Genomic DNA, 56,438 nt, shown 5'->3' on the forward strand with positions numbered 1-56,438 from the left:
TGTCTGCGGGAAGCGTTGAGCCGCCGGGCACAATGGTGGGGTGCGGATCAGCCTTGTGCTAGGGGACATCACCCAACAGCAGGTCGACGCGATCGTCAACGCGGCCAACTCCTCGCTGCTGGGTGGCGGCGGCGTCGATGGGGCGATCCACCGCAAGGGCGGCCCGGCGATCCTGGAGGAGTGCCGCAAGCTGCGGGCTTCGCACTATGGCAAGGGACTCGCCACCGGACAGGCGGTGGCGACGACCGCGGGCAACCTGCCCGCGCGCTGGGTCATCCACACCGTCGGTCCCGTCTACAGTGCCACCGACGATCGTTCCGAGCTGCTGGCCTCGTGCCACCATCAGTCCTTGCGCATCGCCGACGAGTTGGGCGCGCAAACGGTGGCATTCCCGGCGATCTCCACCGGTATCTATGGCTGGCCGATGGCGAGCGCCGCAGAGATTGCGCTGCAAGCGGTCCGGTCGGCGAGCACCCGGGTGGCCGAGGTGCGCTTCGTGCTGTTCGACCGGGAAGCGTTGAGCGCCTTCGAGAGCCAGAATCCCGCTTGACACATGCGTCTGCCGCACCATACTGATCCGAAAGGCAGAACCGGCGATGGTTGGCGTGCGCCGCGAAGCACGCGTGGAAATGGATGATGAGATGCGGGGTGTGCGCACCCCGGTGTGTTGAGCACGGCCGCCCGGGTCAAGTCGCGTCGAGAGATCAGCAAGGCGCGGCGCAGACGGGCTCACTCCTGTTGGGGTCACCTCATTGCGGCGCCGCTGTGGCCGATGCATGGCGCGAATCTGGGCACGCTGTTGCGCACCTGTGATGCGGTGGGCGCGTGTTTGGCGGTGCCTCCTTTCGGCTGGGTGGACGAAGCGCTGGCCAGAGGTAACACCCTGCGCCATCGCTCATGCCTGCACCGAGTGGGCAATCCGTTGCGGTTTCTGGAAAACGAGCGATTGTCCGGTACCCATATAGTGGGTGTCGAATTGGCGGACGAGGCGATCCGGCTGGCGGATCTGCCGGTGGCCAGGCGCCGCACGGTGGCGGTGCTCGGGCACGAGCAGACCGGCATCCCGGCCGACGCGATGGAACTGGTGGATGTGGCGGTGGAGATTCCGATGGTGGGCACCGGGGCGAGCCTGAATGTGGCGGTGGCCGGTTCGCTTGTGCTGTACAGGCTTGCGGGGCTGATGTGAGGGCGCGGCTGCAGGCCATCGCCGAGGAGACGGTCGCGGTGGTGCAGGCGGGCCGCTACCAGCATCGGCAAGCCGGGACGGTCGAGGTGCCGGGTGTGGCGCAGGCCGTGACCGGGACAAGGCTTTACCTGCCGGAGGAGCCATTGACCGCTCCGGGTGAGGTCAATGCCGCGCCCCTGATCGAGGTGACCCGGGAGTCGACGCTGGCGGCGGCGCAGCGGATGGGCCCTGCGGCGGCGGCGCTGGTGTTCGCCTCGGCGCGCAAGCCCGGCGGCGGTTTCCTGACCGGCGCGCAGGCGCAGGAGGAGAGCGTGGCGCGCTCGTCGGCGCTCTACGCCTGCCTGAGCCAGGCCCACGAGTTCTACGCCTTCCACCGCAACAACCCGGATCTGCGTTACAGCGACCGTGTCATCTACTCGCCGAACGTGCCGGTTATCCGAGACGACGCGGGAAACCTTATCGCTGAGCCATTTTGCACGAGTTTTCTGACCGCGGCCGCGCCCAACCTGGGAGCGATCGAGCTGAACCAGCCGGAGTTCGCCGCCAGCGTGCCCGAGGTGTTGCAGCGGCGCTGCGCACGGGTCCTGCGGGTGGCGGCGGCGCACGGGCATCGCCGCTTGGTGCTTGGCGCGTGGGGCTGCGGCGTGTTCCGCAACGATCCAGCCACCGTGGCACACGCCTTCGCCGCCGCCTTGGCCGCGGTGAACACGTTTGACCACATCGTTTTCGCCATCTACGAACCGAGCCCGCAGAGCGCGACCTATGCGGCCTTCGCGGAGCGCTTCGCCTCGTAGCGACAGGGTGTGACGGTGAGGCCGGTGGGAGAAACCGGCCTCACCGTCTTAAGAAGAAGGTCTTTGGTCGGTGTAGTCGCAGGCTAGGTAGAGCACGTAGGAGTAGACGGCCGCCTGGCGGACTGCCGAACCCGGCCTGCTGACCTGCAGCACCTGCTCATGGCTGAGCAGATCGCCGGTCTGCGGGTTGAACAAGAGCACATCGCGAAGCTCGCCGCCGGCCACCGGGCTCGGGCTGGTGGCGCTTACCGCCACGCCGGCTCGGCCCGCCCGGTCGACGACTACCCCGTGAAACTCCAGCCCGTCGGTGTCGGTGAGGATCTGTACCACCGCAGCGCGCTGAGCGTTGTCAAGGCAGTGGTTCTTGAACATATTGGAGATCGCCCTCAGATAGTGCTCCGGGCCGGGGAGCCGGTTGCCCGCCCGTGCGAGCTGCCCAGCCAGGATCTCGGGCAGGGACGACGGTCGCACGAAGTCCAGCGGGTAGGTTCCCGGCGCGAAGTCGCGAATGATTGGCGCGGCCGACGATGGCGACGGCAACGTAACCCGCAGCTCATGCGCTGACCGATCGGTGGCCCGCCACCGTTGCACCTCTTGCGTCACGCCGCCGGTAGCCTCCGGAGTGTCGATAGCGGACCAGATCTGTTGCCGCGTATGGAGATAGCGGCCCAACACAGGAGCTTCCCCCGTTTTCACAAGCCCTGCATGTATCTCGCGCAATGGTTCTCGGGCCGGTCTGCCCACCGGGATGGCCAGCGGCGAGGGACCCGGCATCGCCGCTGAGGCCGCCGGCACGGCGACCGGACCCCGAGGTCCTGCTAGCAGGCTGGTCAGCAGCAGCGCTGCCAATGCCGGCCACCGCCGGACCAGGCCATGCTGACGTGTCAATGGACCTCCTCTTTCAGCTCGCTGAGGGCTTTCGCCGAACGCGCCCGACAGCGTTCATGAATCAAATGTCTGTCGAGGACCTTGCTGTGACCAGCTGAAAGACGTTTCTGATCGATCCTATTGCGGCCCTGATCAGGGAGGGTTGATCGATACGATCGAGTGAGTGAACTTAGTGAATATGAATGACAATGATTCACTCGTCGTCATCTTTCCGAACGGCTAGTGCAAGAAGCCTGGAAGGCACCTACCTTGACAGGCCACGCGCGCGCATTCGAACTCCCCACGATGAACGGAGGAACCAATGAACACCCGATCGCGCCACGCTGGTGTGCTGGCGGCGATGGCCTCAGCTCTGATGGTGATCGCCCTGGCGATGCCGTCGGCCGCTGCCCCGCCCTCAACCACGCCAGTGCAGGCGCAGATCAACGCTTACCTGGCAGCTTATCCCGGCGGCACGCAAATCAACGCTACTGAGATTAGCTACGCCAACGGCAAGTTCGTCATGACCTTTGTGACTGCGGGAATGGGCATTGCGGCGGCCGACTGTCCGTCGGGCTGGTTCTGCTTCTACGATCAGGTCAATTTCGGTTACCCGCGTGGCAAGCTTTCCAGCTGCGGCTGGCAAGACCTGTCCTGGTGGGGCTGGCAGGACCGCACCGAATCGGTTCACTACAACATGTCGTCGGGAAGCGTGTCCTTCATCAACCACTGGACGGAACCGGATCACTCACTCGACTACACGCTGTTCACCATCAGCACGAGCTCGCGCACTGACAACGACGTCGCGCCGTACCGCAATATGGCCGATCACGTCTACCGCTTCTGCTGATCACCCACACACCGCCCGGCCGCTTGGTCGCCGCCACCCCCATCGGGAGAGCGGACGCCCGGCCGGGCGACTTCGTACCCGGCATGTCACAGTTCCGGCGTTGGCAGACATGTCATCGATGAATACGCACCCAAAGTAAGTGGATAGTCACAGGTCAGCCGCTGTTGGGATTGGAGACCATCTTTGCCTAGCGAGGAGGCGCGCGACGAAGCGTGGCACGACGCGCTGGTCCAGAGACATTCCGAGGCGATCAAAAGAATGTTGGCACGCAAGCTCAACGGCGACGTTCATACGGCCGAGGAGCTCCTTCAAGAGACCTTCCTGACCGCGTGGCTCAAGCGTCATGACCTGACCGAGGATCCGATCCGATGGCTCTACGTCACAGCCGGCCTGCACCTGGAGAACTACCGCCGCTACCAGCGCAGGCGCCCGACAGTTGAGCTGAGCGCGGTGGAGATCCCGATGCGTTACGCCGCACCGGCGGCCGATCAGACCGACCATCTGGACCTGCGCAAGGCACTGGAAAAACTGTCCGAAAAGGACAGACTCATCATCGATTACCGGTTCTACGAAGGCCTGACCGATGAGCAGATCGCGCTCAGACTCGACCTCAGCACGGTGACAGTCCGCAAGCGGGTGTCACGTGCGCTGGGCCGGGCCCGGGCACTCCTGCCGCCCGACTGGGATCCCGACGCGAAAGGCTAGCCATGACCACCGACTTTGATAACAAAGATGACTATTTGGTACGGCGTGCGTGGGAACTCCTCGATCCGTTGCGCGACATCGAGGTTCCGCCCATGACCGTGACGGCTGCCGAGCTTCGACGGCGCGCCGAGCAAAGACACCACGGCCCACGCGTGTGGTGGTTGTGGCATCAGCGTGCCCTGATGACCCGCAGACGGATGATGACCCTGGCCACGGCGGGCGTCGCGCTGGCCGTCGCGATCGGGGCGGTCGTCTTCACGGTCACCCTCGCCGCCAGCCCGGCCGTGGCCGCGCCCGCCCCGCTGACCATGGACACCAGCGACTCCCCGCCCTCGGCGCGTGCCTGGCTCACCTCGACCGCGGCCGCTCTGACCACTTTGGACGCAGGCGTCGACCGGCCCAACACCTATGTCCACCTTCAGCGCTGGACGATCGACACCACGAGCCCGGCGCTGGAGCTGTTCGCCTCCGACGAGCGGCTGTGGTGGCGCCCCGACCTGGCGGCGGTCACCGCTCACACCAAGCTGCCGGCCCAGCCGTCGGGTAAACAGGCTGCCCAATGGCTGCTCGGGCCGCCCAACACCGCGGCCACCGAGGTGGTTCACCATCCCAGCGGCAGCTACTCGCTATTGGTCGACAGGCCCGCGGCCGACGTGGCCACCCTCGAACGCCAACTGGAAAGCCAAGAGCCGGCCAGCAACGGGCCTCAGGCAACCCTGCGTGCCGTCGCGGCCTTCGCCCAGTTCCATTACCTCGGCGCTCGGCAGCGAGCGGCGGCCCTGCTGGCGCTGGCCGATGTCGAGGGCATCCGATGGCGCGGCAAGACCACCGATCGCGCCGGACGCCCGGGCTTCGCGATCAGCGTGGACAGCCGGCCCGGCCCCGGTGGGTCGGTAAGAGACGTGCTTGTCTACGACCTGTCCGGCGAGCTGCTGAGCCACGAGCAGATCACTCTGCTGCCGCCGGTCGGCTTCGCGGTGCCGCGTTACACCGTCACGGCTTACACGCTCTACCTGGAGTGTGTGCGCACGCTCGACTTCGGTCCGGCGACTCAAGCCTGATTCGAGCCGAGGTGTGGCGGGTAACACCGAAGAATGGCACAAACCTTCACCGCAACGAGCAGCTTGATCATCAAGGCTGAACCGTCCGCGGTCTGGGCCGCGCTCAGTGACCCGGAAACGGTCAGCAAGGCCTTCTTCGGCGCAAAGGTCGACACCGACTGGCAGCCCGGAAGCCCGATCACTTTCAGCGGACAGTGGCAGGGCAAATCATTCGAGGACAAAGGTGAAGTGCTCGAGAACACGCCTGCGCAGACGCTGCGGTTCACCCACTTCAGCCCGCTCACCGGCCAGCCTGACGTGCCGGAGAACTACCACACCGTGACCTTCAAGTTGGCACCCGAATCTGGTGGTACTCGGGTGACCATCGTGCAGACCAACGCGGCGAGCGAGCAGGAGCGGCAGCATTCCGAGGAGAACTGGGCACAGGTGCTCAGCGCTCTGCGGGAAGCTGTCGAGCGCTGAGTTACGAGCAGTCCCGGCACACGGTGGACTCCGCTGACGCGCGCTGGTTCCGGTGCTGAACCAGGAAACAGCGCGAGCAACGGAACTCGTCGGCCTGCATGGGGACCACGGTCATCGTCAGCTCCTCGTCGAGCTGTTCTGCGCCCGGGAGTTCAAAGTTCTCCGCGAGATCCAGCTCGTCGATGTCGACGGTGGCCGATTGTGTTGAGGCACGCCGAGCCTGAAGCTCCTCGAGACTGTCGTCGCCGGCTATCGGCGAGCGTGGTGCGTCGTAGTCTGTGGTTGATGCCATCTATATCCCTCCTTTGGTGCGCCCTGATAACACGCGCCCGACGATAGGTATTCCGCCTAGAGCCGGATCTTAGAAGGGAAATTCTGTAGCACCTTGGTAAGACGCGCGGGTGATCTCTGTCGGGAATTGGAGCGACACTAGACCGGCTGACAGTGTTGCGCAATGATGCGCTCGATTTCGGCCAGGGCGAAAGCGGCCAGCTGTTGCTGGGCGGCCTCGGCCTCAGGATTGGTCTCGGCCAGATCGCCCAGCACAATGATGTTCTCGTCGTTGAGTGTGGTGCCCGGCGCAGTGTAGTTGAAGCTGCCCACGATGGTGACACGCTCATCGATCACCATCAGTTTGTGATGGATCTTGCGGACTCCGGTTCCCGGTTTGTTCTCGAAGAGCGCAACTCCTGCCGCCTTCAACGGCTGGGTCGCGGCCCACTTCTGCGAGCCCTGCATCCGGTCGAGCACGCCGCGCATGCGCGGGATGGAGCCGACGAGCCGGATCATCGTGTCGTCGATGCCGGAGGACTGGGCGAAGGTGAACATCGCGAAGTCCACGCTAGACGTTGATTTGAGCATTTGTTTCATGATTTCCATCTCGGGGCCGTGCTGCGGCGCGAAGAGTGGCTTGACCCGGATCTTGGCAAGGTTCCTTTCCATGGGCCGGGCTTGGACTCTCTCGTTCAGTTCGCCAAACGTGCCCGAGCGCATGCTGGCGAACTCGGTCACGTACTGACTGGCGATCTGCTGTCCACGCAGGACGACCAGATGGTTGAGGTTGTTCCCGCGCAGATTCGCCGGGCCGGTGACCGGATTGGTGCCGGTGTCGGTCTGCGTGAAGTTGGCCGAGCCGGTGAGCACGGCCGCGGACGGCGTTCCCGGGTCGCGGATGGCAAACTTCTGGTGGAAGATGGCCGGGTTGAGGTCGGTGATGACGTCGACCCCCGCGCGCAGCAGCGCCGAGTGGATCTCCCGATTGACCTCGTTGTCGCCGCCGGCCGCCCATGGATCCGTCAGCGGCTTTTCCTGTACCAGATAATCGCCCTCCAAAATGAGCTGGACTCGCACTCCCCGCCGCTTGGCCGCGATGATGGCCTCGGCGATCGGGCGGGAGTCGAGCTCCTGAACCGCGATCATGAGGGTTTCCTTGGCGCCGCCAAGGAATTCGCGGATCACCGCATCGAGGTCGTCGGGTCCACCTAGGATGGTCGGCCCGCAATACAGTTCCACCGCACCCAAATCCACACCCATGATCGCATTGTCCCACGGCTGAGCTGGGCTTTCGACGGTCTGGACTGTCGGATCACGGGCAGACTACCCCCGCCTCGCCGGTGTTAAACGCGACCGCGCGGCGGGTAACCCATCGGGGCAAAGGATCACTCGGTGGGAGTCAAGAATGGACACTTTCCCGGCTGGCGCCTCGTATAGCCGTTCCATCCGCGTCAACGACAACGCCGTCCATATTAGACGGACGCCGGCCCTGAGTCCCGACGCTGAGCCGGCCGTATACGTACACGGCCACGGCGGCTCCTCCACCAATTGGGCCGACCTGGCCGATCTGCTGTCGAGCCGGCTCGACGGGATGGCCGTCGATCTGCCGGGCTTCGGCCGCAGCGAGCCCACCCGCAGCTACGGCCTGGCCCAGACCGCGGCCGCGCTGGCCGGCGTGGTGAGCGCCGCGGGCGGCCCGGTGCACCTCATCGGCAACTCCTACGGCGGAACGGTCGCTCTGCATCTGGCCGCGCTGCGGCCCGAACTCGTTCGCACGCTGACGCTGATCAGCCCGGCCGTACCTTTTCTCAACCCAAGATGGTCCTCGCACCTGTCCCTCAGCGGCGTCAAGCTCTTCCTCGGTGGGGCACGAGCCCTGCGGCGCATGGTGGCCAGCACCGACCCGGAGGAGCTGGTGGCCCAGTCGCTCGCCCGCTGTTGCGCCGACCCCGGAGCTATCCCGTGGACCCGAGTGCAGGCCGAGGTTGACGAGCTTCGCCAGGCGATGTCGCTGCCGTGGCGGCCGGTCGCCGAGGCGCGCAGCTATCGCGGGCTCATCTTCGAACTGCTGCGCGGTCACCTGCCCGGCCGCACCTCGCTGCGTTCCCTGGCCCGCAGACTCACCATGCCCACCCTGGTCCTCTGGGGCGAACAGGACCGTGTGCTCAACGTCAAGCTGGCCGGTGTCCTGGCCCGCCTCATCCCGCACGCCCGGCTGGTCGTTCTGGACCGGGTCGGCCACCTGCCGCACCTGGAAGCACCGCACCGGGTCGCCAACGTGCTCAGCTCCTTCCTCGCCGAGCGTCACGGCCAGCTGTCCCCGGCCGCCGCCGACTAGCTCGGCCCGGTAAACATTCTTTGGAGAGCGTTCTCTCGAAGATCGTAAAAATATTTTGTTTGATCTAAATATGCCATTGCTGCCTCCGACAACAAATCGCTGGCCAGCGTGTATCTGCCCCAAGATCGCATTAACGCGTGCGAAACATGGCGTGGCAAGTGTCTTGACACGCTCTCTTCGGGGCGCGAATCTCTGTTTCGGAGAGCGCTCACCGAACCCTTCATCCGGGCCATAACCCTCTATGGCCCGGATGCCGTCCCTGCAGGTCCGCGTGGTGATGCACGCGGTGCCTCGCGCCTAAGTGACATGGAGATGACATGCATCTCGCTCTTCTACCGGCCGGGCGCCGCCGGCTCGGTCATGCGGTCGCGGCGGCTTTGGCCGCCATGCTGCTCTTGGCCGGGTACCTCGTGGTCAGCTCGACATTCCCCGCCAGTGCGGCGCCAACCCTGCTCTCGCAGGGCAAGCCGACTACCGCCTCGTCGGTTGAGAACGCCGGATTCCCGGCCGCCAACGCCACCGACGGCAACAACGCCACGCGCTGGTCGAGCGCGTTCAGCGATCCACAGTGGATTCAGGTCGACCTCGGCGAGACAGCCGCGCTGTCGCAGGTGATCCTGCGCTGGGAGCCGGCCTACGCGACCGCCTTCCAGATTCAGGTCTCGGGCAGCGCGACCGGGCCGTGGACCAACGTGTACTCGACCACCACCGGAACCGGTGGGGTGCAGACCCTCACGGTCACCGGCAGCGGCCGCTACGTGCGGATGAACGGCACCGCCCGCGCCACGGCCTACGGCTATTCGCTGTTCGAGTTCCAGGTCTACGGCGAGACCGGCTCGGGCGGCGGGTGCTCAACCGCCAACGCCGCGCAGGGCAAGCCCACCACCGCGTCCTCTGTGGAGGGTGCCTTCGTCGCCACCAACGCGACCGACGGCAGCGCCGCCACCCGCTGGTCGAGCCTTTTCACCGACCCGCAATGGATTCAGGTCGACCTCGGCGCCTCGAGCTCGGTCTGCCAAGTGGTCCTGCAATGGGAAGCCGCCTACGCGACTGCCTACCAGATCCAGGTCGGTGACTCGGCGACCGGACCGTGGACGAACATCTACACCACCACGACTTCCACCGGTGGCACGCAAACCCTCAACGTGGCCGGCACGGGCCGCTTCGTGCGGATGAACGGCACCGCGCGGGCCACCGCATTCGGCTACTCGCTATTTGAGTTCCAGGTGCGCACGGGCACTGCCCCCACCACCGGACCCACCTCGAGCCCCACGCCGAGTCCCACCCCGACCGGGACCATTCCCGGCGGCGGCCCGCTGGGCCCGAACGTGATCGTGTTCGACCCGTCGATGTCGGGCGCGACGATCCAGAGCCAGGTCAACACCATCTTCAGCCAGATGGAGTCCAACCAGTTCGGCCCGCAGCGCTATCAGATCTTCTTCCGGCCGGGTACCTACAGCGGCTTCAACGCGCAAATCGGCTTCTACACCTCGATCTCAGGTCTGGGCCAGAACCCGGGCGACGTGCGCATCAACGGTGACGTGACCGTGGACGCGGGCTGGTTCGGCGGCAACGCGACGCAGAACTTCTGGCGTTCCGCCGAGAACCTGTCGATCTTCCCGTCGGCCGGCTTCACCCGATGGGCCGTCTCGCAGGCCGCGCCGTTCCGGCGGATGGACATCCACGGTGACCTCAACCTCGCCCCGAACGGGTTCGGCTGGGCCAGTGGCGGTTACATCTCCGACACCCGGGTCAGTGGGACTGCTCAGCCCTACTCGCAGCAACAGTGGTACACGCGTGACAGTCAGATCGGCGGATGGCTCAACGGCGTGTGGAACATGACGTTCTCCGGGGTGCAGGGCGCACCGGCGAACGCCTTCCCCGACCCGGTCTACACGACGCTCGCCACCACCCCGGTCAGCCGCGAGAAGCCTTACATGTACGTCGATGCGGGCGGTGCCTACCGGGTCTTCGTGCCCGGGACCCGGACCAACTCGTCGGGTACCACGTGGGCGGGCGGCGCCACCGCCGGGACGTCGATTCCGCTGAGCCAGTTCTTCGTGGCCAGGCCCACCGACTCGGCCGCCACGATGAACGCCGCTCTGGCGCAAGGGCTGAACCTGCTCTTCACGCCGGGCATCTACAACATCAACCAGACCATCAACGTCACCCGCGCCAACACGGTGGTTCTCGGGCTCGGCTACGCCACCCTGATACCACAAAATGGGGTAGTTCCCATGCAGGTGTCCGATGTAGACGGTGTGAAAATCGGCGGCATCCTCTTCGACGCCGGTCCCACCAACTCGCCGGTGCTGCTGCGTGTCGGCCCGGCCGGCTCCTCGGCCACCCACGCCGCCAACCCGACCTCGCTGCACGACGTGTTCTTCCGCATCGGCGGCGCGACCGCGGGCAAGGCAACGGTCAGCCTGGAAGTCAACAGCAACAACACCCTGATCGACCACATCTGGGCGTGGCGCGCTGACCACGGCAGTGGCATCGGCTGGACGGTCAACACGGCCGACACCGGCCTGATCGTCAACGGCAACAATGTCACCGCGCTCGGCCTGTTCGTCGAGCACTACCAGAAGTACCAGGTGATCTGGAACGGCCAGGGCGGGAAGACCATCTTCTTCCAGAACGAGATGCCCTACGACCCACCGACCCAGGCGGCCTGGCGCACCGGCACCAACGGTTACGCCGCATACAAGGTGGCCGATTCGGTGACCACCCATGAGGCCTGGGGTCTGGGCAGCTACTGCTACTTCAACGTCAATCCGTCGATAGTGGCGGCCCGCGGCTTCGAAGTGCCCAACACGGCCGGGGTGCGATTCCACAGCGTCCTGACGGTTTCGCTTGGTGGCAACGGGGTCATCACCAATGTCATCAATACCACCGGCGGCCCGGCTCAGGGCACCGCCACCGTTCCAAGCAAGGTGACCAACTACCCCTAACGGGGAAATAAAACTCCTTGGCCGTGGAAAGCCGCCGAGCGCGGTCAAGGACAGGGCGGCCCGGCTTCGGCCGGGCCGCCCGCACTTCCCTGTGGGCCGTGGCGACGGCGGGCTGCCCCCGTGACAGCCGCCGCAAGCGTTTCCTAGCCTCGCTTGTGCCGTCCTCGTTTCGTCCTCGGTCCTCCTCCGGGTGTGCTCGCCTGTCCCGTGTACGGTCGTCGGCGTGGAATTTGGGCTGTTGGGTCCGCTTGAGGTCTGGGCCGGCGACGAGCGCGTCGACGTCGGCGGCCCGAAGCACCGCAGGGTGCTGGCGGCACTGGCGATGGAGCCAGGCCGGGTGTTGTCGATCGAAGAGCTGGTCGATGCGGTGTGGGAGGAAGAGCCTCCGGAAACGGCGCGGCGGCAGGTGCAGAACGCGGTTTCCGCGTTGCGCCAGACGCCGATCGCGGCGGTGCTGATGGCCGACGGTCCTGGCTATCTGCTGCGGATAGAGCCCCGTGCGGTGGACGTGGGCCGATTCGAAGAGCATGTGGCGCAAGCCGCTCGGCTGCGGCGCGCCGGTGACCTGGTAGGCGCCGTTGAGGCGCTGCAAGCCGGGCTGGCGCTGTGGCGAGGTCCGGCCCTGGCCGGTGTCGGCGGGCACACCGCCGCGCTCGCGGTGACAAAGCTTGAGGAGAAACGGCTGGCGGCCGTGGTCGAATGGGCGTCGGCCAAACTCGACCTCGGTCACCATGACGAGCTTGTCGACGAGCTGACCGCTCTGGCCGGGCGCTACCGTTACGCCGAGCCGCTGACCGGGCTGCTGATGCTGGCGCTGCACCGGTGTGGCCGGCGCGCCGACGCGCTGACCCGGTACCGGCACTTCGGTGAGGTGCTGCGGGTGGAGCTGCGGGTGACCCCGGGCTCGGAGCTGCACCGGCTCTCCGAGCAGATCGCGGACGGTGATCCCGCCCTCGACTATCAGCCGCCGGCGCAGGTGGCGCGCAACGACCTGCCACGCGATGTCGCCACGTTCACCGGGCGCGGTGACGAGCTGGCCCTGCTGTCGGCCATGGTCGACGAAGCGAACACGGTGGTCATCCACGCCATCGACGGCATGGCGGGGGTGGGCAAGACGGCCCTGGCCGTGCACGCGGCGCATCAGCTGACCGAGCGCTTCCGCGATGGCCAGCTTTTTGTTGACCTGCATGGATTCACGCCGGGGCACAGCCCGCTTGCGCCCGGGGCGGCGCTGGACATCCTGTTGCGCGCGGCCGGGGTACCCGACGAAGAAATAGCCAAAGACGTCGACGAGAAGGCGTCACAGTGGCGCGCGAAACTGGCCGGGCGCAGAACCCTTGTCGTGCTTGACAACGCGGCCGACACGGCCCAAGTCAGGCCGCTTTTGCCTGGCTCTTCAGGTTGTCTGGTACTGATTACGAGCCGCCGCAGGCTGGTCGACCTGGACGGGGTGAGGACCCTGTCGCTCGATGTGCTCAGCGAAGCCGACGCGATCGCCTTGTTCACGCGAAGCGCCGGCCCGCAACGCACGGACGGCGACCCGGCCGGGGTGGCCGAAGTGGTGCGGTTGTGCGGCTATCTTCCGCTGGCCATCGGGATCGTGGCGGCGCGGTTGCGCCATCGTCCTATGTGGACACTGGCACATCTGGCCGAGCGTCTCGGCGACGAGCATCGCCGTCTCGCCCTGCTCGATGGCGACGACCAGGGGGTGGCGGCCGCCTTCGCCCTGTCGCATCGTCATCTGTCGCCGGGGCAGCAGCGATTATTTCGGCTGATGGGCCTGCACCCCGGGGGTGACATCGACGTCTACGCGGCCGCGGATCTGGCCGGCCTGCCCTTTCTGGAGACCGAACGGCTCTTAGAAGATCTCGTAGACGCGCACCTTCTGCTGCAGCAAAGCCTTGACCGCTACCGCTTTCACGACCTGCTGCGCGACTACGCGGCGGCGACAGTGGCCGCCGACGAGCCCGAGCAGGCCCGAGCCGACGCGACAATCCGGTTGCTGGACCACTATCTGGGCGCGTCCATCGGGGCGGTGCGCCTGCTGTCCCAAGGGTTTGAGAGCTCCCGCCTGCCGGTGGTGCGCACCGATTTCGCGCACATCCGCGACGCGCAGCGCGCCAGGCGCTGGCTGGAGACCGAGGTGCCGAACCTGCTTGAGGTGGCCGCGTTCGCCGCCGACGGCGCTTCGCCCGAACATGCTCAGCACCTCTCCGACACGCTGGGGGGCTACCTCGACCGCGCGGGCCGGCTGCGGGAGGCGCTGGGCCTGCACACCATCGCGCTGCGCGCCAGCGAGCGGCTTGATGACGTGGCCGAGGCGGTGGCCCGGCTCGGGCTCGGGATGGCCCAGGGAAGCCTGGGCGACTTCACCGGTGGGTCCGAGCAGATTGCCATGGCGCTCAAGCTTTTCGCCGACAGCGGAGACCTGCAGGGAGAGTGCTCCTCGGCCAACGTGCTGGCCGTGCTCAACGCCAAGAGCAGCCGCTTCGACGAGGCGCTGCGCTACTTCAACAAGGCGCTGGTGGCTTCCCAGAAACTGGGTCACGTGGCCCGGGAAGCCGTGATCCGCAACAACCTTGGCCGCGTCGCCGAGGAGCTGGGCCGCCACGACGAGGCCCTCGTCCACTACACCGAGGCCCACGAGCTTTCGGAGCGAAGCGGCAACATCGACGGGCTCGTGCTGGCGCTGGGCAACATCGGGGTGAGCTACGGCCGGCGGCATGAACACGAGAAGGCGATCACCTATCTGGAGAAAGCCCTCACCATCAGTCGTGACAACGGTTTTTCGGCTTCCGAGGCGCGAAACCTCGACAACATCGGCATCTGCCTGCGCGAGCTGGGCCGGCCTGCCGAGGCGCTCGCCCTGCACGAGCAGGCGCTGCAGATCCAGCAGGACATCAATGATGCCTACAGCCAGGCGTTCACCTGGAACAACATCAGCGCGGTGCATCTGCGGCTGGCCCGGCACGAGGCGGCCCGCGACGCCGCGCAGCGTTCGCTGGACATCGTGGCGGAGCTTGGCCTGCCCTCGCTGGCTGGAGAGGCGCACGTCCATGTCGGCCTGGCCCAGCTCGGGCTCGGCGACACGCAGGCCGCCCTGGCGACGCTCACCACAGCGCTGGAGCTGTGCATGGGCCGCGACGATGAAGGGCCGGCACTGGACGGGCTTGGTGCGGCTTATCTTGCCCTCGGCCAGGCCGAGCAGGCCGCGGCGCACTGGCGGCGCGCGGCGGCCGTCTTCACCGAGCAGGGTGACCCCCGCGCCGCGGAGGTGACCGCCCGCCTGGCGGCCTTGGCGGCCTGAAGGCAGGACGGCCCCTGCGCGGGGCCGTCCTTTGGGTGTTTCACCTATACGTTGCAGTCAGCGAAGCTGCCTGTCTGCCCGACGGCGTCGGCGCTGGCGTCCGGCGGGAACCCGTCCCGGAACTGCACATATCCCGAAGCGCCGCCCTGGTAGGTGACCCCGGTGGCACACGCGACGCCGAAGGTCTCGACGAACAGGCTCATGGTGCCGAAATCGTCGCCGCAATTGATGGAGCCCTCGATGACGATTCCATCGAAGGCGGTTCCGACGCAGATGGCGGCGTAGGTCACCGGAGAGTCGCAGAAGATCGCTGAAGTCTCGACCACGTTCGCGCCGCCGATGCCGGGGACCTTGCGTGGTGCGCCGACGCTCAGCGTGCAGAAGGTGTTGATGCCGGCCCGGCCGGTGATGGTGGCCTGGGTGTGGCCGAGCTGCACCGTGCCGGTGGGCTTGTCAGCACTGATCGCCAGGGTGGCGACGTGGGCTTTCATTCCGTCCACCCGCGTCGCGGCGGCGGCCGGCGCGGTCAGCGCCGTCGCCGCGAGCATGCCTGCGAACACGGCACTAGCGAAGATCTGGGCCGCTCTTTTCATGGTTCGGTTACCTCCCATCGAAGTCAAATGTGACAACGCAAAAGGTAGAGACCGATGTGACCAGATAAATAGATAAATCGATCTAATCTAGGTACCGTCGCAGTCCACGACAATGCCCCACTATGCCCAAGGCGGCCGGAGGATTGTGGACTCCGGCCGCCTTGGCTTACCCCCTGTTACGGACAGGCCGCGTAAAGCCGCCGGGTGCCAACGCCGGCGGTCCAAGCCGCGCGGTCGCTGAACCGGCAGCCGTAATCGGCCGCCGCGACCGTCGCCGCGTCGGTGACGTTGTCGCCCGCGGGCCGCACGCCGCCGTTCACCCAGCGCACCAGGTCATCCCAGGCGGTGCCGACCTCGGTGGGGGTGAACTCGCAGTGCTGGGCGGCGCGGATAGCGCGCTGCACCACCGACGCCGAGCGGCCGTGGCGTGCCACGTCCTGCGCGTAGGCCTGCTCCATCGAGAACGGCACGAACATGTCGCCCAGGTCGTGCAGCGTGACCACGGGCGCCGAGGGACGCCCGAAGATGATCGGGACCTCGGTCAGCAGTGGGTTGAGGCGGGCCTTCCAATTTTCGGCCGGCACCCTCTGCACGCTGCGGTTGACGTTGACCGGCTGGGCCGGGGTGTAGCGGGTGAACAGGTTGGTCGACACCTGACCCGGATCCTGGGCCAGGCCCGTCCCGGCGCCGTTGGGCACCGCGATCGAGAAGAGGAAGTCCTTCCAGACCGAGAAGGCCGCCTCATCGCCCGGCCGCTGGCCGCCGGAGCGATTGATGGTGATTTCGCGCAACTGCTTGCCCAGATCGTTGGTGGTGTCCGGGCCGCCGGGGCGCAGCCCGGCCAGGCCGAGCGCGGCCTGGATCTGCGGCACCGCCGTGGTCAAATAGTCGGCCGGGACGGGATAGGCCGACACGTCGGCCAGGTCCTGGGCCACCACGTTGTAATCGAGGAAGAAGTCGAACAGGTCGTGGTCGCCGAGCACGCCACACATCGGCAGCGCGCCCTCGTAGAAGCCGGGATACTGTTCCAGGGAACGGCCGATGATGTGACCGCCCATCGAGACGCCCACGATGAAGGTCCGATGTGGACGATCGACCACGCTGGCGAAAAGCCCCGCCAGGCCCCTGGTGGAGACCACCCCGGCCTTGATGTCGTAGCCGTTGGCGTAGTAGGACGACGCCGCCCACGCGTAGCCCTGGTCGAGCAGTTTCTGCCGCATCCCGTACCCGGGGGGATCGACCGTGAGGACGAAACCCTGGCCACGGTAGCCGTGCGCCCACATCACCAGCTCGCCGTTCCAGCTCGGCGGGACTTCGATGTCGTAGGCCGCGTGCTCGTGCACCCCTTGGTAAACGGTCGAGGGAACGCCATTGACCAGGGCCGGGGCGAGCGGCGGATTGGTGATGGTGTAGCCGGGCAGCGGTTGATCGCCCGGTACCGGATCGGTTGCGGCCGGGGCAGCCCCGGCAACGCTGATGGCCAAGGTCATGGCGACCCCGGCCGCTAGGTAGCGAATCAACAGACGCGCTGAACGCGACCGCATTTGAGCCTCCTGGGGACAACAGGTGACTACCGGTCGGTAGCGATCGAAACGTATGCCCGCGTTTTCGCATTGTCAATGCGGGAAGTTTTTTGACCGCTGACCTGGCAGTATCGCGGGATGCTCACCGCCCACGAGCTCGTCACCGAGCACACCATCTACTCCTGCGTGGTGGGATCGCGTGCCTACGGGCTGGCTGGCCCCGACTCCGACACCGATCGCCGTGGCGTGTACCTGGCCCCCACGCACCTGTTCTGGGGCTTGGACAAACCGCCCACCCACGTCGACGGGCCGGACGAGGAACAGTTCTCCTGGGAGCTGGAACGCTTCTCCCAGCTGGCTTTGCAGGCCAACCCCACGGTGCTGGAGTGCCTGTGGTCGCCATTGTCTTCGCCACCCACCGCCGTCGGCCGCGAGCTGCTTTCCCTGCGCGACGCGTTCCTTTCCACGGGCGTCGCCCAGTCCTACGGCGGCTACGCCCAGGACCAGTTCAAACGCCTCGAGGCGGCTCGCCGCAAGACGGATCAGACCAAGTGGAAGCAGGCCATGCACATGGTTCGTCTGCTGATGGCCGGGGCGCATGTTTTGGGTACCGGACAAATCCTGGTTGATATGAGTGAACACAGAGATCGGCTGCTCGCCATCAAACGCGGGGAGTGGAGCTGGGAAGAGGTGCGCGCCTTGGCCGCTCAGCTTGAGGCCCGCCTGGCCCAGGCCATGGCCACCACCCTCCTGCCCGCCGAGCCGGACCGGGCCGCCATCAACGACTTTCTCGTCAGGACCCGCCGTGACCACCTCTGAAACCCTCCCATCCTGGCTCGGCTCGATCGCCACCGAACAGCGCTTTCCGCTGGTCTTCGGGACGGTCTCCGGCGCCCATCTGTACGGCTTCGCCTCGATCGACTCGGATGTCGACCTGCGCGGAGTCCATCTGCTGCCCGCGAGCGAGGTCGTCGGTCTGCGTGCGGCCCCTGAGACGTTGCAGCACATGGAGATTCGTGAAGGCGTCGAGCTGGATCTGGTCACCCACGACCTGCTGAAGTTTTGCCGGCTGCTGTTGCGCAACAACGGTTATGTCGCCGAGCAGCTGCTGTCACCCCTGGTGGTGGCCAGCTCCGCTTTGCATGAGGAGCTGGTCGCGCTGTGGCCGAGTCTGGTCACCAAGCACCACTCACATCACTACCTGGGATTCGCGGCCACGCAATGGAAACTGTTCGAGCGCAACGGCGAGCTCAAGCCCGCGCTCTACACCCTGCGGGTTCTGCTCACCGGCATCCACTTGATGCGAACCGGAAGCGTCGTGGCCGACCTGCGGCAACTATGGCCAGATTATGCGGTGCCCTACGCCGGGGAGCTGATCGAGGCCAAGCGCCAGGGTGAGCATGCGCCGTTGGGATCACTTGTCCCGATTGACCTACTGCGCGGTGACATTACCAGATTGCGGGTCGCCTTGGCGGAGGCCGCAGCCGTGAGTCGCCTGCCCGAGCGATCCAGTGGCTATGACGCGCTGCATGACCTGGTCGTGAGAGCTCGCCTGGCGGTTTGAGCAATGTGGACGGGGGCTATTGATGTCTAGGATGCCGGAATGAGCCTTGCGGCACGGCAGGTGCGTAACCTCGCGGGCTGGCTGATTGGCCTGGTGGGCGCGGTTGTCATCGCGGTGTGGGTGCTGCCGAGCGTGGCCAGCTACGCGGAGATGGCGGCCACCATCGAAGCGTTGTCGGCATGGGAGCTGATCGGCCTGCTCGGCCTGGGCCTGGTCACCATCGCCTCGGCCGGATTCGCCACGAAGCTCACCCTGCCCGGACTCACCTGGGGCAAAGGGACCTTGGCCACCCTGTGCGCCAACTTTCTCACCGCCTTCGTCCCGACCGGCGTCGACCTGGCCGTGCGCTTCGCCATGTACAAGTCGTGGGGGTTCGGCGCCCGCCAGTCCGCCTCGGCTGTCGCGCTGGCCGGGCTGAGCCGTTATGTCACGCTGCTTTCCTTGCCGCTGTTGGGAACGGCTGCCATCCTCGTCAGCGGCCGCGGTGATGAGCAGACACCTATCCGGCTCATTCTCGGATCGATTGCCTTCGCTCTATTGATCAGTATCCCGTGGCTGTTGCTGCGGCATGAGTCACTGGCGAAGCGGATAGCCCTGCGCCTGCAACGTTTTGTCCACCTGCTGGCGCGCATCGTGCGCCGTCCCGCCCCACCGCGGATAGCCGAGCGCCTGCTCAAGACGCACGAGCAGATTGTCACGCAGGCCCGCGACCGCTGGCCTTCGGTCACGGTGAGCCAGCTCGTGGCTACCTTGATGAATGCCGTGGTGCTGCTGGCCGCGGTCCGCTTTGTTGGACTCGGTCCTGATCTGCTCTCCTGGACCGAGGTGCTCTACGCCTTCGCTCTGGGCACCATCGCCGCGGTCATCCCGCTCACCCCGGGAAACATCGGTGTCACCGAGCTCATCCTGCTCGGAGTCCTGGGCCTTGGCGCCGCCAACATGGAAAGCCAGATCTTGGCCGCGGCCCTGCTGTACCGCATCTTCACCTGGATGCTCCCGGTCCCGCTGGGCATAGCGAGCTACCTGTTCTGGCGCTACACCTCCAGATCCCGCGCGCAGAGCAAATGACGTCGAGTATGCTTCGGCGCCATGACCCAAGACGCTGACGCCGGATCGGACTATCCCGGCTGGGACGCCATCAACGCGGCCTTGGAGCCGCTCTATCCGGGCGTGGACCCGCTGCACTGGGGCACCCTCATCAAGTGGCGGCTGGGTGGTCCGGATCCGCTTGACGGCGTGAGCGTCTATTCACGTGACGACCATTGGCATTACGTCAGCTACGGGATGTCAGAGCTGTACGAGAAGGAATCCGACATCGCGGAGACTTCGGGCTGGGGATTCGAGTTCACGATCCGGGTGGCGCGCCGCCCCGACGCCGACCCGCCGATCTGGCCCGCCAACCTGCTGCAGAACCTGGCCCGCTACGTGTTCACCACGGGCAACAACTTCGCCGCCGGTCACCACATGACCCTCAACGGGCCGATCGATCTCGAAGACGAGAACACTCTGATCCGGTACATCGCCTTCTGCGCCGACCCGGAACTGGGCCGCATCGACACGCCCCACGGCGAGCTGACCTTCCTCCAGGTGGTCGGCTTGACCGACGCCGAGTATGAGGCCGCCCAAGCCTGGAACACCGAGAAGCTCCTGGAAACCCTTAGCGAGCGCCTGCCGTTGCTCGTCACCGACCCAGCCCGTCAGTCCCTTTTGGACGATCCCGCGCTGGCGCAGGCCGTCGCGGAGGGCATCTCACGCGACGGCTCCTCCTCCGCCTCCAGCTGGGCCACCCAGCTCGACTGGCACCGCCCAGAAACCGGCACCCTTATCGTGCTCGGCGCCCTGGCCGCCCCGAACATCGCCACCTCATTGCGCGGCCGGCTGCCCTTCGGCCGTCATTTCGGCGTCTACGCCGAACAACGCGAGCTCCAGTTCCTCCCCGGCGACCACCTCGACGTCACCGAACCCGCCCAAAACACGTTGCATGTCACCATTCCCGCCCACCTGGTCGACCCGCTTTGCGCCGCGCTGGTCACCGCTCGCGCCTCCACCGTCCAAATCGACCCGATGCTCAGCATCGAGATCGTGCCAACCGAGATCAAAGACCAATCCGGTCAGGTGATCGAGGTCGTCGGCTTGTCCAACTAGTCCCACTTCACTGACAGAAGGTGTCACTGGAGCGGGATAGCGTGCGGGTATGAGCGAACAGATCACCGATGGACACAGCACCGACGGCCGGGACGACTTCAACTTCTTCTTCGGCCGGTGGCACGGTGCGGTGCGCAAACTCGCCGATGTCAGCGATCGCGACTGCACTGAGTGGGTGGAGTTTGAGGCCAGCTGCGATTGCGCGCCGATCCTTAATGGACTTGGCAACTTTGAGACCGCGCTCATGCACCCCGGCGGCGTGGCCGTTGAGGGGGCGACCCTGCGCCTGTTCAGCCCGGCCACCCGGACGTGGCGGATCTGGTGGATGTCGGAACGGCTGCCGGGTGTCCTTGACGCGCCGGTGGAGGGGCGCTTCGACGGCGACCGGGGGGTCTTCGAAGGGCCGGATGAGTTCCATGGCAAGCCGATCCTCGTGCGCTACGAGTGGGATCTGCTCGGCGCGGACAAGGTCCGGTGGGCGCAGCGCTTCTCCTGGGACGATGGGGCCACCTGGGACGATCTAAATTGGACCACCATCTGGACCAGGCTTGCCTGACCTGTTGCGCAGCCGGGGCGGGGAGTTTGATCCCCGGCCCCGGCTCGTCTGGTTGAGCGCTAGGAGGCGTAGATCTCGAATTCGGAGATCTGGCCCGCGGGCCAGCCGGTGTTGGCGGTGAAGTTGAGTCTCACGTATCGCTGGGAGGTGGCCGGGAACGTGATGGTCACTGTGTTGCCGGTGGCCGGGTTGAAGGTGTAGCCGGCGGAGCCTGCGACGCCTGTGAAGGTTGAGCCGTTGGTGCTGCCCTGCACGGAGAGGGTTTGGGTGCGGGTGGCCCACGACGATGGCGGCGGAAGCTTGAGCACGATCCGGCTGATGGCGGTGGTGGCGCCGAGGTCGACCTGAAGCCATTGCGGGAAGGCGTTGTTGGCGCTTTCCCAGTAGCTGCTTGAGTTTCCGTCGACCGCGTTACCCGGTCCGTAGTTTTGCGTGGTGCTGCTCGCTGACGCGGGTTTGCCCTGGGCCAGGTTCGCGTTCGGAGCCGGGTTGGTGGTAGTGGTGGCGGTGTTTGAAGCGGCCGACGTGTTGCCGGCGGCGTCCTGGGCGGTCACGGTGAAGCTGTAGCTGGTGTTGGGGTTGAGGCCGGTGACGGTGTGCGTGGTACCCGTCAAAGTGGCGACAACTGTGGAGCCTTGGCGCACCTGGTAACCGGTGACGCCGACGTTGTCGGTGGAGGGCTGCCAAGACAGGGAGACGCTGTTGGTGGTTTTGCCGGTGACGGTCAGGTTGCCGGGGGCGGTGGGCGGCTGGGTGTCGGCCGGGGGGTTGCTGGTGGTGCCGTAGACCTCGAGCTCGGAGCATTGGCCGGCGGGCCAGCCCGTGTTGGCGGTGATGTCGATGCGGACGTAACGGGCCGAGGTGGCGGGGAAGTTGATGGTGACGGTGTTCGCGGCGGCGGGGTCGAAGACGCGGCCCTGCGCGGCGGCGATGGTGGTGAAGGCGGAACCGTTGGTGCTGCCCTGAATCGAGAGGGTCTGGGTGCGGGCGCCCCAGCCCGGGGGCAGCTTGAGCACGACGCGGCTGATGGTGGATGCGGCGCCGAGGTCGACCTGAAGCCATTGCGGGAACGCGTTGTTGGCGCTTTCCCAGTAGCTGCTTGAGTTTCCGTCGACCGCGTTGGCCGAGGCGAACCCGCCGTTGCTGGTGCTTGCGGAGGTGGCTTTGCCCCGGGCCAGATTCGAGTCGACGGGCGGCTGGCCGCCGACGATCGGCTGGGTGGGCCGCGTCGCGGTCAGCGGGATGAGTCCCTTGAGCATTTTGCCGCCGTCGGCGGTGATGCGGAGGTAGTAGTCGGACGAGCAGGCCGTGCCGTCCTCGTCCAGCGGCACGATGCCCGAGTTGGCGGGAACCCATGCCGCGCTTTCGGCGGTTTTCGCGATCTGGTTGCCTTCGTTGTACTCGTCGAACATCGAGACGTAGAGGCCTTGCGAGCCAAGGCGAACCATGTTGTAGATGTGCCGCCAGTAGAAGTCGCCGTGCCGGCGTACGCCTCGGGTCGACAGGTCGCCGGGCATGACACAGGGCTGATAGTCGATGCCACGGGCGGTGCACTCGGCCATGTCCCCGACGTTGACGTTGTTGTAGTAGGAGTCGAGGTCTGCCGGTGAGCCGGCGCGTCCCACCATCCACGGCGAGATCATGTTGAAAGCCGTGTAGACGTCGAAGAATCCGGCCCGCGAGTCGTTGATGCCCTGCCGCCACCAGGTGGGCACGCCGCCGATCACGTAGCAGCCCTGCGCCTTGAACCAGTTGATGACTTCCAGACAGGGTGGCGGGGTGAACGGGCGAGAGGGCTCGCTGAACCCGAAACCCCAGATGCACACCACCGGTTTGCCGTTCTGGCGGGCGTAGGCGGGGGACGCGGTGTAGGCCGACATCTTCGTGGTCCAGTCGGTTTTGATCTCGGTCTGCATGTTGAGCCAGTTGGTGACGTCGTACATGATGTAGAACTTGCGTCCGCGGGCCTCGGCGGCGGTGCGGACCTTGGCGGTCATGGCATCGCGGATCGGGCCCTCCGAGCTGAACGGGTTGAAGCGTTGCAGCGCAGCGGTATCGCAGCCGTTTTCCTGCATCCAGCGGAAGTGCGTGTCGACGGTCTGGTCGTCGTAGTGGGAGAACAGGGTGGCCGGCTGCCCGTTGCCCAGGTTGGCGTAGGCGGTCTGGTAGCTGCGCGTGTAGTCGCGCATGTCCGGCCAGGACACGATCGCGGTGTTGCTGGGGGAGGGCGGCTGCCCCCAGTTGTTGCTCCAATGCCACCAGCCGTTGATCGGTGATCCGTCGCCGATGCAGGCGAACCAGCCTTGATAGCCAACGGTAATCTTGCCGACCACATCGCCGGGTGGGCTTGCCGCCGCGGCCGGGTTGGTCAGCGCGGTCACCAGCTCGGTGGTCGACACCGCGGCCAGGGCTGAACCTGCCGCGACGGAGGTGACGAATCTGCGGCGTGAGACTGCCATGGGCGTTTCCCTTTCCTCAACTCGGTCATGCTTCAAGGCACTGCCGAGCGGAGGCAGGGGTCGCGGAGCGGGGGCAATCCTTTCTGCCACGAAGCATGGGGACTACCGCGATCCTGTCAGGTTTAGACACATGAATGCAATAGTCAGATCCAGCTACGCAACATTTCTACAACGGAGCTGCAAAACTAGGATCCGTCCCGCAGATCGAGGAGCTCGGTGGAGGTCATCGATAGCTCGGAAAAGGTGGCTGTGCAGCCATCGCCGATCGGGGCCTGTACTTCGATTCCCGCCCTTACCGTGGCATTCGTGTCGAGGCGGAAATATCTGACGAACTCCCATTGCTTGCCGTCGGGGCTGGCGTGAAAGGCGTAAGCCTGGCGGACTCGGCTGATCCGCAGCCAGATCTGTGCCGGGTCCGGCACCACCCACGCGTTGGCGTCGTCTGAGACACCGTTGGTGACCACCGAGACGACCATGGCCGAGCCCTGCGGCGACCTTTCGAAACAGAGCTTGGCCCAGTGCTCGTCGTCGGCGTAGACCATCAGCACGCCTGCGTCGTAGGTGCCGCTGAAGTCCACGGTCACCCTGGCCTTGAGCTGCCAGCTTTCCGGCGGACTGGCCACCACGGCGCGGGGCGCGTTCAGCGCGCGGTGGCCGCCGGCCGGGTCGATGAAGTAGTCGGTGGCCGGTCCGGTGGTTACCGTGACGATGCCGGCGTCGACATGCCACGATGACGGCTCGATATCCCAGGTCAAATCGAGAGGCAGCTGCATCGGCCGATGGTAGCGACTGAGCGGCAGCCGGAGGGGGTATAGCTACCGCCATGCGCCTGATAGCTCTGGCCGTCGCCGCCATTCTCGCCCTGGCCTGTGGGGTTTTGCCCAATGAGCCCCAGTCTGGCTCGACTGCGCCTCCCGGCGAACAGGAAGACGGCACGATGACCGTCGAAGAGTTCCGCCGTGACATCAACAGCGCGGTCGTGCTTGCCGAGGAGTACTGGCAGGAGCGGTTCCGTGAGTCCAATCAGCGGTTCGAGCCGATCGGGCGGGTCTTCGCCTACGAGGAGTCCGGTGAGGTGGCGTGCGGGCGGGAGGCCATCCCCTCGAACAATGCGGCCTATTGTCCGGCCGGTGACTTCATTGCCTATGACGTGGATTGGGCGGTGACCGCGTTCCGGCGCATCGGCGATGCCTTCCTGTTCTACCTGCTGGGTCATGAGTACGCGCACGGCATCCAGGTCAGGCTGGGCATCAGCTACGACTACACGATCCAGCAGGAACTCCAGGCCGACTGCATGGCGGGCGCCTACATCGGGGACATGGTCAAGGCCGGCCGGCTCCGCCTCGACGACGGTGACCTGGAGGAGTTTCAGCAGGGGTTGCTCGCGGTCGGCGACGACCCGAACCAGCCGTGGTTCGCCCCCGATGCCCACGGCACGGCGAAGCAGCGGACAGACGCCTTCTTCAAAGGCTACGAGAACTCGCTCGGCGCGTGTGGGCTGCGGTAGTCAGCGCCGCGGCCAGCAGCAGGCCCGCTACCGGTGCGGCCAGGAAGCCAAGGGCGGTAAGGATGGTGGCGACCGCGCCGGCCGGCATCCAGGTCCAGGCCGGCACGATTCGGGCGGGTAGGCCGCGGCGGCGTCGGACGGCTTCGGTGGCCATAGGCACGATCAGTGGTGGCAGCACGGCGGCCAGGATGGCGAGCCAGGGCAGCAGGTAGGTGTCGAAGCGTGCCACGGCAAGGAATCCGCCGAGCACGGCGACGGCGAGCATGCCCCACGCGGGGGCGACCCGGGGCAGTACCGAACGGATGGCCAGGGCGCCCGAATAGGTCGTGGTGAGGGCCGGGGTGAAGACGGCGAGGGTGACGAACAGGTTGCCGTAGGCGGCGATGCCCTCGGACTGGGCCAGCACCGCCACCACATCGCTGTTGCCGGTGCGCAGCCAGATGCCTATCCCGGCGATCGCCACACAGAGCGCCGGAACCACGAGCAGCCCGACGCACCAGGCGAGGTCGCGGCGGCGGGCCAGCCCGTGGGTGAAGTCGGGTGCGCGCACGGCAAAGACGGCGATGTACCCGCCGAGGGCGGCGATGTCCGCCGCGATGGCGGTGGAACTGTCCACTCCGGACAATGTGACCGGGGTGGACGACGGCGAGAGCCGGCTGACGCAGAAGGCCACGAGCGCGATGGCGCACAGGGTGGTGAGGATCGAAATCCGGTTGCCCAGCCGCGGGCTGGCGAAGGAGACGGCGAAGACGAGCGCGCCCAGCGCCAGCGCGCCCAGTGGACCGGGCAGCCCGGTGACGGTGGCCAGCGAGGCGCCACCGAGGCCGACGTTGAAGCCGTTCCAGCCGACCATCGCCAGCGCCAGAATCACGGCCAGCGTGACGCGGCTGCGCGCCGAGAGATAGGCCGGGGCAACCTCGGTCAGGGTGCCGCCGTCGCCCAGCGGCGGCCGCAACCCGAGCGAGCCCTGGGCGGTGAGTAACGCCGCCATCAGCAGCCCGCCCAAAGCGAGCCCCGCCAACGGAACCGCGCCGCCGTGCCGGGACGCCATGGCCGCGCCCAGGGTGAGCATTGCGGGCGCCGCGCCAAGGCCCAGCCACGGCCCGACCGCCGCCGGCCAATGCCGCGCCTCAGCTGCCACTGCCGCCGCCCGAAGCCATCGCTCCCAGGCCAGCCGATGTGCGCGGCCTGGCCGGGTAATGCGGGGTGGTCGGGTGGCGGGGGGTGGTTGCGGTGCGCGGCGGGTTAATGGTTGGCGCCTGAGCCGAGCAGACCGCGGATTTCGCTGGCGAGGCGGTCGAAGGTGGGGTCGGACATGACCTGAGCGTAGCGGCGCTCCTTGGGCAGGTCGACGTCGAGAGTCCGCAATAGGCGACCTGGCCGTTGGCTCATCACTTCTACTCGGGTACCCAGAAAGACTGCTTCTGCAATGGAATGGGTGACCAGAACGATGGTGGTGGCGGTCTCCCGCCAGATCCGGTTGAGTTCTTCGTTGAGCTGCTCGCGGGTCAGCGCGTCGAGGGCGCCGAAGGGTTCGTCCATGAGCAGCACCCGCGGCTGGTGCAGCAGCGCGCGGCACAGGGCCACCCGCTGCTGCATGCCACCGGAAAGCTCGTGCGGCAGAGCGTTTTCGAAGCCCTGCAACCCGGTCAGCTCGATGAGCTGGTCGGCCCGGCGGGCGGCGTCGGCCCGGTCCAGGCCGCGTATTTCGGCCTGCAGCAGGATGTTCTTGCGCGCGCCGCGCCATTCGAGCAGCGCGGCGCGCTGGAACACAAAGCCGATTTCCTTCTGCGGGCCGTTGACCTGCTGCCCCATCAAGGACACCGTGCCACTGGTCGGCCTGACCAGCCCGGCCACCACCTTCAGCAGGGTGGACTTGCCACAGCCGGAAGGGCCCACGATGGTGACGAACTCGCCCGGCTCGACCTGCATGGTGATCTCGGTCAGGGCGGTGGTCTGCGCTCGCTTCGACCGAAAGGTGACGACCAGGCCGGTGATGTCAATGGCGGCAGCGGTCATCTCCTCAGCCCTTGCCCGCGTAGGTGGAGTCCCAGTATTTCGAAGGGCTACCGGCGTCTTTCAGCTCGGCGTACTGCGACATGAGGCTGATCGTCTCGACCCACTTCGCCTCGGTGTTCACGCCCGGGGCGCCCTGCAGCAACGGGATGGCGAGGGTGAGCTGCTTGACGAGCACCGCTTTCGCGGGCTCCTGTTCGGCCATGGCGACCATCGCGTCGGCGGCGGCCGCGATGTTGTTGGCCGCTTCGGCCCAGGACTTCTGGGTCGCCCGGACAAAGGCCTTGACCAGGTCGGCGTTCTTGGCGAGATAGTTTTCGTTGACCACCAGCCCGGTGCCGAGCATGTTCATGCCGTGGTCGGCGAAGAGCAGGTAGTTGACCTTCTTGCCGGTGTTGCCTTCGATGGTGGGGGCCTGGTCGTGGAAGAAGCCCATGATCGCGTCGACCTTGCCCTCGGTGAGCGCAGCTATCTTGCCCGCCGCGTCGACGTTGACCACCTTGACATCCGCGGCCTGCATGCCGTTGGCCTTGAGCCAGGCCGGGAAGGTCGCGTACATGGCGTCGCCCGGGGTGCCGCCGACGGTCTTGCCCTTGAGGTCGGACGGCGTCGTGATGCCTTTGTCGGCAAGGAATTCGATCGATGCCGGACCCTTCTGCAGGAACACGCCGACGCTTTTCACCTTCATGCCGGTGTGGATGCCCTTGAGCAGGGGCGGGGTGTCGGCCCAGCCGAAGTCGGTCTGTTCCTGAGCTACGGCCTGGATCGTCTTGCCCGATCCGCCGCCCGGCTTGATTTCCAGGTTGATGCCTTCGTTCTCGTAGAAGCCCTTCATCTTGCCGTAGTAGAACGGCGCGTGCTCGCCGTAGGGGACCCAGTTGAGGGTCAGCGTGACGTTCTTCAGCGCGGCCGGTCTGCCGGTCGGGCCGGGATCAGAGGCGCCGCAACCGGCGGCGGTGACGACAAGTAATAGGGCGGCTAGCAAACGTCTCATGGCTTCCTCCGTGTCAGGAAGTGGTGAGGGGAGTCCCGGCGCGCCTGCTGGCGTGCCAGGGGATGAGCAGTGCCTCCGCCGCCTCGATGACGGCGAACAGGGCGATGCCGATCGCTGACATGAGGAACAGGTCGGCGAAAAGCATTGGCGCATCTAGGTTTCCGTTGGCGACCAGGAGCACGTAGCCGAGTCCTTCGGTCGCGCCGACGAACTCGCCGACCACCGCGCCGACGACGGCGAGGGTCACCGCGACCTTCAGGCCGGCCATGAGGTGGGGAAGCGCGTTCGGGAACCGGATTTTGCGGAAGGTCTGCCACGGCGAGGCGCCCATGGTGGCGCTCAGGTCGAGCAGCTCCGGGTCGGTGGAACGCAGGCCCGCCACGCCGGAGATGACGACCGGGAAGAAGGCGATCAGCACCGCCAGGATGATCTTCGGGGTGAGGCCGAAGCCGAACCAGACGATCAGCAGCGGGGCAATGGCGATCTTCGGGATGACCTGGGCGAAAAGGACGATCGGGTAGAGCGCCCTCTCCATGGTCTTGGAGTAGGCGATCAACACGGCGGCGCCGAGGCCGATCAGGGCCGCCAGCACGAAGCCGAGGATGGTCTCCCACAACGTCACGAAACTGTTGCGCATCAAGAAGTCCCACTGCCCGGTCAGGGTCTGCCACACCTGCTCCGGGCGCGGCACAAGGTAGTTGGGCACGACCTGGCGGGCCGCCACGACCCACCAGGCAACGAGCACTACCGCCAGGACGAGGGCCGGCCGCCACGTATTTGTCGTAGCAGCGGCCAGCCTCCTCAACGGACTCGTCATTGAACAATCAGCGCGTTGAAGCGCCACCACTCATTGGCCACGTTGGTGCTGAATCTCAGATCCACGGTGGTACCTCCCGTGACAGTGAGGCGTTCCCAGGCGTACTGAGCTGTGCCGAGGGTGACGCCGCCGTTGAGGACACGCGTAGTGCCGATGTCGATGAGCAAGGGTTGTGCAGCGAAGTTGTTGTCCCCGCGGAGGATCCAGATGGTCCGGGTGCCGGCCGGCAGGTTGAGCCGTAGCGTGGCCGGGCTCTGCGAGGTGACGTGGTCGCGCCGCAGCACGTCCGGTGCGCCTCTGTCGCGATCGGACAGCCCGGTGGTGGTCCCGGTCCAGCCGAACCCGGTGGCCGCCGAGTAGGCGGTGGCCGGCGACAGCCGGCTGTAGCCGCCGAGCAGAGGGCTGGTGGCCGAGCCGGAATCGATGCGCATCAGACCCGCGCCCGGAGCGACGTAGGTTTGCGCGGTGCGCGAGACGCTCGACCCGGTCGCCGAGGCGGTCACCGTCGACAGCGCCAGCATGCCCTGGGTCAGCGTGTCCGACGGGGTGAACGGCACGTTGAAGTTGGTCGTCGTGTTGGCCGGGACGGAGACGTTGACCGGTGGCGAGGACCAGCCGGCCGGCATGGCGAGGGTCAGCGTCGTGCTGACCGAGGCGGCGGTACGGTTGGCCAGACCGATCACGGCCGTGTTGGCCGTGCCGCCGATCGCGGGCAGCGGCAGGCTCAGCGCGGTGACCTCGAGCCCCGCGGCGGGAGCCACGAACTCCAGCCAGTCCACATTGAACAGATCGCCGGTCGCCGCGGTGTTGCGGAAGACCAGGAAAAGTTCATAGCTGCCACCGGGATCGGTGATGTCGGCGGTCACGTTGACGAAGTTGCGCCAGCCGCCGGTGTTGGCCACCGCCACGCTGCCCAGCAAGGGGCCGGTGGCCGAGCCGCGCCGCAGCTCGATGGTGCCACCGGCACCGCCGCTGGCCACCCGGAAGCGGATCGCGTCGACGTTGAGCAGGTTGATCGGCTCGTAACTGGCCCAGTCCCCGTTGGAGATGGTGCCGATCATCTGTCCCTGCGCGGGCTGGCCGCTGACCACGTCCACCAGACTGGTACCGGATTGGCGCGTGTAGTGGTCGGCCTCCTTGTGCCGCGGCTGCAGGATGGCCGAGTCGCCGCCGGACAGCCGCGCCACCCCGTTGGCGCCGCGGTCGGTGTATTTGGTGTCCACGACGTAGAAGAGGTTGTCGTTGGAGGTGTGCCCGCTGTCGATGATGGTCTGAATGGTCCCGCTGCAACCCCTGTACGTCTCCAGCGGATGCGCGTGCTGGGCGTGCCCCAGCGCGGGCTGGGTGACCACCTCGTTGCAGTCGGTCGTGCCGTCTTCGGGATCGCTGACGCTGACCGAGTAGGAAACCGTCCCGCCGAAATCGAAGATCTGACCGTCCAGAGGCGAGGTGAGGGTCACCACCGGCGCCGTGTTGCCGACAGTGATGGGAATGTTGGCGACGCTGGCCCGTCCCGTGGAGTCGGTGACGACCAGGCGGGCCGTGATGTTTCCATTGGTGGTGTAGGTGAACGACGGGTTCGGCGCGGTCGAGTCGATCGAGCCGTTGTTGGTGAAGTCCCAGCCGAAGGTGATGCTCTGGCCCGGATCCGGGTCGCTGCTTCCGGCCGAGGAGAACTGCACGCTCAGCGGTGCTTGCCCACTCGTCGGCGTCGCTGAGCCGCGGGCGATGGGCGCGCGATCGTTGGCCTGCACATAGTTGATTTTGTAGATGCCCGAGTCGAGGTTGGGGTCGCCGCGGCCGGAGCCGCCGTAGTTGGTGCCCCACTCGATGACGTACATGGATCCGTCCGGGCCGAACTCCATGTCGATGGGGCGCAGGAAGGTCCAGTGGGGCATGAACCTGTTGATGGAGAAGGGTTGCCCGGCCGCGTTCTGTTTCACCTCGAAGATCGCGTTGCGGGTCCAGTCGGCGATGAACATGGTGTCGTCGTAGTACTGCGGGAATTTGACGTCACTCGATGAGGCTGCGTCGTAGTGGTACATGGGGCCGGCGATGGCCAGCCTTCCCCCGCTGCCCAGCTCCGGCCAGGTCGCCGAAACGCCGTAGGGGTAAGGAAGCCAGGCGCCGCGCGCCGCGGGCAGGGTGGTCAGGCCGGTGTTGTTGGGCGAGTTGTTGACCGGGCCGCCTGCGCAGTTGAACGCGGGGCCGGAGACGTTGGTGGCGAAGTTGAAGTCGAGGTAGGGCAGGTTGGCGCCGATGCAGTGCGGCCAGCCGTAGTTGCCTGCCGAGCGGGCCTGGTTGAACTCGTCGTAGCCCTGCGGCCCGCGGGTCGCCGAGTCGGCCGACGCGTCGGGGCCGACGTCGCCCCAGTACAGGTAGTTGGTTTCCGGGTCTACCGAGATGCGGTAAGGGTTGCGGGTGCCCATGGCGTAGATCTCGGGCCGGGTGCTGGCGGTCCCGGGCGCGAACAGGTTGCCGGCCGGAATCGTGTAGGTGCCGTTGGCCTCGGGGTGGATCCGCAACACCTTGCCGCGCAGGTCGTTGGTGTTGGCCGAGGAGCGCTGCGCGTCGTTGTTCTCCTGCCCGGCCCGTTCGTCGAACGCGCCGAAGCCGCTGCAGCACGGCGAGGAGTTGTCGCCGGTGGCCACATAGAGGTTGCCGTTGGTGTCGAAGGCCAGGCCGCCGCCCTCGTGCGCGTTGACCTGCCGTTGCGAGCTGAACGAGAACAGGATGCGTTCGCTGGCCAGGTCGAGCGTTTTGGACGCCTCGACGAAGGTGAATCGGGAGACCCTGTTCACGGCCGTCGACAGCGGCGAATAGTAGATGTAGAGCCATTTGTTGGTGGCGAAGTTGGGGTCCAGCACGATGCCGTGCATGCCGTGGGTGTGCTCGACGAGCACGCTCAGGGTGGCGGCGGTGGTGGTGAGCTGGGTGGTGGGGTCGAATACGTTGACCTTGCCCGCGCGCTGGACGTAGAAGACCCGGCCCGCCGGGTCGACGTCCATGTCCAGGGGGTCGTCGGTGTTGCCGTCGAGCAGGACCTTCTCGTAGCGGTCCTCCTCGGTGGCGCCGCAGTCACCCGCCGCCGCCCCGGCCGCCCACTCGATTCCGCCCAGGATGTGGGACAGGAACAGCGGTTCGGAGAAGGCGGAGATGTTGTGGCCGAGCGCGGTGTACCAGGAGCGCCCGCCTTCGAAGTTCTGGCACCAGGCGATCGGGTGGTCGGCGCCCATCAGGTGACCGGTGTAGCTGCGGGTGTCGAAGCTTGCCAGCACGTGCACTGTTCCGCGCGGATTTGCCCGGAAGTCGTAGGGCTCCTCCGAGCGCACCCAGCTTTGCGGAAGATTGCGGGTCGACGGATGCACCCGGTCGTCGACCTGAACGGTGACGTTCTGGATCGCCGGATGCACCGAGAAGGTCGCGCCGACCATGCTGTGGTACCAGGCCCAGTCGTAGTCGGTGGCGGTGGCCGCGTGGATGCCGGTGTAGCCGTGGCCCGCGCGGATGTAGCGCTCGAACGCGGCACGCTGCGCGGCGGTGAGCACCGCACCGTCGCGGCCGTTGGTGTTGTTGAAGATGACGGCGTCGAACGGGGCAAGGCCCGCGTCGGTGAACAGGTTGGCGTCGTCGGAGACGGTCACCTGGAAGTTGTTGTCCACCCCCAGCTGCTGGATCGCGGCCTTGCCGGCCGGGATCGAGTCGTGGACAAATCCGTTGACCTTGCTGAACACCAGGACGTGGAAGCGGGGTGCGGCGGAGGCGGCGGCAGGCCCGACCAGACCGGCCGCTACCAGGATCAAGACGAACGAGAGCACGCGAAACGGGTTGCGCATTGAACCCTCCATCCATGGGCATCATGGTTGGCGCCGCCCGCCGCCGACTACATGGCAAGCGCTTTCCCGGCACTTTAAGCGAGGGATGTCAATGCAGCAATACCCAAAAACGGCTCAGCTGGTCAGGTAGGTGTTCAGCAGGCCGCACATGCCGCGGCGGCCGACCTCGGTCGGCTCGGCGAGCTGGAACACCTGCGCGTCGGACAGATGCGGCGCCTGCCCGGACTCCAGGGCGTCGAGCTGGCGGCCGGTGTCGTCGGCCATGCGCTTGGCCCCCGCGGTCCATCTTTCCCGCCAGGCGGGCAGCTGTGGCGAAACCAGCTTGATCGCGGCGGCGTGAAAGTCGCGCAGCGGCCCGAAGTCGCCGGCCACGGCCGCGTCGCGCAGCTCGGCGAAACCTTCCAACGCCAGCTCACGGCGCTGCAACGCGGCCTCGACGCCGCCCGGAGGCAGCGTGGCGGCGCCCGCGTAGGCCAGCGGGTCGGCCAGGATCTGGGGCGGGAAGGTAAGCACCGCGTCGCCGGCTTCGGGCAGCCCGCTGTTCTGCATGAGCACCACGATCTGAAGGTCACCATGGTTGATCAGCCGGTGGATGGTGCCGGGGCGGAACCAGACGACGGCCCCGGGTTTGAGCGGCGTCTCCTGGTACCCAGAAAGGGTAAGGGTTTGCACCTCTCCGGCGCCGCCGGTGACCACATAGGACTCGCTGCAGCACAGGTGCATGTGGGGCGAACCGCTCTGCGGATAGACACTCAGCTGGGAAACGCCTACGCCACCGGGAAGTTCGCTCATGATGGGACTCCTCAACCTGGGAAAGGGCTTTCTTCAGCTACTCTGAGGCTACCAACCACCAACCGGAGGCCGCCATGGCGACGCTTGCCGACGTGGCGAGACGAGCTGGCGTCTCGCAGGCGACGGCTTCACGCATCATCAATGGCAGCGCGAAGCCCGTCACCGAGCGGTTGCGGGTCAGAGTGCTTGCCGCCGTTGAGGAGCTGCAGTACGTCCCGAACGCCCACGCCCAGTCGCTGGCCCGCTCGCAGCGCAGCGCCATCGGTGTCATCGTGCACGACGTCTCCGATCCCTACTTCGCCGAGATCACGCGTGGCCTGCAGCGTGTCGCCACCGAGCATGGCCGCCTGGTCATCATCTGCAACAGCTACCGCCACCCCGAGCGGGAGCTGGAATACGTTGAGCTGCTTCGGGCCCAGCAGGCGGCCGCGATCATCCTGGCCGGGTCGGGCTACCACGATGCCCAGTTCACCCGGTCGCTCAACTCCAAGCTGCAGGTCTACGAACGCACCGGTGGCCGGGTCACCGTGATCGGCCGCCACCAGCACGCCAGCGACGCCGTGATGCCCGCAAACGAATCGGGTGGCTATCTGCTGGGCGCTGAGCTTTTTCGCCTGGGTCACCGGGAAATCGGGGTCATCGCGGGCCCCCGCCTGCTGACCACCACCACCGACCGGCTGGCCGGCCTGCGCCGCGCGGCGCGCGACTACTCGCGTCCGCTGCGGCATGTCGCTTACGCCGACTTCGATCGCGACGGCGGCGCTGCCGCGGCCGCCTCCCTGCTCGCGCAGCGGCCACAGCTGACCGCGATCGCGGCGCTCAACGACTCGATGGCCATCGGCGCCCTCGCCTACCTTCGTTCGGCGAAGATCGAGGTGCCGGCCCAGATCAGCGTGATCGGCTTTGACGACATGCCCATAGCGCGCGATGTCACGCCCGCCCTGACCACCGTGCGGCTGCCGCTGGCGGAGATCGGCGCCCGGGCGATGACGATGGCGCTGGACGACAGCCTGCGCGACCGCCCGCCGCGCATCGAGGAGATCGGCTGCGAGATCGTCCGCCGTGAAAGCACCGCCCCGCCGCCCTAGGCGAAGTCAAAGTTGGACGTTTCTTGTCGCTATAGCCACAAGAAACGTCCAAGATTGCGAAGCTATTAGCCGCCGTTGACCGGGACGAACTGCGGCACGGTGTGGCGGAACGAGCGCGCGGCGAGGCCGGCGACGGGGGCGGGCAGGGAGTCGAACATGACGCGGCCGAGTTTGGCGTGCACCTCGACGGCCGGGTGGGTGGAGCCGTAGTTGTCGAGATCGCCGAGGGAGTCGGCGAACATGGCGTAGGTCAGGGCGGGTGAGCCGTCGGTATTGAACATGATGCCGGCCTCGTTGCGGGCCGCGCCCAGGGTGTTGAAGTCGGCGCCGTACTTGGTGGCGACCCGGCTGCGCTCATTGGAGGACATCGAGCGGCGGATGCCGTCGTGGTATCCGTTGACCCAGCGGGTGACCCGCAGCAGGAAGTCGGTGGAGGCCGGGCTGAGCAGGGTGCCGTTGGCCAGACGCCAGAGGAAGTCGTGGGTTTCCCGGGGCGTGGTCACGCCGAGGAAGAACCGGTTGGGGTTGGCCACCGGCTCCACCCGGGTCTTGACAAACCCTTTGGCGGCAAGGATTTCGTTGATTTCCAGGGCGGGCACGACCCGGCCGCACATGCGCACCGACGTGTTGTCGGAGACCAGCAGCATGGCGGTGAGGAAGTTGGCGATGGTGATGTCGTCGCCCCACACGCCGTGCAGATGGTAGATGCCGCTGCCGCCGAGGATGATGCTGGCTTGCAGGTCGAGACGCTGGCCCATGGTGAGCAGGCCCCGGTCGACCTTGTCGAGCACGGTCATCGCGACGAAGAGCTTCTGAACGCTGTAGCCGTTGGTGACGAAGTCGGCGTCGTCTTCGAGCACGGTCTCCAGCGCCCCTTCGCCGTTGACCATAGCGATGTGTGAATGCCATCGGCCGCCCGCCTCGGCCGTGAGCTTGGAGTATTTCTTGCGGATGTGGTTGACGGGATTTTTGTCAGTCTCGGTTGCCCCCGCCGGTGAGCCGAAAGCGAAAGTGGCCGCCGCTGCGGCGCCAACCCCAAGGGCGGCGCGACGCGTTACCTCATATGACATCACTAGAGTGAACCACATGCGCGTGGAATGTGTGGGTAAGGGCTTTTGGCAGCCAAAACGCGAAGTGTCCTTTGTAGAATTCGTCCAAGAAGGACATAACCTCTTCGGCGGGGCGTTCACCTGGCCGATCATGGTGCTCCGGCGCAGCGCGCTGGACCACAACCTGGCCACGCTGGCCGCCTTCTGCCGGGAATACGGCTTCGAGTTTGCTCCGCACGGGAAGACGACAATGTCGCCGACGCTGTGGCAGATGCAGCTCGACGCCGGGGCCTGGGGCATCACCCTGGCGACCGTGAACCAGGCGCTGGTGGCCGCCAAGTTCGGTGTGCCGCGGGTGTTGCTGGCCAACGAGGTGCTCGATCCGGGACCGTTGCGCTGGCTCGCCACCCAGGAGGGGTTCGATTTCTCGTGCTTTGTGGACTCGCTGGCCGGGGTGCGCGTGCTGGAGCAGGTCGGGCGGCCGGTCAGCGTCTTCGCCGAGCTGGGGTTCGCCGGTGGGCGAGCAGGGTGCCGCTCGGCAAACGAGCTTGTGCAGGTGGTGCGGGCGGCGAAGGAAAGCGGAAACGTCACGGTCAAGGGGGTGGCCGGATATGAGGGCGGGTTGCCCGATGCGCGGGCGGTCGCGGCCTATGTGGACTCGCTCAAACAGGCCGCGCTCACGTTGGCGGCCGAAGGCCTCCTCGAGGAGGAAGTCATTGTCACGGCGGGTGGGAGCACCTACTTCGATGTGGTGGCCGACGGGCTCGCCGGGCAATGGCTGCCCGGTCATCGACTCAAGGTCGTGCTGCGCAGCGGCGCCTACCTTTCGCACGATGACGGTTTCTATTTGGAACACACGCCTTTTCTCCGGGTACCCGAGAAAGGATCCCTGAAAGCGGCGATCGAGCTGTGGGCGCAGGTGACGTCGACGCCCGAGGAGGGCCTGGTGATAGCGGGCATGGGCAAGCGGGACGCCCCGCACGACGAAGGGCTGCCGGTGCCGTTGCGGATCCGGGGGCTGGATGGCAAGGTGCGTAACGTGAGCGGGGCAGAGGTGGTCAGGCTCAACGACCACCACGCTTACGTGACGGGAGTCCAGGCAAGCGCGGGCGAGCTGATCTGTTTCGGCATCTCGCATCCGTGCACGGCTTTCGACAAGTGGCGGGTGATCCCGGTGGTCGAGGACGACTATCGGGTGTCCGACCTGCTGCGCACCTATTTCTGAGGAGAAACCGATGCAATTTGGCCCTGGACAGCGGATCGTCTTCATCGGTGACAGCATCACCGACTCGGAGAGGCTGCGAGACGTTCCGCCCTACGGCAACGGCTACATGAGCCTGGTTCGGGCGTTCGTCACGGCACGCCATCCCGAGCTGGGCCTGACCTGGTTCAACACCGGCATCAGCGGCAACACCGTGCGCGACCTCGACGGCCGCTGGGAGGAGGACGTGGTCGAGCTGAAGCCGCACTGGCTCTCCGTGATGATCGGCATCAACGACATCTGGCGGGCCTTCGAGGACAGGGGTTCCGAGGCCGTGCCGATCGGCGAGTATGAGGAAACGTTGCACCGCTTGCTGAAGCGGGCTGTGGACGGCACGGGCTGCAAGCTCATCCTGGCCGACCCCTACCTCATCGAGGCCGATCAGGCCGAGCCGCAGCTGGTGGAAACCCGCCGCTACTGCGAGGTGGTGGCCCGGCTGGCGGCCGAGTTCGGCGCGCTGCATGTGCGCTCACAGGAGGCCTTCGACCGCGCGCTGACCACCACGAGCTCGCTCGACTGGGCGCACGACCGGATCCACCCGAACCTGCCCGGCCATGCCGTGCTCGCCCAGGCTTTCCTAGACGTGCTTGAGTGACTCGACCCGCTGTTTCAAGGCGGCGGCGTGCCTTTCGAAGCCGTCTTGGACAGCGGCCACCGAGACCGTGAAGCCGATGAGGCCGCGGAAGCGTTCCTCGGTGCGGTAAACGGTGGACCCGCCAACGTTTTCCAAGGCTTGCCGCCGCCGGCCCCGGATCAGCCCGGTTACGTGCAGCGGGCCACGGAACTCGTACTCGAGGGTGGCCTTGCCGTTGGCCGGGGCATCGATGGTGGTGATCCGCTCCGGGCTGGCGAACCGGCGGCCGCTGCTGAACTTCACGTGCAGCAGGATGTCGTCGCCGACGCGGGCCGTCTCGCCGCCGGAGCGGCGCGCACGGTAGATGAAAGGATTCCACTCCCGGTAGGCGGGCAGGTCGAGCATGACCGACCAGACGAGGTCGATCGGGGCGTCGATGGTGACCGTGGCTTGGGCGAGCCGCATGCGCTGAAGCTAGCGAACACCGCCCCGCAGCGCCAGGGTTGACTGAGCTGATGGTAAACGTTTACTGTTCGAAAATGTCTTACCTGAAAAGGGTTCCCGTGCCCGTGGGGACCCTGTCGCCGCGGCCCTGTCTGGCCTCCGACGCTCCGGTGCTCGACCTGAGCGGCCAGTGGCGGTTTCGCCTGCTGCCCACCGCGGACGGCCCGGCCGACTTCGCCTCGGCCGGTTTCGACGACAGCGGGTGGGAGATCAAGCCGGTTCCCTCCCATTTCGGCACGCCCGCCTACACCAACGCGAACTACCCCATTCCGGTTGAGCCTCCCTTGGTACCCGATGAGAACCCGACCGGTGACCACCGCGTCACCTTCGACCTGCCCCCGGGCTGGCCCGCAGGCGATGCGGCGCTTCGCTTCGAGGGGGTCGACTCGTGCGGCCGGGTCTGGCTCAACGGCGTCGAGCTGGGCGTGACCTTCGGCAGCCGGCTGCCCAACGAGTTCGCTGTCGGCCACCTGCTGCGCGAAACAGGCAACGTGCTCGCGGTGCGGGTGCATCAGTGGTCGCCCGGCACGTACCTGGAAGACCAGGACATGTGGTGGTGGCCGGGGATTTTCCGCGAGGTGCGCCTGATCGCGCGTCCGGCGGGCGGGCTGGATCAGGTGCGGGTGCAGGCAGGCTTCGACCACGAGACCGGGCTGGGGACCCTGACCGTCGACGGGGCCGAGGTGGTCAGCGGCCCGGATCTGAGCCGGCCGGTGCGCCCGTGGACGGCGGAAACCCCGTACCTGTACGACGTGGTGATCCGTAGCGGGCCGGAGACGGCGACGATCCGGGTGGGCTTTCGCACCGTGTCCATTGAGGATGGTGTGCTGAAGGTGAACGGCCGGCGGATCCTCTTCCGCGGCGTGAACCGGCACGAGTTCCATCCGGTCACCGGGCGGGCGCTGAGCGAGGAGGTGATGCGCGCCGACCTGGAACTGATGCGCGCGCACAATGTCAATGCGGTGCGGACAAGCCACTACCCGCCGCACCCGCGTTTTCTGGACTTCTGCGACGAGCTGGGCTTCTGGGTCATCGACGAATGTGACCTCGAGACGCACGGCTTCGAACCGTTTGGCTGGCAAGGCAACCCGACCGACGACCCGGCTTGGCGCGAGGCGCTGGAGGATCGCGCGCGCCGCATGGTGCTGCGGGACAGGCACCACCCGAGCGTCATCATGTGGTCGCTGGGCAACGAAGCCGGCGTCGGGCGCAACCTGGGGGCGATGGCCGCCGCCATGCGGGCGCTGGATTCCACCCGCCCGCTGCACTACGAGGGCGACCGCACCTGCGAGCACACCGACGTCAACAGCCGCATGTATGCCCCGCACGACGAAGTCGCGCAGATCGGCCAGAGCACGACACGCCCTTTCATCCTGTGCGAGTACGGCCACGCGATGGGCAACGGGCCGGGTGGCCTTTCCGAGTACCAGCGCCTGTTCGAGACCTTCGAGCGCTGCCAAGGCGGGTTCATCTGGGAGTGGATCGATCACGGCATCGCCTCCGAGAGGGGTTTCCTTTACGGGGGCGACTTCGGCGAGGAGCTGCACGACGGCAGCTTCATCTGCGACGGCCTCGTCTTCCCGGATCGCACGCCTTCGCCCGGGCTCGCCGAGTACAAGAAGGTCATCGAACCCATCCGGATCACACGCGACGGCATCGAGAACCGTTACGACTTCCGTAGCCTGGAAGGCTTTTCGCTGCGCTGGGGCTACGACGGCGGCGGTGGTGGCGAGCTGCCGTGCCCGCCGCTGCGGCCCGGAGAGCAGGCGCCGCTTGAGGTTCCGCCGGGCTCGGGCTGGTGCACGGTCTCCGCCCTGGACCCGGCCGGGCACGAGATCGCCTGGGGTCAATGGCAGGACTCGCCATCAAGGCACGAACTCCCCGCAATCCCCGATGGCCCACTGGAAAGGGGGCCCGAGGTCCGGCTGGACGTGTGGCGGGCGCCTATCGACAATGATCAGTTCGGCGGGCGTCCCCCGAAACTGGCGCAGCTCTGGCGCGACGCGGGCCTGCACCGCATGAAGCAGCGAACCATTTCCCTGGATCCGCTGCGTGTTCGCCTCGCCCCGGCGGCGGCGAATTTCGGCCTGCTGGCCACATATCGGTGGGAGCCGCAGGCCGACGGCTCGGTGCGCCTGGAGGTGGAGGTGGAGCCCGACGGGCAATGGCACGTGCCGCTGCCGCGGGTGGGTCTGCGCTTCGCGCTCCCGGCGAGCCTGGGCATCGCGCAATGGTTCGGTGGCGGGCCTGGCGAGGCCTACCCCGACTCGCGCCAGGCGGCCAAGATGGGCCTGCACCGGATGAGCGTGGACCAGATGCAGACCCCCTACGTTTTTCCGCAGGAGAACGGGGCCCGCATCGATGTGCGATGGGCCAGTCTGACCGATTCCGGCGGCAACGGGCTGCGCATCGAGGGCGACACCCCGTTCCTTTTCACCGCCCGCCGATGGACCACCGAGCAGCTCGACGCGGCCCGGCACACCAGCGAACTCGTGCCTAGTGACCGGATCTGGGTCAACGTTGACGCTGCCCAGCACGGGCTCGGTTCCGGGTCTTGTGGGCCGGTGGCGCTGCCTGCGTACGTTCTGCATCCGAAACGGCTGAGAATCGCGCTGAGGTTCGTCAGACTGGGGAACGGGGTATGAAACCGAAGTGCTGCAACCCGGAGTCGTGCTGAGCGAGCGTTATCGGCTGGACGACCGGCTCGGCAGGGGAGCGATGGGCGACGTCTGGCGCTCAACCGATCTTCTGCTCGGCCGCACCGTCGCAGTCAAGACACTGCTGCCCGCATTGATCGCCGACCCCGGGTTCTCGGCGCGCTTCTTCGCCGAGGCGAGGATCATGGCCGCGCTGCACCACCCCGGCATAGTCAACGTCTACGACTACGGCCAGAGCGAGCTTGCCCCCGATGAGGTCGCTGTCTACCTGGTCATGGAGTGCGTCGAGGGCGAGCCGCTGTCGGCGCGGATGGAGGTCAAGGGCCGGCTCGGCGTGGCCGAGACGCTGTCGATGGTGGCACAGGTGGCCTCGGCCCTTCAGGCGGCGCACGACGCCAACATCGTTCACCGCGACGTCAAGCCCAGCAACCTGCTTGTCACCAGCGACGGCACGATCCGGCTGGCCGACTTCGGGGTGGCCCGCTCGGTGGAGTCGGCGGCGCTCACCGCCACCAACGCGGTGCTGGGCACGGCCCGGTACATGGCGCCCGAGCAGGCGATGGGCCGCTCCGCCACGGCGGCGGCCGACATCTACGCGCTGGGTGCGGTCGCCTATCACTGTCTGGCCGGCGTGCCGCCGTTCCAGGGCGACACCCCGATCGAGGTGGCCTTGCACCACGTCCAGGACGAGCCGCCGCCGCTGCCCGACGGAATTTCGCCGCAGGTACGTGAGCTGGTCAGCCGGGCGATGGCGAAGGACCCAGCGCAACGGTTTCCCAGCGCCGCCGCTTTCGGTCACGCCGCCCACCTGCTGCGGACCATCTCGGGGTCGGGCGGGGGCGCGGAATCGACGGTGGTCACCACCGGGCAGCCGATCAGGGCCGCGGCCCAGTCACCCCTTCGCGGCCCGGGCAAGGACGGCACCACGCTGTCGGACATGCTGCCCGTGCCGATGACGGTGGGAGGTGTCCGGCGCAGGCGCGGCACGAAGGTCGCCGCCGCCGGAGCCGGGCTCGGGCTGGCCCTGCTGGCCACCTTCCTCTTCGCGGACATGCACGACAAGCAGCCGACGGGGACGGTGACGCCCACGGTCGCCCCGTCCAGCCAGTCATCCAAAGTGGACAGCGGCGGCAAACCCGGGCCGTCGGGTGGCCGATCCGCCACGCCCGGGGTGACCCCGTCGCCCACTGCGATCGCGCCGCAAACCTCGGCGCCGCCGGCGACCGTCGCCCCGGCCACGCCACCGCCAGCCACCACCGCGCCGACCGCGCCGCCACCCGCGACGCAAGCCGCCTCGCCGGAGGCGGCCGCGGCGCCCGCCCCCGCGCCGCAAATCGCGCCGCCGGCCGGGCCGGTGGCACCCTCGGCCGCGCCGTCGGCCGGGCCCGAGGTTTCGCCGGAGCCGCAGGCGGCCCCCGGGGTCTCGCCGGAGGTGGTCCCGCCCGGAGTGACGCCCGCACCCGGGCCGCCTGAGGCCCCGCCGTTCCAGCCGCCGGAGCCGTTCAACCCGATTGACAGGGTGGCGCAATAGAATGGCCCGTGCCCATCGCCAGTGAGCAGCCTGTGACCGGCTACCGTGAGCGGCGTTCCCGCCTGCCTGGCGTGGTGGCCTGGGAAAGGCCGACGCCTGAGGCCGACCCGGGGCTGGTTCTGCCCGATGGCTGCATGGATCTCATTTGGACAGACGGCACGCTGATCGTCGCCGGGCCGGATACCCACGCGCACTCCTCGGGCGAGCCTGCGACCTACGCCGGGCTGCGGTTCGCGCCGGGCATGGGCCCCGCGGTGCTGGGGGTGCCCGCGGCGGCGCTGCGCGATCAGCGGGTGCCGCTGGCGCAGCTGTGGCCGGCGGCGAGGGTGCGCCGCCTGGCCGACCGGGTGACCGGTGCCGACAACCACCTGGCGGCGCTGGAAGATGTTGCCGCGCAAGTGATGCCGCCCAGCGATCCGGCGCTGGCCCTGATCGTCAAGTCGCTGGACGCCGGGGCGGGCGTGGCACAGACTGCTGCGCTGCTCGACATGGGCGAACGCCGGTTGCACCGGCGCTGCCTCGACGCCTTCGGCTACGGCCCCAAGACGCTCGCCCGGATCCTGCGGATGAACAGGGCCCTCGCCCTGGCCCGCGCCGGCACTCCATTCGCGACGGTCGCGGCGCAGGCGGGCTACGCCGATCAGGCCCACCTGGCGCGCGACGTCAAGGACATGGCCGGGGTCCCGCTCAGCTCGCTGGTGGGGTGAGGGGACAGAACAGATCCACGCCGTTGCCATCGGGATCGACGATGGTCGCATAACGCTGACCCCAGAAGGCGTCCCAGGGTTCCTTGTGCCCCCGATACCCAGCCGCGACGACCTCGGCGTAAAGCCGGTCGACCTCCGCCGGGGAACCGCACAGGAAGGCCAGTGAGATGCGGGGGCTGCCGGTGGGCTCGGTCCATTCCGGATCGAAGGTGCGCACCATGCTGATCAGATCCCACGCGATCCTTATTCCGCCGGGAAGCGTGGACTCGACATGGTCCTCCTTCTCCGCGCCGGGCGGGAGGTCCAGCCCCATCAGCCGGTAGAACGCCAGTGCCTTGCCCATATCGGCAACGGCCATACCAATCATGTCCAGCCTGAGAGTCATGACTATCAAGCTAGCTGGCGTTCTACCCTGCGTCTTGAACGAATCAGACAGCCGCCCCGGCGAACTGGGCCTGATACAGGCGTGCGTAGGCGCCGCCGGCGGCGATGAGCTTGTCGTGCGAGCCCTGCTCCACGATCCGGCCCGACTCCATCACCAGGATGACGTCGGCGTTGCGGATGGTGGACAGGCGGTGCGCGATGACAAAGCTGGTGCGGCCGGAGCGAAGCGAGGACATCGCCCGCTGGATGAGCACCTCGGTGCGCGTGTCCACGGAGCTGGTCGCCTCGTCGAGGATGAGGATGCTCGGCTCGGCCAGGAACGCCCGTGCGATGGTCAGCAGCTGCTTCTCACCCGCGCTCACGTTCGAGCCCTCCTCGTCGAGGATGGTCTCGTAGCCTTCGGGCAGCGTGCGCACGAACCGGTCGACATGGGTGGCCTTGGCCGCCGCGACTATCCGCTCGCGGGACGGGTTGTCGGCCCCATAAGCGATGTTGTCCGCGATGGTACCGCCGAAGAGCCAGGTGTCCTGCAAAACCATGCCCATCTTCGAGCGCAGGTCCTCGCGCGTCATCTTGGTGACGTCCACGCCGTCGAGGGTGATCCGCCCGCTGTCCACTTCGTAGAAGCGCATCAACAGGTTCACCAGCGTCGTCTTGCCCGCGCCGGTCGGCCCGACGATGGCGACGGTCTGGCCCGGCTCCACCCGCAGCGAGAGGTCCTCGATCAGCGGCTCCTCCTCCTTGTACCGGAAGGAGACGTTCTCGAAGGCGACCTCGCCCCGCGCCTGCGGCACCCGTTCCGGCAGCACCGGCTCGCGGCTCTGCTCTTCGGCATCGAGCAGGCCGAAGACCCGCTCGGCCGACGCGACACCAGACTGCACCAGGTTGGACATGGCCGCGACCTGGCTCAGCGGCTGGCTGAACTGGCGCGAGTATTGAATGAACGCCTGCACATCACCGAGACTGAGCGAGCCGTTGGCCACGCGCAGCGCGCCGACCACGGCGACGAGCACGTAGTTCAGGTTGCCGATGAAGAACATCGCGGGCTGGATCATCCCGGAGATGAACTGCGCCTTGAAACTCGACGCGTAGAGGGCATCGTTGTGCTGTTTGAACGTCGCGGAGGCCTCCTTGCGCCGCCCGAAGACCTTCACCAGCGAGTGCCCGGTGTACATCTCCTCGATGTGCGCGTTGAGCTTTCCGGTGGTCGCCCACTGCGCGATGAACTGGGGCTGCGCCTTCTTGCCGATCCGCATCGTGACGAAGACCGACACCGGTACGGTCACCAGCGCGATGAGCGCGAGCAGCGGCGAAATCCAGAACATCATTGCCAGCACGCCGATGATGGTGAGCACCGAGTTCATCAGCTGGCTCATCGACTGCTGCATCGTCTGCGCCACATTGTCGATGTCGTTGGTGGCCCGGCTGAGCACCTCACCGCGGGCCTGCTTGTCGAAGTAGCTCAACGGAAGCCGGGACAGCTTGGCCTCGACCTCTTCGCGCAGCCGGTAAATGGTGCGCTGCACGACCGTGGTGATGAGCCGGAACTGGAACAGCGAGAACACCGACGAGGCCACGTAGACGGCCAGCGCCCACATCAGCACCTGGCTCAGCTTGGTGAAGTCGATGCCCTGTCCCGGCACGACGCTCATCGAGGCCACCAGGTCGGCGAAGGTGTTGTTGCCCGACAGCCGGATCGCTTCCACCGCCTGGTCTTTGGTCAGCTCCGCGGGCAGCTGTGAGCCGATGAAGCCCTCAAAGATCACGTCGGTGGCGTGGCCGAGGATCTTCGGCCCGATCACCGCGAGCGTGACACCGGTGATGCCGAGCACCAGCGCGGCCCAAAGCAGCTTCTTGTCCGGGCGCAGCATCCCCAGGATCCGCCGCACCGAGGCCTTGAAGTTCATCGGCTTGGCGATCGGCGGCCCGGCCATCATCGCCGCGGGCCCAAAACGGGGGTTGGATTCGGGTTTACGAGTGGGGGCGCTCATGCTGCTTCTTCCTCCGTGAGCTGGGACAGCACGATTTCCCGATAGGTTTCGTTGCTGCGCATGAGTTCTGTGTGGGTACCGTTGCCGACCACCTGCCCGTCGTCGAGCACCAGGATCCGGTCGGCGTCGCGGATGGTGTTGACGCGCTGGGCCACGATGACGACCGTGGCGTCGGTGGTTTCGCGGGCCAGAGCCGCGCGCAGCGCGGCGTCGGTGGAGTAGTCGAGCGCTGAGAACGAGTCGTCGAACAGGTAGATCTCGGGGCGGCGCACCAGAGCGCGGGCGATGGCCAGCCGCTGGCGCTGCCCGCCCGAGACGTTCGTGCCGCCCTGTGCGATCGGGGCGTTGAGCCCCTCCGGCATCTGCTCGACGAAGTCTCGCGCCTGGGCCACCTCCAGCGCCTTCCACAGCTCCTCGTCGGTGGCGTCGGCGTTGCCGTATCTGAGGTTGCTGGCGACGGTACCCGTAAAGAGATAAGGCTTTTGGGGCACGAAGCCGACGGTGCGCGACAGGGCGCCGGGCTCCAGCTTGCGCACGTCGACCTCATCGACGAGCACCTGGCCGCCCGTGGCGTCGAACAGCCGGGGCACCAGGTGCAGCAGCGTCGACTTTCCACTGCCCGTGCTGCCGATGATGGCCGTCGTCTCGCCCGGGCGTGCGATCAGGTCGATGCCGCGCAGCACCGGCTCCTCCGCGCCGGGGTAGCGGAACTCGACATCGCGCATTTCGAGGTGGCCGTTGGACCCCAGGATCGTCACCGGATCGGACGGCGGGGCGACACTCGACTCGGTGTCGAGCACCTCCTCGATCCGCTCAGCGCACACCTCGGCCCGCGGGATCATCATGAACATGAACGTGGCCATCATCACGGCCATGAGGATCTGCATCAGATAGCTGAGAAACGCTGTCAGCGCACCGATTTCCATCTCGCCGCTGTCGATGCGCATCGAGCCGAACCAGAGCACGGCCACGGTGGTCACGTTAATGATGAGCATGACGAGCGGGAACATGAACGCCATCAGCTTGCCGACGGCCAGCGAGACAGCGGTCAGGTCGCTGTTGGCGCCCGCGAAACGCTCCTGCTCGTGCTTGTCGCGCACGAAGGCGCGGATGACCCGGATGCCCGTGATCTGCTCCCGCATCACGCGGTTGACCTCATCGATGTTGTTCTGCATCGCGCGGAACAGCGGGCGCATCCGGTAGATGATGATCCCGATCCCGATCACCAGAGCCGGGATCACGGCCAGCAGCAGGCCGGAGAGCTGCACATCGAGCCTCAACGCGAGGATGATGCCGCCGACCATCATGATGGGCGCCGACACCATCATGGTGAACGTCATCAGCGCCAGCATCTGCACCTGGAGCACGTCGTTGGTGGTCCGCGTGATCAGCGACGGGGCCCCGAAGTGGCCCACCTCGCGCGCCGAGAAGTCTTGTATCCGCTCGAAGATGGCCGATCTGATGTCGCGTCCGGCCGCCATGGCGGTCTGCGCTCCAAAGTAGACAGCGCCCACGGAGCAGACGAGCTGCACCAGCGAAACGCCGAGCATGATCCCACCGACGCGCAGAATGTAGTTGATGTCGCCCTTGACGACTCCGTGGTCGATGATGTCGGCGTAAAGGGTGGGCAGGTAGAGGGTGGCGACGGTCTGAATCAGTTGCAACAGCACGACCAGAGTGAGCTGTCGCTTGTAGGGGGCAAGGTGACGGCGCAGGAGTCTAATCAGCATGGGAGTTCTTTCTTGGCTTCGGGGAACAGCGCTCCGTCGAGGACCACGGTGACCATGTCGTCACCGGAGATGGCATCCTTCGGGTTGTGGCACATGATCATGGAGATGAGCAGCCAGGCGATGGAATCCGCGGGCAGGCGCAACTGGTGCTGGTCGGGTTTGAGTAGGTCGGTGAGGGCTTGCACGATCCTGGCCATGCCTTCGCGCGCATCGGCCGGCTGGATCGCGACACCTGAGGCGCGCAGGGCCATGATCAGGGGGAGGTTGTCCTTGAACCGGCGCATGATCACGTGTACTGCGGTCCTGAGCCGGAATCGAAGATCGGGATCGCCCGCGATCGCCTTGATCGACTCGATGGCTGGCGCCGGGTCGAAGGCGTAGGCCAGCGTCGCGGAGATCAGGGCCGCCTTGTCGGGGAAGGCCCGGAAGATCGTCCCCTCGGCCACCCCGGCACACTCCGCGATCTTGCGGGTGCTCACGTTGAGCCCCTCGGCTCTCAGCAGGGGTAACGTGGCCGCAATGATGGCCGCCCGCCTGCTCTCGGGCGCTAACGGCGCAGCTCGCCGCCGCATCTGCTCGTTCACGCGGCCAATCTAATGAGTGAGCACTCACTCCGCAATCGAATATCGCTCGCGGCTGAACGCTCACCCCCGAGTGGCGGCGGGCTTGGTGAGGAGGGCTCGGCCGGTGGCTGGGTCGGGTAGGCCGGCGGTGTCGCCGTGGGCGGCCACGACGCCTGCCGCGAGAACGCTGCCGATGTGAGCGGCGGCGGCGGGGGAAGCACCGCGTAAGCGGGCGGCGAGGTAGCCGCCGGCGAAGGCGTCGCCCGCGCCGACCGGGTCGACGACCTCGGTCGCGTAGGACGGCAGGTGACCGCCGCGGAAGTAGCAGCCCTGCGCACCCGCCTTGAGGATGACCTCGCCCGGGAACGCGGCGAAGACGTCGGTGGTGCCGAAGATGAGGTGTGCCTCGTCGAGGCCGAGGATGAGGATGTCGACGTGGGGCAGTAGCAGACGGGCGAAGGCGGCCTGGTCGTCCAGCGGGCCGAGGCCGGGGCGGAAGTTGGGGTCGAAGGCGAGCCGCACCCGCGGGGCGAGGTGCAGCACCGCGGCACGCGGACCGTCGCCCAGCGCGGCGGTGATGCCGGAGACGGCGACCAGCCCGGGACGTGCTGCGAGCAGCCGGTCGGCGTCGGAAGTGTCCATTGTGGACGCAGCTGACCCCTTGCGGTAGTAGTAGACGCGCCTTTCCCCGTCGGGTTGGACGTCCTTGAGAAACAGGCCGGTGGGGTGATCCGGGTCGGTCATGGCGAGCGCCGTGGACACGCCGAGGCCGTCCAGGCCGGCGAGGACCCGCTCGCCCAGCGGGTCAGCGCCGACCCGGGTACACAGCGCGGTGGCGATGCCCAGCCGCGCGGCGGCGGCGCAGAGGTTGAACTCGGCCCCGGCGATGTGAACGTCGACGGCCGGAGCGGTGGCAAGCGAGGTCGATTCGAAGAGCACCATCGCCTCGCCGAGACCGGCGAGTTCTAGCTCAGCCATCGCGCCCGCAGATCGGGCCGGATGAAGGCGGCGGGCGACGCGATGGAAAGGCCGCCGTCGACCGGCAGCACCACGCCGGTGACGAAGGTCGCGCCAGCCAGGAAGTGCACTGCTTGCGCTACTTCTTCGGGGGTACCGATCCTGCCGAGCGGATACCCCGCCGCCGCGTCCGGGACGCCGGTAGGGCCGATCATGCCGGGGGCGACCGCGTTGACGCGGATTCCGCGCGGGCCGTATTCGAGCGCGAGCTGGCGTACCAACCCTTCCAGGCCAGACTTCGCCGCCGCGTAGGCGGGCACGCCGGGCGCGGCGAGCGTGGCGTTGACCGAGCTGACCGCCACCACCGCGCCCCCGGCACGCATGTGCGGCAACGCCGCCCGGCTGACCGCGAAAGCGGTGCCGAGCGTCGCCGTCATCGCGGCCTGCCACTGCTCGTCGGTGGTGTCGGTGATAGGCGAAACCGGCATCGCCGCCGCGGCGAGCACCACCACATCGATGCCGCCCGCCAAGTCGATCACAGCCGCAACGGCCCGCTCCGCGCCGTCAGCGGTCGAGCAGTCAAGCCCCAGCAAAGCCAGCAAACCGCCCCCGCTGCCGGTGCCCGGCGGCACTGCGGTGTTGCTGGCGGTTGGAGGCGCGGCGGTGTTGCTGGCGCCTGGTTGCGGTGCGACGGCGGTTTCGGGTGCGGGCACGGTGTTGGTGGGGCTGGGCTGTGGCAATGAGACTGCCACGACCGCGTCGGCGGCGAATGCCGCGCAGATTGCCTGGCCGATCGGCGAGCTGGCGCCTACCACGAGCACGCCTTTCATCGCGCGGCCGGTGCGGCGCTGGGAGGTGGGTGTTGGGTCATATCAGTTCCAGGTCGCGCAGGATGTCATCGAGGTAGGCAAGGGTGGCGGGATCGGCGTCGGAGGCGGGGGAGCGCACCGTGGCCGAGGCGATGATGCCGCGCCGCACGAGCACATGTTTGTGGATGGACCAGGCGATCCCGGGCTGCAGGCCGAACCGGATGAGGGGCAGCAGGCGGTTGAACTCCTCGCGTGACCGGGAGCGCAGCACCGGCGCGAGCAGGTCGGGGAACTCGCACGCGGGCATGGTGCCCACCGCGCCGCGGGCGTACTCCTCCAGCACGAAAAGGGCGTTCTGCCCACCGAGCACGAGGAAGTCCGGTGAGGTGGCCTGGACGACCGCGCCCACCTTCGGCGCAGTGGGCTGGGTCTCCACCTTGACCGAGGCCACACCCTCCAATTTGGACAGCTCGGCGATCAGGGGCACCGGCATGTTGACCCCGGTGGGGCCGGGCGCGTCCTGGACCATGACCGGCAGCCCCCCGGCCGCGGCGACCTCGCCGTAGAAGTCGACAAGCTGGGCCTGGCTCGGCTTGACCATGTAGGGCGGCAGCACCATCGCCGCGCCGGCCCCGTGCGACGCGGCGAGGCGGGTCTGCTCGACCGCCTCCCGCACCGCGGTCGCGCCCACCCCGGCGACCACCGGAAGGCCGGACCGGACAACGGTTTGGAGGATCTGTACGCGTTCCGCCGTGGTCAGCGCGAAGCCCTCGCTGGCGAAGCCGAAGACCGCGACCCCGTCCACGCCCGACGCGACCTGAAAGTCGACAAGCCGCTGCAGCGATTCCAGATCGAGCTCGCCCGACGGGTGGAAAGGGGTGGCCAAGACGGGGATGAGGCCGGTGGTCATGCATCCTCCTGGAGCGCGCTCAGATCGACCTCAACGCCGAGGCCGGGAAGGTGGGGCAGGGCAAAGCTCACCGGGCCGCCGGGCAGTCCGGTGGTGAGGATGGTGTTGGCGACAGCCATGGTGCCGGGCTGGAACTCGAAAGCGGGCATGTTCTCGATGGCGGCGCTCACATGCAGACCGGCCGCGACGGCGACGCCCAGGCCGACCGAGTGGTGCGGGGCCACCGGGAGGTGGTGGGAGTCGGCGAGCGCGGCGATGGCCATGGCCTCGGTGATCCCGGTCCGCCCGACATCGGGCTGGCAGAGGTCGACCGCGCGGGCCTGGATCCATTCGCGGAACTCGTACCGGTTGCGCATCGCCTCCCCGACCGCGATCGGTGTCATCAGCGCGGCGGCAAGTTCCCTATGCGCGGCAACGTCTTCAGGCGCAAGGGGGGCCTCGAAGAACCAGGCGTTCCGCTCATCGAGCCCGCGCCCGAGGCGCAGCGCGTCGGCGAGCGAGTAGGCCCAATGCGCGTCCACGGCGACCCGCAGCGAGGGGTGTGCCGCGCGGACCGCGTCGAAGGTGGCCAGGTCGCGCTCGACCCCGTAACCGAGGTGCAGCTTGATGGCGCGAACCCCCTGGGCGGCCCACTGCCCGGCCAGCTCCGCACGCTCCGCGTCGGTGGGCTTGGGCAGCCCGGACACGTAGGTGGGGATGTCCTCGCGGAACGCGCCGCCGAGCAGGGCGTGCACGGGGAGGCCGAAGGTCTTGCCGGTGACGTCCCAGAGCGCGATGTCGACCGCGGCGAGGGCGTCGGCCTGATGCCCGGCCAGGTGGCCGCGCTCGCGCATGAGCCCGCTGAGTTTCGTCCAAAGAGGACGGACGCGGGTGGGGTTCTCGCCGATCAGAACGGGGCGCAACAGCCGGTCGACGATGGCCTTGACCACCTCGGGGGCGACCGGTGCCAGCGCTTCACCCCAGCCGAAGGTGCCGTCGTCGCAAGTGATCCGCACCAGCAGCGTCTCGAACCGGTCGGAGTAGAGGCTGCGCCACGGCGGGCGCAGGTAGTAGTCCGAGCTGTCCACTTTGTCCGGACGGGCACCCAGGTAGGGGGTCGGCGCCCGCAGCTTGACCACATAAGACTCCACCTCCACGACCTTTTGGTTGACGGCTTGCAACATGCGGGATATCTTTCCGTACCACGCAAGCAACTTTCAAGAGCGAGTCAGGAGAAACATGGCCGCGGAGTCTGGAAGTAACCAGAGCGTCGAAAAGGCCCTTGGCGTGCTGCGCGTGTTCACTGCCGGCCGTGCTGAGCTGCGCGTTTCCGACGTGGCCAAGGCGGCTGAGTTGACTTTGTCGACAGCTTCCCGGCTGCTGGCGACCCTCGAGACCGCCGGATTCGTCGACCGCGACCCGGTCAGCGGGCTCTACCGCCTCGGCCTGGACATGGTCTCCCTGGGTGGCGCGGTCCTCAACAACCACCCGGTGCATCGCGAGGCGCGCCAGATCGCGCAGAACCTCGCGGCTGAGCTGGGTCTGGGCGCCAACGTCGCGGTGCGGCGCGCAGACCAGCTCTTCTATCTGCTCAACTTCGAGGGCCGGCAGGCGCCGCGCTCTTTCGTGCTCACCGGGCAGCGCAATCCGTTGCACGCCACCGGTTTGGGCAAGGCCCTGCTCAGCGGGCTCACCGCGCAGGAAAGGCGCACCCTGCTGCCGACCCTGACCCCCTATACCAACCGCACCCTGACCTCACATGAGGCCCTCGACGAGGAGCTGGCCAAGTCCACGGCGCGCGGCTACTCCACGGAGGTGGAGGAGCTGGCGCACGGCAGGGCTTGCGTTGCCGCCGCAATCCGGGACAGTTCGGGCGCAGTGATCGCCGGCCTGTCCGTATCCGGCCCACTGTCTGCAATCGACTTGCAGAATAGAGAGCAAGCCCTGGCCAGCACCGTGATCGAAGCAGCCGACTCGATCAGCATCGGCCTCGGCTACGTCGGCCCCCACCCCATCCCCGCCCTGGCCGTCGCATGAAGCAGGGGCGGTCGCTGTCCAACGGCACGTTTGGGTTCCTGCTGACGCTGCCGGCGGTGGTGCTGTTCGGGGCGATCGTGCTCTATCCGCTGATCGGCTCGCTGACCACCAGCGTGTTCGAGCAGAGCCTGGTCGCGCCCGGGCGCGCCTTCGTCGGGCTGGAGAACTTCCGGCACGTGCTGGCCTACGACTTCTGGCCGGTGCTGCAGAACACGCTCGTGTTCACCGGGGCCGGCACGCTCGCGCCGTTCGTCATTGGGTTCGCGCTTGCACTTGCGCTCAACTCGAAGATGAAGGGGCGCGCGATCCTGCGCGGGGCGTTCCTGTTCCCCTGGGTGATCCCCGGTGTCGTGGTCTCCTTCGCCTGGCTGTGGATTTTCAACGCGAACTACGGCTTGCTCAACGGGATCCTGGTCCGGCTGGGACTTATCGACGCTCCGGTCAGCTGGCTGGGCGAGCCCGGTACCGCGATGATGGCCATTGTCGTGGCCAAAACCTGGGCCAGCTTCCCCTGGATCATGGTGATGCTGCTGGCGGGCCTGCAGACCGTTCCCGAGGTGCTGCACGAGGCGGCCGCGATCGACGGCGCGGGCACGGTGCGCCGCTTCTGGCACGTCACGCTGCCCCACCTGCGCGGCATCATCGGCGTCGTCGTCCTGCTCGAACTGATCTGGAACTTCCAGCATTTCGACACCATCTACGTGCTCACCGGGGGCGGCCCGGCCGGGGCCACCACCACCTTCGCCGTGGCTGTCTACGAAACGGCTTTCAAGGGTTTCGACCTTGGGCAGGCCGGAGCGCTTGGCGCGCTTTGGATGCTGCTGCTCTCCGTCCTGGTCGTCGTCTACGTGAAGGTGGCCGAACGGTGACAAAGCGAATTACGGTCTTCATCATCGGGGTGTTCGCCTTCGGCCCGGTCTACTGGCTGCTGGTCACCGCGCTGACCCCGACCGCCGAGGTGTTCACGTTTCCGCCTCGCCTGTGGCCCAAAACGGTGACGCTGGAACACTTCGCGAACCTCGCCGACAACCCGGCCCTGCTGCGCTACCTGACCAACAGCGTCATCGTGGCGAGCCTGACCGCGTTGCTCACCGTGCTTATCTCTTCCTACACCGCCTATTCGTTCTCGAAGTTCCGCTATCGGGGCCGCAAGTCGTTGATGTATCTCATCCTGGCCTCCCAAATGTTTCCGCAGGCGCTGCTCCTCATCACGCTTTACCTGGTGTTCTCCGCTTTCGGAATGCTCAACTCCTATCTAGCACTCATCCTTTCCTTCACCACTTTCACGCTGCCGTTGTGCGTGTGGATGCTCAAAGGCTTCTTCGACACCATTCCCGATGAGCTGCTGGAAGCGGCCAAAGTGGACGGTGCCGGGCAGGGCTCGATCATCCATCGCATCCTGCTCCCGGTTTCCCTGCCGGGGCTGGTCGCCACCGGGCTGTTCGCCTTCATCCGGGGCTGGAACGACTTCATTTTCGCGCTGACCCTCGCCGGCCCGGACAAGCAAACGCTGCCGCCGGGTCTTGTCAACACCTACCTGGGCGAGTTCCAGGCGGCCTGGCCCGATCTGATGGCCGCCTCGCTCGTCGTCTCCCTCCCCGTCGTCATCGGGTTCGTCATCCTGCAGCGCTACCTCGTCGCCGGCCTTGTCAGCGGCGCGGTCAAGGGCTGAGCTGTCCTTTGAAAGCGAGTCGAAATGTCCATCTCCAGAAGAGGCTTCCTCACCGTCGCGGCTGCCGGGGCGCTCGCGGCTTGCGCACCTTCCACTCCGGCGCCGACACCCGTTGCCGATCCGCTGAAAGATGATGGGGTCAAGGACTTCAACTTCACCGCGTGGTCGCTGAACGAGGCGTCCACCAAGGACGCGTTGCAAGCGATGGTGGACGGTTACGCCTCCACCAACACCGCGAAGATTACGACCGCGTCGTATCCGTACAACGACTACTTGAACCAGGTGCTGCTTCAGGTACGCGGCGGCACGCTGACCGGCGCGGTGCAGGTGGACGTCGCGTGGCTGGCAACCCTTGCCCAGACCGGAAAACTGGTCGATCTGGCTGGGCTGGCGGGCAAGGCCGACTACACCGAGTCGTCGCTGGGCATCGGCAAGGTGGCGGGCAAGCAGTACGGCATTCCGTGGACCAGCGCGGGCATCGGCCTCATCGGCAACAAGGCCCTGCTCGACCAGGCCGGCGTGACGACCGCCCCGAAGACGATCGCCGACTTCGAGACCGCGTTGCGGGCACTCAAGGCGCTGGGCAACGGTGTGGTGCCCTACGCCGCGATGACAAAGGTGGATCAGCTCAAGGACTTCATCGCGTGGATGTGGGCGTTCGGCTCACCGGTGGTCAAGGACGGGAAGATCGTCGTCGGTGACGACGCGAGTGTGGAAGCCCTTGTCTGGTACAAGAAACTCTATGACGAGAAGCTGATCGCCCCTGACGTCAACCGGTTCGACGCCCGTGCGCTTTTCGCGCAGGGCAAGGTGGGCTTCTACGAGGATGCGATCGGCGGCAAGGGCGCGGTCGTCAAGGCCTCGACCGACACCGCGCTCGCCTCGAAGCTGCTGCCGGTGTCGCGGCCGGTCAAGAGTGCCAGCGACAAGCCGGCGCATCTGGCCTGGGGCCACGCGCTGGTCGTGTTGCAGGGCGCGGGCGCGGCGGCGGCGAGCCGTTTCGTCAGCGCGTTGACCAGCACCCCCAGCTACAACGGGGAGTGGTTCAGGAAGACGGGCCTGCCACCGACCACCAAGGCGGGCCTGGGCACCTCGGAGGTCAAGAACGACGCCTTCACCACGGCGTTCACCAGCGCGATCGGTGGTTTCGTCTCGGCCGACCCGTTCTGGATCTACCCGAAGTTCGCGCAGATCCAGGGCGCTCTGGCCAACGGCGTGCAGTCGGCTCTGATCAACAAGGCGACCCCGAAGGAAGCATTGGCCGCGGCCAAGTCTCAGATGGAGGCGCTGACGTCGTGAGACTGATCGCCATCGTGCGACTGTCCACACCGGACAATGTGGTCCGCGTCTGCCAGGAGCTGGTGGACGCGGGCCTGCCCGGGGTCGAAGTCACGCTGAACACCCCGGGTGCGCTGGCGGCCATCGGCGCGCTCGGGGGCGCGGTGGGCGCGGGCAGTGTCCGCACCGCGGCGCAGGCGCGAGACGCGCAGAACGCGGGCGCCGCGTTCCTGGTCACTCCGACGACCAAGCCCGAAGTGTTAAGGGCGGCAAGCGTTCCCGTGGTCTGCGGGGCGCTCACCCCGACCGAGATCGACCTGGCCTCGTCCAGCGGGGCCGCCTACGTCAAGGTGTTCCCGGCTTCCGCGATGGGGCCGGGCTATGTCAAAGAGGTGCTCGCACCGATGCCGGAGCTCAAGCTCATCCCGACCGGCGGTGTCACGCTCGCCAACATCGGCGACTACGCCCAAGCTGGAGCCGTCGGCGTGGGCGTGGGAAGTGCTCTGGTCACCGAGGACATTGTGGAGCTGCGCCGCAGAGCGAAGCTGTTCATCGAGGCGGCTGAAGCGGCGTGGCGGCCTCGGAGCTCTCCCTTGGCGGATCCGCAGCTTGGGCGGACCGCCGGGTGAGGGCCTTGGCCGAGCTAGCGGCTGTTGCACGGCGAACGCTCGACTACCCCTACAAGATGTGGGGATTCGGCGAGGGAATGGCGCTGCTCGGCCTGCTGCGGGCAGGCGACCTTTTGCGCCGTGCCGAGTGGATCGACTTTGTGGCCGACCTGGTCGGGCCTACACTGCACGTCGCGCCGTCGCCGCTGGATCATCTCATCCCGCTCGAAGTTCTGGTGGAGCTCAAGCGTTTGCGGCCCGCGCTGGACATCGCCGACGCGACACAGCGGTTCGTGCGCGCCGCGACGGCGGGGCCGCACCGCCCCGATCTGGCCGGCCTGTCCACCCAGATCTGGGTCGACTGCCTGCACACCGACGGCCCCGGGCTGATGCTCGCCGGTCACCGGCAGGCGGCCGCCATTGCGGTGCAGCTCGGATGTGACCGCATGCAGCACGCCAGCGGCCTTTTCTCCCATGGCTTTGAGGTGGGTACCGGAAAAGCCAACGCGGTGCACTGGGGCCGTGGCCAGGGTTGGGCCCTGCACGGCCTGAC

General features: G+C 67.1%; 51 protein-coding genes (1 of these 51 running past the window's edge). 28 read left to right on the forward strand and 23 right to left on the reverse strand.

Translation table 11 applies throughout. The features are described from left to right. The first annotated feature begins 40 nt into the window (after window positions 1-40). From Rhe02_RS22725 to Rhe02_RS22735, 3 genes are all read left to right on the forward strand, one after another. Window positions 41-550 (forward strand): O-acetyl-ADP-ribose deacetylase, encoded by a 510-nt coding sequence (locus Rhe02_RS22725; RefSeq protein ID WP_203910337.1) that lies wholly within the window; start codon window positions 41-43, stop codon window positions 548-550. Window positions 551-772: 222 nt separating this feature from the next. Next, window positions 773-1,186, forward strand: coding sequence for a TrmH family RNA methyltransferase (locus Rhe02_RS22730; protein ID WP_203910338.1), 414 nt, complete (start codon window positions 773-775; stop codon window positions 1,184-1,186). Then, on the forward strand, window positions 1,183-1,980 hold the full coding sequence (locus tag Rhe02_RS22735) for a TIGR02452 family protein (protein WP_203910339.1): 798 nt from the start codon (window positions 1,183-1,185) through the stop codon (window positions 1,978-1,980). The genes Rhe02_RS22730 and Rhe02_RS22735 overlap by 4 nt, the downstream gene beginning before the upstream one ends. A gap of 48 nt (window positions 1,981-2,028) precedes the next feature. On the opposite strand, the gene Rhe02_RS22740 is transcribed toward Rhe02_RS22735, so the two are convergent. Beyond that, window positions 2,029-2,583: a hypothetical protein gene (locus tag Rhe02_RS22740; protein WP_203910340.1), complete on the reverse strand. Its 555-nt coding sequence runs from the start codon at window positions 2,581-2,583 to the stop codon at window positions 2,029-2,031. 586 nt (window positions 2,584-3,169) lie between these two features. Here Rhe02_RS22740 and Rhe02_RS22745 point away from each other — a divergent pair. The 4 genes from Rhe02_RS22745 to Rhe02_RS22760 all read left to right on the forward strand — a co-directional run bounded on the left by Rhe02_RS22745 (window position 3,170) and on the right by Rhe02_RS22760 (window position 5,925). Further along, window positions 3,170-3,697 (forward strand): peptidase inhibitor family I36 protein, encoded by a 528-nt coding sequence (locus tag Rhe02_RS22745; protein WP_203910341.1) that lies wholly within the window; start codon window positions 3,170-3,172, stop codon window positions 3,695-3,697. A 183-nt stretch (window positions 3,698-3,880) separates the two neighbouring features. Further along, entirely contained in the window at window positions 3,881-4,402 is a 522-nt protein-coding gene (locus Rhe02_RS22750; RefSeq protein ID WP_203910342.1) for an RNA polymerase sigma factor, read from the forward strand. A gap of 2 nt (window positions 4,403-4,404) precedes the next feature. After that, entirely contained in the window at window positions 4,405-5,463 is a 1,059-nt protein-coding gene (locus tag Rhe02_RS22755; RefSeq protein WP_203910343.1) for a hypothetical protein, read from the forward strand. Window positions 5,464-5,496: 33 nt separating this feature from the next. Then, complete coding sequence (locus tag Rhe02_RS22760) at window positions 5,497-5,925, forward strand: SRPBCC family protein (protein ID WP_203910344.1); 429 nt, start codon at window positions 5,497-5,499, stop codon at window positions 5,923-5,925. 1 nt (window position 5,926) lies between these two features. Here the strand turns inward: Rhe02_RS22760 and Rhe02_RS22765 are convergent, their stop codons facing one another. Together Rhe02_RS22765 and Rhe02_RS22770 are read right to left on the reverse strand one after the other, a co-directional pair. Beyond that, window positions 5,927-6,217, reverse strand: a complete 291-nt coding sequence (locus Rhe02_RS22765) for a DUF4193 domain-containing protein (RefSeq protein ID WP_203910345.1) — start codon at window positions 6,215-6,217, stop codon at window positions 5,927-5,929. Window positions 6,218-6,354: 137 nt separating this feature from the next. Then, a complete protein-coding gene (locus Rhe02_RS22770) occupies window positions 6,355-7,458 on the reverse strand; it encodes a phospholipase D-like domain-containing protein (RefSeq protein ID WP_203910346.1) in 1,104 nt (367 codons plus the stop codon). Window positions 7,459-7,603: 145 nt separating this feature from the next. Here Rhe02_RS22770 and Rhe02_RS22775 point away from each other — a divergent pair, with 145 nt between their 5' ends. The 3 genes from Rhe02_RS22775 to Rhe02_RS22785 all read left to right on the forward strand — a co-directional run bounded on the left by Rhe02_RS22775 (window position 7,604) and on the right by Rhe02_RS22785 (window position 14,794). Beyond that, entirely contained in the window at window positions 7,604-8,536 is a 933-nt protein-coding gene (locus Rhe02_RS22775) for an alpha/beta fold hydrolase (RefSeq protein WP_203910347.1), read from the forward strand. A 317-nt stretch (window positions 8,537-8,853) separates the two neighbouring features. Next, a complete protein-coding gene (locus Rhe02_RS22780; RefSeq protein ID WP_203910348.1) occupies window positions 8,854-11,487 on the forward strand; it encodes a discoidin domain-containing protein in 2,634 nt (877 codons plus the stop codon). 223 nt (window positions 11,488-11,710) lie between these two features. Continuing rightward, window positions 11,711-14,794: an AfsR/SARP family transcriptional regulator gene (locus tag Rhe02_RS22785; protein WP_203910349.1), complete on the forward strand. Its 3,084-nt coding sequence runs from the start codon at window positions 11,711-11,713 to the stop codon at window positions 14,792-14,794. Between the two features lie 44 nt (window positions 14,795-14,838). On the opposite strand, the gene Rhe02_RS22790 is transcribed toward Rhe02_RS22785, so the two are convergent. Further along, a complete protein-coding gene (locus Rhe02_RS22790; protein ID WP_203910350.1) occupies window positions 14,839-15,387 on the reverse strand; it encodes a hypothetical protein in 549 nt (182 codons plus the stop codon). A 176-nt stretch (window positions 15,388-15,563) separates the two neighbouring features. Further along, entirely contained in the window at window positions 15,564-16,931 is a 1,368-nt protein-coding gene (locus tag Rhe02_RS22795; protein WP_203910351.1) for an alpha/beta hydrolase family protein, read from the reverse strand. 117 nt (window positions 16,932-17,048) lie between these two features. Here Rhe02_RS22795 and Rhe02_RS22800 point away from each other — a divergent pair, with 117 nt between their 5' ends. Genes Rhe02_RS22800 through Rhe02_RS22820 form a run of 5 tightly spaced genes read left to right on the forward strand, consistent with a single transcriptional unit; the run spans window position 17,049 to window position 21,175 of the window. Next, window positions 17,049-17,729 (forward strand): nucleotidyltransferase domain-containing protein, encoded by a 681-nt coding sequence (locus tag Rhe02_RS22800; RefSeq protein WP_203910352.1) that lies wholly within the window; start codon window positions 17,049-17,051, stop codon window positions 17,727-17,729. Continuing rightward, entirely contained in the window at window positions 17,716-18,474 is a 759-nt protein-coding gene (locus Rhe02_RS22805) for a nucleotidyltransferase domain-containing protein (protein WP_239123993.1), read from the forward strand. Before Rhe02_RS22800 ends, Rhe02_RS22805 begins: the two co-directional genes overlap by 14 nt. 39 nt (window positions 18,475-18,513) lie before the next feature. After that, entirely contained in the window at window positions 18,514-19,542 is a 1,029-nt protein-coding gene (locus tag Rhe02_RS22810) for a lysylphosphatidylglycerol synthase transmembrane domain-containing protein (RefSeq protein WP_203910353.1), read from the forward strand. A 21-nt stretch (window positions 19,543-19,563) separates the two neighbouring features. Then, window positions 19,564-20,619 carry a suppressor of fused domain protein gene (locus Rhe02_RS22815; RefSeq protein ID WP_203910354.1) on the forward strand — a complete coding sequence of 352 codons (1,056 nt, stop codon included), beginning with the start codon at window positions 19,564-19,566 and terminating at the stop codon, window positions 20,617-20,619. A gap of 49 nt (window positions 20,620-20,668) precedes the next feature. Then, on the forward strand, window positions 20,669-21,175 hold the full coding sequence (locus Rhe02_RS22820) for a hypothetical protein (protein ID WP_203910355.1): 507 nt from the start codon (window positions 20,669-20,671) through the stop codon (window positions 21,173-21,175). A gap of 59 nt (window positions 21,176-21,234) precedes the next feature. On the opposite strand, the gene Rhe02_RS22825 is transcribed toward Rhe02_RS22820, so the two are convergent. After that, entirely contained in the window at window positions 21,235-23,634 is a 2,400-nt protein-coding gene (locus tag Rhe02_RS22825) for a discoidin domain-containing protein (protein ID WP_203910356.1), read from the reverse strand. 185 nt (window positions 23,635-23,819) lie between these two features. Beyond that, a complete protein-coding gene (locus tag Rhe02_RS22830) occupies window positions 23,820-24,407 on the reverse strand; it encodes a DUF1349 domain-containing protein (protein ID WP_203910357.1) in 588 nt (195 codons plus the stop codon). A 50-nt stretch (window positions 24,408-24,457) separates the two neighbouring features. Here Rhe02_RS22830 and Rhe02_RS22835 point away from each other — a divergent pair, with 50 nt between their 5' ends. After that, the gene (locus Rhe02_RS22835) at window positions 24,458-25,141 is read left to right on the forward strand and encodes a neutral zinc metallopeptidase (RefSeq protein WP_203910358.1); all 684 of its coding nucleotides are present in this window, start codon (window positions 24,458-24,460) and stop codon (window positions 25,139-25,141) included. Here Rhe02_RS22835 and Rhe02_RS22840 read toward each other — a convergent pair. The 6 genes from Rhe02_RS22840 to Rhe02_RS22865 form a co-directional block, all read right to left on the reverse strand. Further along, window positions 25,098-26,282, reverse strand: coding sequence for a purine-cytosine permease family protein (locus Rhe02_RS22840; protein WP_203910359.1), 1,185 nt, complete (start codon window positions 26,280-26,282; stop codon window positions 25,098-25,100). The genes Rhe02_RS22835 and Rhe02_RS22840 overlap by 44 nt on opposite strands. A 104-nt stretch (window positions 26,283-26,386) precedes the next feature. Further along, a complete protein-coding gene (locus Rhe02_RS22845) occupies window positions 26,387-27,160 on the reverse strand; it encodes an ABC transporter ATP-binding protein (protein ID WP_203910360.1) in 774 nt (257 codons plus the stop codon). 4 nt (window positions 27,161-27,164) lie between these two features. After that, window positions 27,165-28,151 carry an ABC transporter substrate-binding protein gene (locus tag Rhe02_RS22850; RefSeq protein ID WP_203910361.1) on the reverse strand — a complete coding sequence of 329 codons (987 nt, stop codon included), beginning with the start codon at window positions 28,149-28,151 and terminating at the stop codon, window positions 27,165-27,167. Between the two features lie 13 nt (window positions 28,152-28,164). Continuing rightward, window positions 28,165-28,968 (reverse strand): ABC transporter permease, encoded by an 804-nt coding sequence (locus tag Rhe02_RS22855; protein WP_203910362.1) that lies wholly within the window; start codon window positions 28,966-28,968, stop codon window positions 28,165-28,167. Next, window positions 28,965-32,804, reverse strand: a complete 3,840-nt coding sequence (locus tag Rhe02_RS22860; RefSeq protein ID WP_203910363.1) for a ThuA domain-containing protein — start codon at window positions 32,802-32,804, stop codon at window positions 28,965-28,967. The genes Rhe02_RS22855 and Rhe02_RS22860 overlap by 4 nt, the downstream gene beginning before the upstream one ends. Window positions 32,805-32,918: 114 nt before the next feature. Beyond that, window positions 32,919-33,596: a cupin domain-containing protein gene (locus Rhe02_RS22865; RefSeq protein WP_203910364.1), complete on the reverse strand. Its 678-nt coding sequence runs from the start codon at window positions 33,594-33,596 to the stop codon at window positions 32,919-32,921. 74 nt (window positions 33,597-33,670) lie between these two features. Between Rhe02_RS22865 and Rhe02_RS22870 the strand changes: the two genes are divergently transcribed. Then, window positions 33,671-34,684: a LacI family DNA-binding transcriptional regulator gene (locus tag Rhe02_RS22870; RefSeq protein WP_203910365.1), complete on the forward strand. Its 1,014-nt coding sequence runs from the start codon at window positions 33,671-33,673 to the stop codon at window positions 34,682-34,684. Window positions 34,685-34,749: 65 nt separating this feature from the next. Here the strand turns inward: Rhe02_RS22870 and Rhe02_RS22875 are convergent, their stop codons facing one another. Further along, window positions 34,750-35,754, reverse strand: coding sequence for a serine hydrolase (locus Rhe02_RS22875; RefSeq protein WP_203910366.1), 1,005 nt, complete (start codon window positions 35,752-35,754; stop codon window positions 34,750-34,752). Window positions 35,755-35,770: 16 nt separating this feature from the next. On the opposite strand from Rhe02_RS22875, the gene Rhe02_RS22880 reads away from it, so the two are divergent. Both Rhe02_RS22880 and Rhe02_RS22885 read left to right on the forward strand, forming a co-directional pair. Beyond that, on the forward strand, window positions 35,771-36,958 hold the full coding sequence (locus tag Rhe02_RS22880; RefSeq protein WP_203910367.1) for a type III PLP-dependent enzyme domain-containing protein: 1,188 nt from the start codon (window positions 35,771-35,773) through the stop codon (window positions 36,956-36,958). 10 nt (window positions 36,959-36,968) lie between these two features. After that, a complete protein-coding gene (locus Rhe02_RS22885) occupies window positions 36,969-37,589 on the forward strand; it encodes an SGNH/GDSL hydrolase family protein (protein WP_203910368.1) in 621 nt (206 codons plus the stop codon). Here Rhe02_RS22885 and Rhe02_RS22890 read toward each other — a convergent pair. Next, on the reverse strand, window positions 37,572-38,033 hold the full coding sequence (locus Rhe02_RS22890; RefSeq protein ID WP_203910369.1) for an SRPBCC domain-containing protein: 462 nt from the start codon (window positions 38,031-38,033) through the stop codon (window positions 37,572-37,574). The two genes, Rhe02_RS22885 and Rhe02_RS22890, sit on opposite strands and share 18 nt — an antisense overlap. A gap of 74 nt (window positions 38,034-38,107) precedes the next feature. Here Rhe02_RS22890 and Rhe02_RS22895 point away from each other — a divergent pair, with 74 nt between their 5' ends. From Rhe02_RS22895 to Rhe02_RS22905, 3 genes are read left to right on the forward strand one after another with little or no spacing between them, the layout of a single operon-like run. Further along, window positions 38,108-40,717 carry a glycoside hydrolase family 2 TIM barrel-domain containing protein gene (locus Rhe02_RS22895; RefSeq protein WP_239123994.1) on the forward strand — a complete coding sequence of 870 codons (2,610 nt, stop codon included), beginning with the start codon at window positions 38,108-38,110 and terminating at the stop codon, window positions 40,715-40,717. Window positions 40,718-40,724: 7 nt separating this feature from the next. Next, window positions 40,725-42,260 (forward strand): serine/threonine-protein kinase, encoded by a 1,536-nt coding sequence (locus Rhe02_RS22900; protein ID WP_203910371.1) that lies wholly within the window; start codon window positions 40,725-40,727, stop codon window positions 42,258-42,260. Between the two features lie 8 nt (window positions 42,261-42,268). Then, window positions 42,269-42,967: a helix-turn-helix transcriptional regulator gene (locus Rhe02_RS22905; protein ID WP_239123995.1), complete on the forward strand. Its 699-nt coding sequence runs from the start codon at window positions 42,269-42,271 to the stop codon at window positions 42,965-42,967. Here the strand turns inward: Rhe02_RS22905 and Rhe02_RS22910 are convergent. Genes Rhe02_RS22910 through Rhe02_RS22945 form a run of 8 tightly spaced genes read right to left on the reverse strand, consistent with a single transcriptional unit; the run spans window position 42,948 to window position 51,474 of the window. Further along, window positions 42,948-43,352 (reverse strand): VOC family protein, encoded by a 405-nt coding sequence (locus Rhe02_RS22910; protein ID WP_203910372.1) that lies wholly within the window; start codon window positions 43,350-43,352, stop codon window positions 42,948-42,950. The genes Rhe02_RS22905 and Rhe02_RS22910 overlap by 20 nt on opposite strands. Window positions 43,353-43,395: 43 nt before the next feature. Further along, window positions 43,396-45,342 carry an ABC transporter ATP-binding protein gene (locus Rhe02_RS22915; protein WP_203910373.1) on the reverse strand — a complete coding sequence of 649 codons (1,947 nt, stop codon included), beginning with the start codon at window positions 45,340-45,342 and terminating at the stop codon, window positions 43,396-43,398. Beyond that, window positions 45,339-47,072 carry an ABC transporter ATP-binding protein gene (locus tag Rhe02_RS22920; protein ID WP_203910374.1) on the reverse strand — a complete coding sequence of 578 codons (1,734 nt, stop codon included), beginning with the start codon at window positions 47,070-47,072 and terminating at the stop codon, window positions 45,339-45,341. Before Rhe02_RS22920 ends, Rhe02_RS22915 begins: the two co-directional genes overlap by 4 nt. Continuing rightward, window positions 47,066-47,656 carry a TetR/AcrR family transcriptional regulator gene (locus Rhe02_RS22925; RefSeq protein ID WP_203910375.1) on the reverse strand — a complete coding sequence of 197 codons (591 nt, stop codon included), beginning with the start codon at window positions 47,654-47,656 and terminating at the stop codon, window positions 47,066-47,068. The genes Rhe02_RS22920 and Rhe02_RS22925 overlap by 7 nt, the downstream gene beginning before the upstream one ends. A gap of 60 nt (window positions 47,657-47,716) precedes the next feature. Continuing rightward, window positions 47,717-48,613 carry a sugar kinase gene (locus Rhe02_RS22930; protein WP_203910376.1) on the reverse strand — a complete coding sequence of 299 codons (897 nt, stop codon included), beginning with the start codon at window positions 48,611-48,613 and terminating at the stop codon, window positions 47,717-47,719. Continuing rightward, window positions 48,601-49,422, reverse strand: coding sequence for an SDR family NAD(P)-dependent oxidoreductase (locus Rhe02_RS22935; protein ID WP_203910377.1), 822 nt, complete (start codon window positions 49,420-49,422; stop codon window positions 48,601-48,603). The genes Rhe02_RS22930 and Rhe02_RS22935 overlap by 13 nt, the downstream gene beginning before the upstream one ends. A gap of 37 nt (window positions 49,423-49,459) precedes the next feature. Then, window positions 49,460-50,311, reverse strand: a complete 852-nt coding sequence (locus tag Rhe02_RS22940) for a dihydrodipicolinate synthase family protein (RefSeq protein ID WP_203910378.1) — start codon at window positions 50,309-50,311, stop codon at window positions 49,460-49,462. After that, window positions 50,308-51,474: a mandelate racemase/muconate lactonizing enzyme family protein gene (locus Rhe02_RS22945; protein ID WP_203910379.1), complete on the reverse strand. Its 1,167-nt coding sequence runs from the start codon at window positions 51,472-51,474 to the stop codon at window positions 50,308-50,310. Before Rhe02_RS22945 ends, Rhe02_RS22940 begins: the two co-directional genes overlap by 4 nt. A 55-nt stretch (window positions 51,475-51,529) precedes the next feature. Between Rhe02_RS22945 and Rhe02_RS22950 the strand changes: the two genes are divergently transcribed. The 6 genes in view from Rhe02_RS22950 to Rhe02_RS22975 are tightly spaced (at most 24 nt apart) and all read left to right on the forward strand, a layout consistent with a single transcriptional unit that may run on beyond the window. Beyond that, the gene (locus Rhe02_RS22950) at window positions 51,530-52,327 is read left to right on the forward strand and encodes an IclR family transcriptional regulator (RefSeq protein ID WP_203910380.1); all 798 of its coding nucleotides are present in this window, start codon (window positions 51,530-51,532) and stop codon (window positions 52,325-52,327) included. Next, window positions 52,324-53,196, forward strand: coding sequence for a carbohydrate ABC transporter permease (locus tag Rhe02_RS22955; RefSeq protein ID WP_203910381.1), 873 nt, complete (start codon window positions 52,324-52,326; stop codon window positions 53,194-53,196). Before Rhe02_RS22950 ends, Rhe02_RS22955 begins: the two co-directional genes overlap by 4 nt. Then, window positions 53,193-53,999, forward strand: a complete 807-nt coding sequence (locus Rhe02_RS22960; RefSeq protein WP_203910382.1) for a carbohydrate ABC transporter permease — start codon at window positions 53,193-53,195, stop codon at window positions 53,997-53,999. The genes Rhe02_RS22955 and Rhe02_RS22960 overlap by 4 nt, the downstream gene beginning before the upstream one ends. A 24-nt stretch (window positions 54,000-54,023) precedes the next feature. Beyond that, window positions 54,024-55,298: an extracellular solute-binding protein gene (locus Rhe02_RS22965; protein WP_203910383.1), complete on the forward strand. Its 1,275-nt coding sequence runs from the start codon at window positions 54,024-54,026 to the stop codon at window positions 55,296-55,298. Continuing rightward, window positions 55,295-55,906 (forward strand): bifunctional 4-hydroxy-2-oxoglutarate aldolase/2-dehydro-3-deoxy-phosphogluconate aldolase, encoded by a 612-nt coding sequence (locus tag Rhe02_RS22970; protein WP_203910384.1) that lies wholly within the window; start codon window positions 55,295-55,297, stop codon window positions 55,904-55,906. The genes Rhe02_RS22965 and Rhe02_RS22970 overlap by 4 nt, the downstream gene beginning before the upstream one ends. A 5-nt stretch (window positions 55,907-55,911) precedes the next feature. After that, a protein-coding gene (locus Rhe02_RS22975) for a glycoside hydrolase family 88 protein (RefSeq protein WP_203910385.1) crosses the window boundary here: on the forward strand, window positions 55,912-56,438 show its 5' portion. Its footprint extends 325 nt past the window's final position; only the first 527 of its 852 coding nucleotides appear in the window; it begins with the start codon at window positions 55,912-55,914; its stop codon lies beyond the right edge, outside the window.

Source organism: Rhizocola hellebori, assembly GCF_016862955.1.
GTDB classification, from domain to species: domain Bacteria; phylum Actinomycetota; class Actinomycetes; order Mycobacteriales; family Micromonosporaceae; genus Rhizocola; species Rhizocola hellebori.

Bases quoted from the DNA above. Each gene is read 5' to 3' on its own strand.
- Rhe02_RS22730 (WP_203910338.1), top strand. From the start codon at position 773: ATGCATGGCGCGAATCTGGGCACGCTGTTGCGCACCTGTGATGCGGTG.
- Rhe02_RS22745 (WP_203910341.1), top strand. From the start codon at position 3,170: ATGAACACCCGATCGCGCCACGCTGGTGTGCTGGCGGCGATGGCCTCA.
- Rhe02_RS22755 (WP_203910343.1), top strand. From the start codon at position 4,405: ATGACCACCGACTTTGATAACAAAGATGACTATTTGGTACGGCGTGCG.
- Rhe02_RS22760 (WP_203910344.1), top strand. From the start codon at position 5,497: ATGGCACAAACCTTCACCGCAACGAGCAGCTTGATCATCAAGGCTGAA.
- Rhe02_RS22765 (WP_203910345.1), bottom strand. From the start codon at position 6,217: ATGGCATCAACCACAGACTACGACGCACCACGCTCGCCGATAGCCGGC.
- Rhe02_RS22770 (WP_203910346.1), bottom strand. From the start codon at position 7,458: ATGGGTGTGGATTTGGGTGCGGTGGAACTGTATTGCGGGCCGACCATC.
- Rhe02_RS22775 (WP_203910347.1), top strand. From the start codon at position 7,604: ATGGACACTTTCCCGGCTGGCGCCTCGTATAGCCGTTCCATCCGCGTC.
- Rhe02_RS22780 (WP_203910348.1), top strand. From the start codon at position 8,854: ATGCATCTCGCTCTTCTACCGGCCGGGCGCCGCCGGCTCGGTCATGCG.
- Rhe02_RS22790 (WP_203910350.1), bottom strand. From the start codon at position 15,387: ATGAAAAGAGCGGCCCAGATCTTCGCTAGTGCCGTGTTCGCAGGCATG.
- Rhe02_RS22795 (WP_203910351.1), bottom strand. From the start codon at position 16,931: ATGCGGTCGCGTTCAGCGCGTCTGTTGATTCGCTACCTAGCGGCCGGG.
- Rhe02_RS22800 (WP_203910352.1), top strand. From the start codon at position 17,049: ATGCTCACCGCCCACGAGCTCGTCACCGAGCACACCATCTACTCCTGC.
- Rhe02_RS22810 (WP_203910353.1), top strand. From the start codon at position 18,514: ATGAGCCTTGCGGCACGGCAGGTGCGTAACCTCGCGGGCTGGCTGATT.
- Rhe02_RS22815 (WP_203910354.1), top strand. From the start codon at position 19,564: ATGACCCAAGACGCTGACGCCGGATCGGACTATCCCGGCTGGGACGCC.
- Rhe02_RS22820 (WP_203910355.1), top strand. From the start codon at position 20,669: ATGAGCGAACAGATCACCGATGGACACAGCACCGACGGCCGGGACGAC.
- Rhe02_RS22825 (WP_203910356.1), bottom strand. From the start codon at position 23,634: ATGGCAGTCTCACGCCGCAGATTCGTCACCTCCGTCGCGGCAGGTTCA.
- Rhe02_RS22830 (WP_203910357.1), bottom strand. From the start codon at position 24,407: ATGCAGCTGCCTCTCGATTTGACCTGGGATATCGAGCCGTCATCGTGG.
- Rhe02_RS22835 (WP_203910358.1), top strand. From the start codon at position 24,458: ATGCGCCTGATAGCTCTGGCCGTCGCCGCCATTCTCGCCCTGGCCTGT.
- Rhe02_RS22845 (WP_203910360.1), bottom strand. From the start codon at position 27,160: ATGACCGCTGCCGCCATTGACATCACCGGCCTGGTCGTCACCTTTCGG.
- Rhe02_RS22850 (WP_203910361.1), bottom strand. From the start codon at position 28,151: ATGAGACGTTTGCTAGCCGCCCTATTACTTGTCGTCACCGCCGCCGGT.
- Rhe02_RS22855 (WP_203910362.1), bottom strand. From the start codon at position 28,968: ATGACGAGTCCGTTGAGGAGGCTGGCCGCTGCTACGACAAATACGTGG.
- Rhe02_RS22860 (WP_203910363.1), bottom strand. From the start codon at position 32,804: ATGCGCAACCCGTTTCGCGTGCTCTCGTTCGTCTTGATCCTGGTAGCG.
- Rhe02_RS22865 (WP_203910364.1), bottom strand. From the start codon at position 33,596: ATGAGCGAACTTCCCGGTGGCGTAGGCGTTTCCCAGCTGAGTGTCTAT.
- Rhe02_RS22870 (WP_203910365.1), top strand. From the start codon at position 33,671: ATGGCGACGCTTGCCGACGTGGCGAGACGAGCTGGCGTCTCGCAGGCG.
- Rhe02_RS22875 (WP_203910366.1), bottom strand. From the start codon at position 35,754: ATGTCATATGAGGTAACGCGTCGCGCCGCCCTTGGGGTTGGCGCCGCA.
- Rhe02_RS22880 (WP_203910367.1), top strand. From the start codon at position 35,771: ATGCGCGTGGAATGTGTGGGTAAGGGCTTTTGGCAGCCAAAACGCGAA.
- Rhe02_RS22885 (WP_203910368.1), top strand. From the start codon at position 36,969: ATGCAATTTGGCCCTGGACAGCGGATCGTCTTCATCGGTGACAGCATC.
- Rhe02_RS22890 (WP_203910369.1), bottom strand. From the start codon at position 38,033: ATGCGGCTCGCCCAAGCCACGGTCACCATCGACGCCCCGATCGACCTC.
- Rhe02_RS22895 (WP_239123994.1), top strand. From the start codon at position 38,108: ATGTCTTACCTGAAAAGGGTTCCCGTGCCCGTGGGGACCCTGTCGCCG.
- Rhe02_RS22910 (WP_203910372.1), bottom strand. From the start codon at position 43,352: ATGACTCTCAGGCTGGACATGATTGGTATGGCCGTTGCCGATATGGGC.
- Rhe02_RS22915 (WP_203910373.1), bottom strand. From the start codon at position 45,342: ATGAGCGCCCCCACTCGTAAACCCGAATCCAACCCCCGTTTTGGGCCC.
- Rhe02_RS22920 (WP_203910374.1), bottom strand. From the start codon at position 47,072: ATGCTGATTAGACTCCTGCGCCGTCACCTTGCCCCCTACAAGCGACAG.
- Rhe02_RS22930 (WP_203910376.1), bottom strand. From the start codon at position 48,613: ATGGCTGAGCTAGAACTCGCCGGTCTCGGCGAGGCGATGGTGCTCTTC.
- Rhe02_RS22935 (WP_203910377.1), bottom strand. From the start codon at position 49,422: ATGAAAGGCGTGCTCGTGGTAGGCGCCAGCTCGCCGATCGGCCAGGCA.
- Rhe02_RS22940 (WP_203910378.1), bottom strand. From the start codon at position 50,311: ATGACCACCGGCCTCATCCCCGTCTTGGCCACCCCTTTCCACCCGTCG.
- Rhe02_RS22945 (WP_203910379.1), bottom strand. From the start codon at position 51,474: ATGTTGCAAGCCGTCAACCAAAAGGTCGTGGAGGTGGAGTCTTATGTG.
- Rhe02_RS22950 (WP_203910380.1), top strand. From the start codon at position 51,530: ATGGCCGCGGAGTCTGGAAGTAACCAGAGCGTCGAAAAGGCCCTTGGC.
- Rhe02_RS22955 (WP_203910381.1), top strand. From the start codon at position 52,324: ATGAAGCAGGGGCGGTCGCTGTCCAACGGCACGTTTGGGTTCCTGCTG.
- Rhe02_RS22965 (WP_203910383.1), top strand. From the start codon at position 54,024: ATGTCCATCTCCAGAAGAGGCTTCCTCACCGTCGCGGCTGCCGGGGCG.